This window comes from Pseudomonas sp. GW821-FHT01E10, assembly GCF_059422365.1.
On record NZ_JBWKWT010000002.1, the window covers coordinates 115,344 to 173,014 of the forward strand.

Annotated in this window: 50 protein-coding genes (2 of these 50 cut by a window edge); 19 read left to right on the forward strand and 31 right to left on the reverse strand. The window is 59.4% G+C overall.

What is annotated here, in order from left to right:
- Positions 1-835, forward strand: partial view of an urease subunit alpha gene (gene ureC / locus AC07V0_RS04325; RefSeq protein ID WP_086944061.1) — the 3' portion only. 866 nt of this gene lie to the left of the window's left edge; the window shows 835 of its 1,701 coding nt (coding positions 867-1,701); its start codon lies beyond the left edge, outside the window; it ends in the stop codon at positions 833-835.
- A 67-nt stretch (positions 836-902) separates the two neighbouring features.
- Here ureC and AC07V0_RS04330 read toward each other — a convergent pair whose 3' ends face one another.
- Positions 903-5,822: an NEL-type E3 ubiquitin ligase domain-containing protein gene (locus AC07V0_RS04330; RefSeq protein WP_495019424.1), complete on the reverse strand. Its 4,920-nt coding sequence runs from the start codon at positions 5,820-5,822 to the stop codon at positions 903-905.
- Positions 5,823-6,063: 241 nt separating this feature from the next.
- Between AC07V0_RS04330 and AC07V0_RS04335 the strand changes: the two genes are divergently transcribed.
- Positions 6,064-7,191, forward strand: a complete 1,128-nt coding sequence (locus AC07V0_RS04335) for a sensor histidine kinase (protein ID WP_495019425.1) — start codon at positions 6,064-6,066, stop codon at positions 7,189-7,191.
- 163 nt (positions 7,192-7,354) lie between these two features.
- On the opposite strand, the gene AC07V0_RS04340 is transcribed toward AC07V0_RS04335, so the two are convergent.
- Both AC07V0_RS04340 and AC07V0_RS04345 read right to left on the reverse strand, forming a co-directional pair.
- Positions 7,355-7,660, reverse strand: a complete 306-nt coding sequence (locus tag AC07V0_RS04340) for a chaperone modulator CbpM (protein WP_018928457.1) — start codon at positions 7,658-7,660, stop codon at positions 7,355-7,357.
- A gap of 25 nt (positions 7,661-7,685) precedes the next feature.
- Positions 7,686-8,633 (reverse strand): DnaJ C-terminal domain-containing protein, encoded by a 948-nt coding sequence (locus AC07V0_RS04345; protein ID WP_018928458.1) that lies wholly within the window; start codon positions 8,631-8,633, stop codon positions 7,686-7,688.
- Positions 8,634-8,929: 296 nt separating this feature from the next.
- Here AC07V0_RS04345 and AC07V0_RS04350 point away from each other — a divergent pair, with 296 nt between their 5' ends.
- Entirely contained in the window at positions 8,930-10,204 is a 1,275-nt protein-coding gene (locus tag AC07V0_RS04350) for an Hsp70 family protein (protein ID WP_018928459.1), read from the forward strand.
- A gap of 130 nt (positions 10,205-10,334) precedes the next feature.
- On the opposite strand, the gene AC07V0_RS04355 is transcribed toward AC07V0_RS04350, so the two are convergent.
- The 3 genes from AC07V0_RS04355 to AC07V0_RS04365 all read right to left on the reverse strand — a co-directional run bounded on the left by AC07V0_RS04355 (position 10,335) and on the right by AC07V0_RS04365 (position 12,693).
- Positions 10,335-11,348, reverse strand: a complete 1,014-nt coding sequence (locus tag AC07V0_RS04355; protein ID WP_018928460.1) for an AI-2E family transporter — start codon at positions 11,346-11,348, stop codon at positions 10,335-10,337.
- 178 nt (positions 11,349-11,526) lie between these two features.
- On the reverse strand, positions 11,527-11,832 hold the full coding sequence (locus tag AC07V0_RS04360; RefSeq protein WP_064616040.1) for a PsiF family protein: 306 nt from the start codon (positions 11,830-11,832) through the stop codon (positions 11,527-11,529).
- A gap of 72 nt (positions 11,833-11,904) precedes the next feature.
- The gene (locus tag AC07V0_RS04365) at positions 11,905-12,693 is read right to left on the reverse strand and encodes an AraC family transcriptional regulator (RefSeq protein WP_495019426.1); all 789 of its coding nucleotides are present in this window, start codon (positions 12,691-12,693) and stop codon (positions 11,905-11,907) included.
- Between the two features lie 98 nt (positions 12,694-12,791).
- Here AC07V0_RS04365 and AC07V0_RS04370 point away from each other — a divergent pair, with 98 nt between their 5' ends.
- On the forward strand, positions 12,792-13,667 hold the full coding sequence (locus AC07V0_RS04370; protein WP_495019427.1) for a DMT family transporter: 876 nt from the start codon (positions 12,792-12,794) through the stop codon (positions 13,665-13,667).
- Between the two features lie 100 nt (positions 13,668-13,767).
- Here the strand turns inward: AC07V0_RS04370 and AC07V0_RS04375 are convergent, their stop codons facing one another.
- From AC07V0_RS04375 to AC07V0_RS04385, 3 genes are all read right to left on the reverse strand, one after another.
- The gene (locus AC07V0_RS04375; RefSeq protein ID WP_018928464.1) at positions 13,768-14,658 is read right to left on the reverse strand and encodes an esterase/lipase family protein; all 891 of its coding nucleotides are present in this window, start codon (positions 14,656-14,658) and stop codon (positions 13,768-13,770) included.
- Positions 14,659-14,766: 108 nt separating this feature from the next.
- A complete protein-coding gene (locus AC07V0_RS04380; protein WP_495019428.1) occupies positions 14,767-15,072 on the reverse strand; it encodes a DMT family transporter in 306 nt (101 codons plus the stop codon).
- Positions 15,073-15,711 carry an FMN-dependent NADH-azoreductase gene (locus AC07V0_RS04385; protein ID WP_495019429.1) on the reverse strand — a complete coding sequence of 213 codons (639 nt, stop codon included), beginning with the start codon at positions 15,709-15,711 and terminating at the stop codon, positions 15,073-15,075. It lies immediately after the preceding gene.
- Positions 15,712-15,832: 121 nt separating this feature from the next.
- Between AC07V0_RS04385 and AC07V0_RS04390 the strand changes: the two genes are divergently transcribed.
- Positions 15,833-16,777, forward strand: coding sequence for a LysR substrate-binding domain-containing protein (locus tag AC07V0_RS04390; RefSeq protein WP_018928466.1), 945 nt, complete (start codon positions 15,833-15,835; stop codon positions 16,775-16,777).
- 25 nt (positions 16,778-16,802) lie between these two features.
- Here the strand turns inward: AC07V0_RS04390 and AC07V0_RS04395 are convergent, their stop codons facing one another.
- Positions 16,803-18,878 carry an AsmA family protein gene (locus AC07V0_RS04395; RefSeq protein WP_064616035.1) on the reverse strand — a complete coding sequence of 692 codons (2,076 nt, stop codon included), beginning with the start codon at positions 18,876-18,878 and terminating at the stop codon, positions 16,803-16,805.
- A 378-nt stretch (positions 18,879-19,256) separates the two neighbouring features.
- On the opposite strand from AC07V0_RS04395, the gene AC07V0_RS04400 reads away from it, so the two are divergent.
- From AC07V0_RS04400 to AC07V0_RS04430, 7 genes are all read left to right on the forward strand, one after another.
- Positions 19,257-19,775, forward strand: a complete 519-nt coding sequence (locus AC07V0_RS04400) for a hypothetical protein (protein ID WP_086944068.1) — start codon at positions 19,257-19,259, stop codon at positions 19,773-19,775.
- Positions 19,776-19,935: 160 nt separating this feature from the next.
- Positions 19,936-20,568 (forward strand): TetR family transcriptional regulator, encoded by a 633-nt coding sequence (locus AC07V0_RS04405; RefSeq protein ID WP_018928469.1) that lies wholly within the window; start codon positions 19,936-19,938, stop codon positions 20,566-20,568.
- A 215-nt stretch (positions 20,569-20,783) separates the two neighbouring features.
- On the forward strand, positions 20,784-21,284 hold the full coding sequence (gene ureE, locus AC07V0_RS04410; protein ID WP_018928470.1) for an urease accessory protein UreE: 501 nt from the start codon (positions 20,784-20,786) through the stop codon (positions 21,282-21,284).
- Entirely contained in the window at positions 21,281-21,955 is a 675-nt protein-coding gene (locus AC07V0_RS04415) for an urease accessory protein UreF (protein WP_018928471.1), read from the forward strand. The genes ureE and AC07V0_RS04415 overlap by 4 nt, the downstream gene beginning before the upstream one ends.
- A gap of 23 nt (positions 21,956-21,978) precedes the next feature.
- Entirely contained in the window at positions 21,979-22,593 is a 615-nt protein-coding gene (gene ureG, locus AC07V0_RS04420; RefSeq protein ID WP_008001031.1) for an urease accessory protein UreG, read from the forward strand.
- A gap of 28 nt (positions 22,594-22,621) precedes the next feature.
- The gene (locus tag AC07V0_RS04425; protein ID WP_495019430.1) at positions 22,622-23,194 is read left to right on the forward strand and encodes a HupE/UreJ family protein; all 573 of its coding nucleotides are present in this window, start codon (positions 22,622-22,624) and stop codon (positions 23,192-23,194) included.
- A 193-nt stretch (positions 23,195-23,387) separates the two neighbouring features.
- Complete coding sequence (locus AC07V0_RS04430) at positions 23,388-24,515, forward strand: AGE family epimerase/isomerase (protein WP_495019431.1); 1,128 nt, start codon at positions 23,388-23,390, stop codon at positions 24,513-24,515.
- 120 nt (positions 24,516-24,635) lie between these two features.
- Here the strand turns inward: AC07V0_RS04430 and AC07V0_RS04435 are convergent, their stop codons facing one another.
- The 8 genes from AC07V0_RS04435 to amaB form a co-directional block, all read right to left on the reverse strand.
- Positions 24,636-25,403, reverse strand: a complete 768-nt coding sequence (locus tag AC07V0_RS04435; RefSeq protein ID WP_018928475.1) for an SDR family oxidoreductase — start codon at positions 25,401-25,403, stop codon at positions 24,636-24,638.
- Positions 25,404-26,148: 745 nt separating this feature from the next.
- Positions 26,149-26,865 (reverse strand): ABC transporter ATP-binding protein, encoded by a 717-nt coding sequence (locus AC07V0_RS04440; RefSeq protein ID WP_086944073.1) that lies wholly within the window; start codon positions 26,863-26,865, stop codon positions 26,149-26,151.
- Complete coding sequence (locus tag AC07V0_RS04445; protein ID WP_018928477.1) at positions 26,862-27,734, reverse strand: ABC transporter ATP-binding protein; 873 nt, start codon at positions 27,732-27,734, stop codon at positions 26,862-26,864. The genes AC07V0_RS04440 and AC07V0_RS04445 overlap by 4 nt, the downstream gene beginning before the upstream one ends.
- A complete protein-coding gene (gene livM, locus AC07V0_RS04450; protein WP_018928478.1) occupies positions 27,731-29,011 on the reverse strand; it encodes a high-affinity branched-chain amino acid ABC transporter permease LivM in 1,281 nt (426 codons plus the stop codon). The genes AC07V0_RS04445 and livM overlap by 4 nt, the downstream gene beginning before the upstream one ends.
- 3 nt (positions 29,012-29,014) lie before the next feature.
- Entirely contained in the window at positions 29,015-29,929 is a 915-nt protein-coding gene (locus AC07V0_RS04455; protein ID WP_007939055.1) for an ABC transporter permease subunit, read from the reverse strand.
- 171 nt (positions 29,930-30,100) lie between these two features.
- The gene (locus AC07V0_RS04460; RefSeq protein WP_018928479.1) at positions 30,101-31,234 is read right to left on the reverse strand and encodes a branched-chain amino acid ABC transporter substrate-binding protein; all 1,134 of its coding nucleotides are present in this window, start codon (positions 31,232-31,234) and stop codon (positions 30,101-30,103) included.
- 362 nt (positions 31,235-31,596) lie between these two features.
- A complete protein-coding gene (gene amaA / locus AC07V0_RS04465; RefSeq protein ID WP_018928480.1) occupies positions 31,597-32,880 on the reverse strand; it encodes an L-pipecolate oxidase in 1,284 nt (427 codons plus the stop codon).
- 94 nt (positions 32,881-32,974) lie between these two features.
- Entirely contained in the window at positions 32,975-34,465 is a 1,491-nt protein-coding gene (gene amaB, locus AC07V0_RS04470; RefSeq protein WP_018928481.1) for an L-piperidine-6-carboxylate dehydrogenase, read from the reverse strand.
- A 187-nt stretch (positions 34,466-34,652) separates the two neighbouring features.
- Here amaB and AC07V0_RS04475 point away from each other — a divergent pair, with 187 nt between their 5' ends.
- Positions 34,653-35,564, forward strand: coding sequence for a LysR family transcriptional regulator (locus AC07V0_RS04475; protein WP_064616030.1), 912 nt, complete (start codon positions 34,653-34,655; stop codon positions 35,562-35,564).
- A gap of 126 nt (positions 35,565-35,690) precedes the next feature.
- Here AC07V0_RS04475 and AC07V0_RS04480 read toward each other — a convergent pair whose 3' ends face one another.
- Complete coding sequence (locus tag AC07V0_RS04480; RefSeq protein ID WP_064616029.1) at positions 35,691-36,500, reverse strand: helix-turn-helix domain-containing protein; 810 nt, start codon at positions 36,498-36,500, stop codon at positions 35,691-35,693.
- A gap of 174 nt (positions 36,501-36,674) precedes the next feature.
- Here AC07V0_RS04480 and AC07V0_RS04485 point away from each other — a divergent pair, with 174 nt between their 5' ends.
- The 4 genes from AC07V0_RS04485 to nadE all read left to right on the forward strand — a co-directional run bounded on the left by AC07V0_RS04485 (position 36,675) and on the right by nadE (position 40,900).
- Positions 36,675-38,126, forward strand: coding sequence for an alanine/glycine:cation symporter family protein (locus tag AC07V0_RS04485; RefSeq protein WP_495019432.1), 1,452 nt, complete (start codon positions 36,675-36,677; stop codon positions 38,124-38,126).
- Between the two features lie 389 nt (positions 38,127-38,515).
- Positions 38,516-38,677 carry a hypothetical protein gene (locus AC07V0_RS04490; RefSeq protein ID WP_156523278.1) on the forward strand — a complete coding sequence of 54 codons (162 nt, stop codon included), beginning with the start codon at positions 38,516-38,518 and terminating at the stop codon, positions 38,675-38,677.
- A gap of 164 nt (positions 38,678-38,841) precedes the next feature.
- A complete protein-coding gene (gene pncB, locus AC07V0_RS04495; protein WP_019650677.1) occupies positions 38,842-40,068 on the forward strand; it encodes a nicotinate phosphoribosyltransferase in 1,227 nt (408 codons plus the stop codon).
- 4 nt (positions 40,069-40,072) lie between these two features.
- Complete coding sequence (nadE, locus tag AC07V0_RS04500) at positions 40,073-40,900, forward strand: NAD(+) synthase (RefSeq protein WP_495019433.1); 828 nt, start codon at positions 40,073-40,075, stop codon at positions 40,898-40,900.
- A gap of 71 nt (positions 40,901-40,971) precedes the next feature.
- Here the strand turns inward: nadE and azu are convergent, their stop codons facing one another.
- Positions 40,972-41,418, reverse strand: coding sequence for an azurin (gene azu / locus AC07V0_RS04505; protein ID WP_064616027.1), 447 nt, complete (start codon positions 41,416-41,418; stop codon positions 40,972-40,974).
- Positions 41,419-41,763: 345 nt separating this feature from the next.
- On the opposite strand from azu, the gene AC07V0_RS04510 reads away from it, so the two are divergent.
- Positions 41,764-42,351, forward strand: a complete 588-nt coding sequence (locus tag AC07V0_RS04510) for a cytokinin riboside 5'-monophosphate phosphoribohydrolase (RefSeq protein WP_018928486.1) — start codon at positions 41,764-41,766, stop codon at positions 42,349-42,351.
- A gap of 68 nt (positions 42,352-42,419) precedes the next feature.
- Positions 42,420-42,608: a hypothetical protein gene (locus AC07V0_RS04515; RefSeq protein WP_495019434.1), complete on the forward strand. Its 189-nt coding sequence runs from the start codon at positions 42,420-42,422 to the stop codon at positions 42,606-42,608.
- A gap of 129 nt (positions 42,609-42,737) precedes the next feature.
- On the opposite strand, the gene AC07V0_RS04520 is transcribed toward AC07V0_RS04515, so the two are convergent.
- From AC07V0_RS04520 to rnr, 11 genes are all read right to left on the reverse strand, one after another.
- The gene (locus tag AC07V0_RS04520; RefSeq protein ID WP_495019435.1) at positions 42,738-43,628 is read right to left on the reverse strand and encodes a transglutaminase family protein; all 891 of its coding nucleotides are present in this window, start codon (positions 43,626-43,628) and stop codon (positions 42,738-42,740) included.
- Positions 43,628-46,114, reverse strand: a complete 2,487-nt coding sequence (locus AC07V0_RS04525; RefSeq protein WP_477744198.1) for a circularly permuted type 2 ATP-grasp protein — start codon at positions 46,112-46,114, stop codon at positions 43,628-43,630. Before AC07V0_RS04525 ends, AC07V0_RS04520 begins: the two co-directional genes overlap by 1 nt.
- 88 nt (positions 46,115-46,202) lie before the next feature.
- A complete protein-coding gene (locus AC07V0_RS04530; RefSeq protein WP_495019436.1) occupies positions 46,203-49,478 on the reverse strand; it encodes a transglutaminase family protein in 3,276 nt (1,091 codons plus the stop codon).
- Between the two features lie 344 nt (positions 49,479-49,822).
- On the reverse strand, positions 49,823-52,126 hold the full coding sequence (locus AC07V0_RS04535) for a YgiQ family radical SAM protein (protein WP_026286605.1): 2,304 nt from the start codon (positions 52,124-52,126) through the stop codon (positions 49,823-49,825).
- A gap of 259 nt (positions 52,127-52,385) precedes the next feature.
- Positions 52,386-53,783 (reverse strand): replicative DNA helicase, encoded by a 1,398-nt coding sequence (gene dnaB / locus AC07V0_RS04540; RefSeq protein WP_019650685.1) that lies wholly within the window; start codon positions 53,781-53,783, stop codon positions 52,386-52,388.
- A gap of 136 nt (positions 53,784-53,919) precedes the next feature.
- Positions 53,920-54,366 carry a 50S ribosomal protein L9 gene (gene rplI, locus AC07V0_RS04545; RefSeq protein ID WP_007939577.1) on the reverse strand — a complete coding sequence of 149 codons (447 nt, stop codon included), beginning with the start codon at positions 54,364-54,366 and terminating at the stop codon, positions 53,920-53,922.
- Between the two features lie 19 nt (positions 54,367-54,385).
- On the reverse strand, positions 54,386-55,279 hold the full coding sequence (locus AC07V0_RS04550) for a YybS family protein (protein ID WP_019582207.1): 894 nt from the start codon (positions 55,277-55,279) through the stop codon (positions 54,386-54,388).
- Between the two features lie 36 nt (positions 55,280-55,315).
- Positions 55,316-55,546, reverse strand: a complete 231-nt coding sequence (rpsR, locus tag AC07V0_RS04555; protein WP_002551829.1) for a 30S ribosomal protein S18 — start codon at positions 55,544-55,546, stop codon at positions 55,316-55,318.
- Positions 55,547-55,574: 28 nt separating this feature from the next.
- Entirely contained in the window at positions 55,575-55,997 is a 423-nt protein-coding gene (gene rpsF, locus AC07V0_RS04560) for a 30S ribosomal protein S6 (protein ID WP_007939579.1), read from the reverse strand.
- Positions 55,998-56,231: 234 nt separating this feature from the next.
- Entirely contained in the window at positions 56,232-56,999 is a 768-nt protein-coding gene (rlmB, locus tag AC07V0_RS04565) for a 23S rRNA (guanosine(2251)-2'-O)-methyltransferase RlmB (protein ID WP_018928494.1), read from the reverse strand.
- Positions 56,996-57,671 carry the end of a ribonuclease R gene (gene rnr / locus AC07V0_RS04570; protein ID WP_018928495.1) on the reverse strand. It continues 1,955 nt past the right edge of the window, so only the last 676 of its 2,631 coding nucleotides appear in the window; its start codon lies off the right edge, out of view — the gene reads right to left on this strand; the stop codon is at positions 56,996-56,998. Before rnr ends, rlmB begins: the two co-directional genes overlap by 4 nt.

A 57,671-nucleotide genomic window follows, 5' to 3' on the forward strand; every position in this document is an offset into this window, starting at 1 on the left:
CGCCAACGTGCTGCCGAGCTCGACCAACCCGACCCGGCCGTTCACCCGCAACACCATCGACGAGCACCTCGACATGCTGATGGTCTGCCACCACCTGGACCCGAGCATTGCCGAAGACGTGGCCTTCGCCGAAAGCCGCATCCGCCGCGAAACCATTGCTGCCGAAGACATCCTGCATGACCTCGGTGCCTTCTCGATGATCAGCTCCGACAGCCAGGCCATGGGCCGCGTCGGCGAAGTCATCACCCGCACCTGGCAGACCGCCGACAAAATGAAGAAGCAGCGCGGTCCGCTGCCACAAGATGGCGAAGGCAATGACAACTTCCGCGCCAAACGCTACATCGCCAAGTACACCATCAACCCAGCGATCACCCACGGGATCAGCCATGAAGTGGGCTCGGTCGAAGTGGGCAAGTGGGCGGATCTGGTGCTCTGGCGTCCAGCGTTTTTCGGGGTAAAGCCAACGCTGATCCTCAAGGGCGGTGCCATTGCGGCCAGCCTGATGGGTGACGCCAACGCATCTATTCCAACGCCGCAACCGGTGCACTACCGCCCGATGTTCGCCAGTTACGGCGGCTCGTTGCATGCCACCAGCCTGACCTTTATCAGCCAGGCCGCGCAGGAGGCGGGTTTGCCCGAGGCCCTGGGCCTGAAGAAGAAAATCGCCGTGGTCAAAGGCTGTCGCGAGGTGCAGAAAACCGACCTGATTCACAACGACTACCTGCCGGACATCGACGTTGACCCGCAGACTTATCAGGTTAAGGCCGACGGTGTCTTGCTCTGGTGCGAGCCAGCGGATGTGTTGCCGATGGCTCAGCGTTACTTCCTGTTTTGAGATTCGGTCAGGCATAAACTCGGCACGAGGGGTGTCATTCTTCGTACCGGGTTAGCTGTTTCTCAGGTCAATCCGTTGCTGGTGCGTTCATAAAGGCGATGTCCACCCTTTGCAGTTTCGCCCGATCCATCGCCTGTTGGGTCAGGGTTTTAAGCAGCGTTTTCATCTCGATATCGATCAGGTTCAACTCGGCGGCATAGGCTTGGTCAGTCATGACCTGGCCCGGAGCAATTTCGCTTTCCAGCTTACCCAGTTCAGCGGCGAGTACCCGGAGCTCCTGCTTCAGATCGGCCTTTGCCTGCAACGAAAGGTTCGGTTCGGAGGCCCTCTTTTCAAGCGCCATGTAAAACTCAGTCGTTGCATCGATTCGGCGCCTGAAAACCTTGAAGGCGCTTCGATTTGTGCCCCGTAGGTATGTTTCCCAGAACGGTTGTTCGATGATCGAATCACGCAGTAAATCGCCGGTTTCCAGCTCCATGACCCGCTGATACGCACTCTCGATCATCTCGGGAGTCACACCGGTGTGCGTGCGAAATTGCAAATCACGGGACTGCCAGGGCAGGTCCAGTCGCTCCGCCAGATCCGTCATGTAAGCCAGGTGGACCTCGACTTCATCGATACTTCCCGACACTGCGCCCTCAGCATCGACAGTCCTGAATTGCTCACCATTTTCCAGGCGCTCGGCAACCACTTTGTGGGCGATCCGGCTCAACTCGTCCAGCCGCGACTTGCCTCTGGCCAGCTGCACCAGTTCGGCCTCCACCAGGCCCGGGTTGGCCAATGCGTAAGCCTCATGGATCAGCACTTCTACGCCCATCGCATTGAACAACTGCGCCCCGGCGTCAACACAGTTAGTGACCTCCTCCCTGCCCATGACGAAAAGATTGCGCCGCAGCTCGCTGTCCTTGGACATGGCCTCCAGCATTCGCCAGAGCTTTTGCGTCATGTCCACCCTGAAGGCTTTGTCGGTTCTGAAGGCGGTTGATTGGGTGAGCTTCCTGATCTGATTGAAAAAAGGCACCGAACCGAACTCATCCTCCACGCTGTTCCATATCTCCTGTTTAGCGACCCAATCAGGTCGCGTCATGCCTTCCTCCCAATCAAGACTGTCGCGCACGCCGCGAGGCGGATACGGACGATCGGGGTCCAGGCCGACGGACCGGATATAACCTCTGAGCGTTTCCAGGTTCTCGGCCGACAACCACGGCGGATCGCGATTCAATACCGTGCGCGCCAACAGCTCCGCGGAGGCTGAGCCGGGCGTAACCTGCGGGATAACGGTCAGTTCGTTGCGCTGCAGGCTCAGGTAAAAATGCCGGAACCTGGGTTGAGCGAACAGCCCCTCCGGCCAGGTATCAATCCCGGTGTCACCCAGCATCAGGGTATGCAGCATGCGCATCCCACCGATGTCGGGCACTCTCCCCAACGGGTTTCCTTGCAGATCCAGACTTTTCAGCCGGGAGAGCCATCTCAAATAGGTAGCTCCCTGGGCATCCAGCACTATCCGGTTATCGCCGAGGTTCAGTTCGGTCAGCCCACGCATTCGCCCCACCGCACGAGGAAATTGCGTGAGCTGGTTACCGGTGAGATTCAGCGAACGGAGTTTCGGAAAATGAACCAGAAACGTGACGTGGGCATCGTTCATTCCAGTGCCCAGCAAGTTCAGGCTGGTGACGTGCTGAAAATCGGCTTCCAACAGAGGCATGCTTCCCAAGTGTCGCCCCAGGGGAACGTTTCTGAAATCAAGCGCTGTCCCGTACATATTTCCCAAAGGGTCCACATCCCTGGGCCCGGTGTGCTGCCAGCACTGGCGAATGGTTGTGTAGATCGAGTTTCGGGTCTGCCATTCGGCAATGCCGGCAGGGCTGTACCTGAACGCTTCGGTGGGTAAATTGAGCCAGTGCCGGAAATTGGCATTGAGGCGATCGAATTCCGCTTCCAGTGCGCTTGCCCGTTGTTCCGGGGTAACGTCGTCGCCCCCTCCGTCCAGGTAAGCCTGGGCCTCGGTTTCCGTCCACCCGGGGCGCACACTCCTGACCCGCTCCTGCGGCGTCACTCGGCCGGTCAGTTGTCGAATGCCCTGGGGGGCAAACATGCCACCGCGCAACTTCATCGTTTCGGGATCGTAGGCGGGCTTGCGCAGAGGGTTGTCCGCCAGCATCGGACGCAGCTTGTCACGCGCCAACGGGGCATTTTGAACACTGCGTTTGAGGTTCGCGCCTTGATAGATCTCGTACCCCAGCGCTTTGCGTTCGGCGTCGGGCAGAGCGTGCAAGACGGATGAAAAAAGATCGTCGGCACCCCGCAGATGGTTATCCTCGGCATCCCGCGCTTCATAGCCCTCGTCCGTGCTGACCAGCACTTTGCGCGTACGTGCGTTCTCCGGGCCAATGCTGTCGCGCAGGTGCCCGGTGAACGAATGTTCGCGAACTTCAATGCGCACGTCGCCCGGCCAGTTCGGCAAGGTTTCCAGGGTGTGCAGCGCCAGCCGTTCCGTATCCGGAGCGTGCATCGAGTCAAGGAACAGCCCTTCATAGGCGCGCGCCAAACGTACTTCCAGCAAGGCCGCCCGCACCTGTTGCCGCAGATGCAAGGCAATGCGCTTTTGTTCGGCCAGTGCTCGCAAATCCGCCGGAGCAGCGGCGGCCAGCAGTTCCTCGGCCACGCCGTCGGGCAATTGTGCAAAAGCATCCTGAAGCACCCGCACATTGGCATTGTCTGATGGCGACAGACCGCTCTGTGGCAGCTTCCCCGTGTCCGACCACGTCTTGAACCGTTCGATCGTGTCGACCAGCAACGCCGGCGGTGCTTCGTTTTCGACATGCAGCCGACGCAGCACATCTGCTTCGACGCCACTGGCGATCCGGATCTGCTCAAGCGTTGCATCGTCGAACGTTTCTACCCTCGCCCCCAACCGCCGCATGAGCTCGGTCGAGGTCCATTCGACAGGGCGGTCGAGCTCGGTATGCCAGGTGCCTGCGCCATTGTGTTCAAGCTTCGGTTGGTAGGCCATCGCTCGATCCGGATGGAGAATCCGCGGTTGCCCCGTGAGTGGATCGTCTTGCACCGCAAAGTATTTACCGCCGATCGACAGGAATTCCTGATCGTTGTGCAGATACAGGCCTCGCTCGTTTGGCTTCGTACCCGGACTCAGACTGACTTGATGTTCATACGGACTCAGGTCCGGATTCCAGAGACGGGTCTTGCCGTCAGCGAGCACCACCGGCTTCAGCTGTTCGACAAAAGATGAAGGCCGGACCGCTGGCGCTGCGCCCGTGGGTAAAACATGCCCTGCCGCCATGATTGCCAACTGGGCAGCATTGATCAGGACACCGCACAGAAGCGCCGACGCTTCTTCCTTGTCTCCCTTGCTCCAGTCCTCAATGCCCTCCATGGTTTCGAGTAGCATTTGCCCGACCATCACGCCCAACATGGCCTCCCCCAGGCCAGGCACCAGCATTGCGCCGAAGTTGAACACATTCCAGCCGATGTTCGCGTAACTCCTCAGCCGCGCCCAGCGGGCATTGGCATCTTCATCGCCAGTGGGCACGGCGATATGTCGCGCATCGGCGATGGCCTTGTCGCGCCGCCATCGACTGAACTGAGGCCAGAGCGCGCCTTCGATCACATGGGTGATCGGTTCTGCGTCGGGGTTTTCCACTGCGGTTTCCCGCCACCATGGCCCCATGTTCAACGGCTCCCGCTGCTGCCAGGTGAAGGTGCTGAAGCGCTCCCTGACGCGAGCGAAAAACCTGCCCTGGTCTTTTTGCGGTACGAACCGACTGAAGAACTGCTGATAGTCCGACGAGCGCAACTGGCTCGTCAGCTCCTTCATGAAGTCGGTGAAGGACGGATATTCCTTCAAGGGATGTTCAGGGTCATCAGGGACGTAGGCGATCAAGGTGCCATCGAGCCGGCTCTGCGTAAAAATATCGTTCCTGCCCAGCACCTCGTCGACCACACCGCTTGGCCCGTTGGCAAAAAAGGCCTTGAGCAGTTTGAATTGATCAAACTCCTGCCCGGGTAAAATGGCCAGTTTGCGCGACCACTCCATCATTGTTCGTTGGTCTGCCGGAACCAGGCTGTTGTAGATTCGCTTTACTCGTGTCGGATCAGCCACTGCACTGAACAACACGATACCCGACAGCTTCACGCCCAAAAGAGTCAGCCGATGAGACTGTAACGGGCGATTGCCCATCGTGATGTTTGTCTGGTTGTCTCGCAGTTGCTGCAACTTGCCATATGCATAAGAAGTGATATCACTCTTCAAATAGGCAATCAGCGCTGACTCATTGAACGCGGCCTTTTCGGTCCCGATGAAGTGCTGCTCAAGCGAGGCCTTGGCATCAACCGCCGAAGGGGCCAGCAACCCTTTGATGTGCCGCTGATATTGCGCACCGAGATCCAGATCCCTGCAAAGGCTCGCAAAACTTTCGATGGTCAATGAATGGCGCCTCAGGGCTCCTTCGGCGTCGGTAATGAAAATGCCGGAGCCATCACGAAAGGCGCCAGCACGGGTTTCAGAGTCCTCGAAGTTATGGAGGGCGGCCTCCAGCAGAGTTGACTGCCTGAGCCGACTGGCATTGGTGTCGACGCCAAAACCCAGGAGGGCCGGAATATAAAGCCGTACCGATGTCGCATGAACATCCAGATCCAGGTTCAGCTTTTCTTTCAGGGCCTGAACAAGCAAGGGTTCGGCGAACTTATTGATGTCCTTTTGCAAATCGCCCAGTGTGTCATCCAGGCTGTCTTGCAACCGCCAGCGCTCACTGATGAGTTCGTTGAGATATTGACGGTTGATAGCACTCGCCTTGATGTACCACTCGGGAACGTCCGGTTTCATATCAGTCGTTGATACAAAACTTGATACAGATGGTTTCTTTATGAATGCGGGAACTTTGGTTGCAAGATAATTCAAATAAACATTGGCGCCAGCTGTCATCTCTTGAGAGATATTGGAAACGCCCCCTTCTGACAATTCATTCATTGCGCATGTATCCCTATGCGTTTGAGAAGAACGCCAAGCTTATTCAATACCTGCAAAAACAAAAGATTAAATAACTGTTGGAAAATAGCGATAAAACAAACAACACCTTCCAACTTAAGAATCTAAAAAACAAATAAGTACCACCTGCAAGACCTGCAAGCATGATCCGGCGTGTCAGCGGTAGTTTTTACCGATCTACAAAGAGGCTAAGATGCCCAGACTCTCCAGGCAGGTAACGGCCATGCGCTTATCCGAATTCATCAGGCAACACGTGGACCGTATCGTCGATGAATGGGAACAGTTCGCCAGAACGATCACCCCGGCGGCCGAGTGCATGGATCGAGCAGCCTTGCGCGATCACGCCAAGGCAATTCTGCTGGCGGCAGCGCGGGACATGACCACCGCGCAAAGCGCCAGCGAACAGCTCGCCAAGGCCAAGGGCGAAGGCCCGGAGAAAACCCCAAGCCTGGATGAAGCGGGTGCCAGCCATGGCGAACTGCGGCATACCGTGGGCTTCGACCTGGTGCAAATGACCAGCGAGTTCCGCCATTTGCGGGCCTGTGTGATTCGGTTGTGGGTCGACAGCCTGGAGTCACCGGACCTGACCTATTTCCGGGACATGATCCGTTTCAACGAAGCCATCGATGAGGCCCTCGCCGAATCCACCGCCGCCTATGCCGAACAGGTCAACCATTCACGGGATCTGTTTCTGGCGATACTCGGGCATGACTTGCGAGCGCCATTGCAGGCAGTGAGCATGTCCGCCGAGTTACTGCTGCGTAAAGCAACGCTTGAAGGCGATGCTTTGGCCTGTGCCAACAATATTAAGGATGGCGCGCGGAACATGGCGGTGCTGGTCAGCGATTTGCTGGAACTGGTGCGCAGTCGCCTGGGCAAGCGCCTGCCAATCGAACCGGCGCCCATGGACCTGGCCGAGACGGCGCGCGAAGCGATTGCCCAGGCTTGCGCTGCTCATCCGCAATGCGATCCGGCACTGAGCGTCGAAGGCGATACCCGGGGTATTTGGGATGGCCGAAGGCTCGCTCAAATGCTGCAGAACCTGATCGGCAATGCCTTGCAGCACGGTTCGAACCACAGCGTGATCAAGCTGAGCCTCAGGGGTGAAACGGACAGCGTTCGCCTCACCGTGCACAACGACGGTGCGCCGATTCCGCCCGAGGTCATCGGCACAATCTTCGATCCACTGGTACGCAGTGCCGACGAAGAACTCGGCGGGCCGAGCACCAGCCTTGGCCTGGGGCTGTTCATCGTCAAGGAAGTGGTTGATGCCCATCAAGGGACGATCGAGGTCAGTTCCAGCGAGGCTGAGGGCACACTGTTTAGCGTGGTGTTGCCCAGGAAGGTGTAACGCCTTGGGACCGCTGTGGCGAGGGGGCTTGCCCCCGTTCGGCTGCGCAGCAGTCGTAAAATCGACGCATGCGGTCAGTCTGAAAAACCGCGATGACCGGATTTGGGGTCGCTACGCAACCCAACGGGGGCAAGCCCCCTCGCCACAGGTTTAGTGTTTACAGCTATTCGATCACCAAGCGCCCCAACCGCTGCTTGAGCATGCGGTTCTCGGCCCGCAGTTGCTGGACCTCGTCAAGCAGGTCCAGCGCCAGGGCGACACCTTCCCATTCCAGCTCCAGGTCGCGCCGCAGCTTGGCGGCGCGCTTGGCCAAAACCAGTTCGTAGTCGGTGAAACGCCAATCCTTGGGCTCTGTACCCTGTGGTTCGAGGATGCCGTGTTCGACGATCTCGATCACATGCACGTCCGACAACTCGGTCGCCTCACAGAATTCTGCCAGGTCCAATAGAACGATCACGGGGTCGCTCATGATTGGGCTCCTCCTTATCTCGGAATCAAAAATTCTCTCGCGGATCGAAAGCGGCTTTTTTCGCCAACTCCTCCCACAACGCCTTGACGTCATGGTCGAGTTTCTTCGGCATCACCGCCTTGAGCTGCACGAACAGGTAACCACGGTGCCCGGCCTTGTGCATCAGGCCGTGGCCCTTGGCGCGCATGCGCTGGCCGTTCTGGCTGCCGGCCGGAACCTTGAGGTTGATCTTGCCGGTCAGGGTCGGCACCGCGACTTCGGTCCCCAGTGCCAGTTCCCACGGTGCCAGTGGCAAGGTGATGATCAGGTTCTCGCCTTCGACATCGAATTTGGGGTGCGGCGCAAAACGAATGGTCAGGTACAGGTCGCCATTGGCCCCGCCACCGATGCCCGGAGCACCCTGGCCCTTGAGGCGGATGCGCTCGCCGTCGGTCACGCCGGCGGGGATCTTCACGTTCAGGCTTTTGCTGGTGTTGCTGACATGCTGGCCGGCAGCGTTGTACTGCGGCACCTGGAAGCTGACCTTCTTCGATTCGGTCGAGAGGGTTTCCTCCAGAAAAACCGGTAATTCCATTTCCACGTCTTGCCCTCGACGACCGGCGCTATGGCCCGACCGTCCACCACCACCGAAACCCGAACCACGGTTGCCGAAGATCGAACTGAAGAAGTCCGAGAAATCGCCCGTGTCCTGACCACCGCCTCCGAAACCACCACGACTCTGCCAACCCGGCGGGCCCTGGAACGGCTGGCCGTGGTGACCGTATTTGCGCAAGTCGTCGTATTCGGCGCGCTTGTCGGCGCTTTTCAGCGCTTCATAGGCTTCCGACGCATCCTTGAACTTGGCCTCGGCGTCCTTTTCCTTGCTGACATCGGGGTGGTATTTGCGCGCCAGCTTCCGATAGGCGGCCTTGATCGCCTTATCGTCCGCGGTCGGCTCCACGCCGAGAATCTTGTAATAGTCTTTGAAGTCCATCGAGGGAATCACCATCCATTATCGAAATCGCGCCACTCGGTACAGCATGCTCTGGTTTACAGCGTCTTGATTGATCAATCTCAATTTTGTGACCGGGCAGCGCATCAGTAGTTTATCGGCAGCCAGGCGCAGTTCTTGCTGTCGCCCAAGGATTGCCAAACCTATGCAGGGAAGTTTGGGGGTGATGGCGCATCTTTCAAGCGTAGATCAATGTGATTTAACAGATAGTCGGCCTTCGAATCTGCGCCGCACTGACATACACTGCGCGGCCGTTTTTTAACCGGAACTTGAAAGACATGAAAAACGCATCTCCAGCCCGTGCCTGCGGTATCGACTTCGGCACGTCCAACTCCACCGTCGGCTGGCTGCGCCCCGGCATGGAAACGCTGATCGCGCTGGAGGACGACAAGATAACCCTGCCCTCGGTGGTCTTCTTCAATATGGAAGAACGCCGCCCGGTGTACGGCCGGCTGGCGCTGCACGAGTACCTGGAAGGTTACGAAGGCCGGTTGATGCGCTCGCTCAAGAGCCTGCTGGGCTCCAAGCTGATCAAGCACGACACCAGCGTCCTCGGCACGGCGATGCCGTTCAAGGACCTGCTCGGGCTGTTCATCGGCCAGTTGAAAAAGCGCGCCGAAGCCGCTGCCGGTCGGGAGTTCGAGGAAGTGGTGCTGGGCCGTCCGGTGTTTTTCGTCGATGACGATGAACTGGCCGACCAGGAAGCCGAGAACACCCTGGTGGACGTAGCCCGCGCCATTGGTTTCAAGGACGTCTCGTTCCAGTACGAGCCGATTGCAGCGGCGTTCGACTATGAATCCACCATCGAAAAGGAAGAGCTGGTACTGATTGTCGACATCGGCGGTGGTACGTCGGACTTCTCGCTGGTGCGCCTGTCCCCTGAGCGACGCGGGCACGACAACCGTCACGACGACATTCTCGCCACCGGTGGCGTGCACATCGGCGGAACCGATTTCGACAAACAGCTGAGCCTGCAAGGACTGATGCCGCTATTCGGCTACGGCAGCCGTATGAAGAGCGGCGCCTACATGCCCACCAGCCACCACATGAACCTGGCGACCTGGCACACCATCAACTCGGTGTACTCGCAGAAATCGACCCTGGCCCTGGGCAGCATGCGTTACGACATTGAAGACACCGGCGGCATCGATCGCCTGTTCAAGCTGATCGACCAGCGCGCCGGGCACTGGCTGGCGATGGAAGTGGAAGAGACCAAGATCCAGCTGACCCACGCCGACAGCCGTCATGTGCCGCTGGACCGCATCGAGCCCGGTTTGAGTGTGGAACTGACTCGTGCGCTGTTCGAATCAGCCATCGACAACTTGCTGGAGCGGGTGCGCAACAGCGTGACCCAATTGCTGAACGACGCGAATGTGCGGGTCGATCAGGTAGATACGGTGTTCTTCACTGGCGGTTCGAGCGGGATTCCGGCGCTGCGCAACAGCGTCTCGGCGATGTTGCCGAAGGCGCAGCATGTGGAAGGCAACATCTTCGGCAGCATCGGCAGCGGGTTGGCGATCGAGGCGGCCAAGCGTTACGGCCCGATGGATTGACCTGAAACCCTGTGGCGAGGGAGCTTGCTCCCGTTGGACTGCGCAGCAGTCCCTTCTTTTGGAGATAAGGGGGGCCGCTTCGCGCCCCCACGGGAGCAAGCTCCCTCGCCACAATTAGATCAACACGGGATCAAACCATCCCCACCTGCTTCAACTCACTCTTCAGGTACGCGTAATAAATCGGCCCCGCCACCACCCCCGGCAGGCCGAACGCGGCTTCGAACACCAGCATCGCCAGCAGCAACTCCCACGACTTGGCGCTGATCTGCCCGCCTACAATGCGCGCGTTGAGAAAGTATTCGAGCTTGTGGATAAAAATCAGATACCCCAATGCCGCCACCGCCACCCAGATCGACAGTGACAGGCCGACGATGGTGATCAAGGTGTTCGACATCAGGTTGCCGATCACCGGCAACAAGCCGAGCAGGAAGGTCAGCACGATCAGGGTTTTGGTCAGCGGCAGCTTGATCCCGAACATCGGCAGGACCACCGCGAGGAAAATCCCGGTGAAGAAGGTGTTGAGCAGGGAAATCTTGATCTGCGCGAAGACGATATTGCGAAACGCCTGGACCAACAGGTGCAAGCGGTCGAACAGCGCCGCGGCCAAGGGCTTGCGCTTGGTCAGGTCCGGTACGCGCTGCAAGGCGATGATCGCCCCCAGTACCATGCCGATCAGCAGCGTCACGAACATGTGCGCCGCGTCCTTGCCCACCAGTTGCAAGTCGCTGAGGTGCTTGCTCATCCACTCGCCGATGGCCACTCGGAACTCGGCGGCACTGGCCGGCAGATAAGCGTCGATGAACGGCGGCAGCTGCCCGCGTGCGCGGTCGACCACGCCCATGAATTTATCGAGGGAAGCACCGGGGTTTTCCGCCTCGTGCAGCAGAAAACTGATCGCACCGGCAAAGATCAGCGCCAGCACACTGACCACCAAAGTCCCCAGTAACGCCACCGCCAGCCAGCGCGCACGGCGGCCCTCGATCAGCCGTTGCAATTGCGGCGTGAGCATGTTGACCAGTTCGAACACCAACAACCCGGCCAGCAGGCTGGGCAGCAATCGCAGAGGGATCACCAGCAGCAAACCGCCAAAAATAATGACCCAACTGATGAGCAACAAGACCTGACGCTGAGAAAACGCTGACATACAGCCTCAAAACGAACGACGTGAAAGGATTGGCAGTCTGCCAGCGTTCCGGCGCCGAAGCGAGCAAACACGAACCTTGGGAGCGAGCCTGCTCGCGATAGCATCAACGCGGTTCTGCGTGATACCTAGTCGCCTGCATCGTCGGATCGCCGTCCGGAGCAGGCTCGCCCCACACTGCTTATTTTTTCTTCAGGCACTCACTCATGAACGCTTTGCGTGCATCGCCCTTGAGGCCCTTGGTAGTGGCATCGGCGTTACAGGTTTTCATCTTTTCTTGTTGAGGTGTCATGGGCTTGGCGGCATCGGCGGCCGGCGCGGCTTTGAGGCAGGTACTCATGAAGGCTTTGCGCTCATCGCCCTTGAGGCTCTTGGCGGTAGCTTCGGCATTGCAGGTAGTCATTTTGTTCTGTTGGGCAGTGGCAGCAAAACCCTGGGAGCAGAGCAGCAGACCGATCATCAACAACGGGGCACGCAACATCTTCATGGAGTTTTCTCCTTGCTACCGCACCGATGGGTACGGCCTCGCTCTGGAGTGTAGACAAAGCCTGTTACACCTTCATCTGCTATCAAGATGGCTGCGCCGATACTGTTCCGGCGTGCACCCGGCCTGGCGCTGAAACATCGCGATAAACGCCGAGCCGGTGCTGTAACCCATGTCGAAGGCGATTTCCTGAATGCTGCGGTGGCTGTCCAGCGCTTCGATCGCCGCCAGAAACCGCAACCGTTGCCGCCATTCACCGAAACTCATGCCCAACTCGCGAACAAACTGCCGGGCCAGCGTGCGTTCGCTGACGTGAACCTGCCCGGCCCAATACGCCAACGGCCGGTTATCCCCAGGTTCGGCCTGCAAGGCTTCCAGAATGCCAAGTAACCCGGGACTGCTGGCGTAGGGCAAATAGCACTCATGCATGGGCGCCTGTTGCAGTTGGTCCACCAATACTTGAGCCAGACGCTGGTCCGCGTCGTGCTCGGGAATTTTCACATCGCGGGCGGCGAAGTCTTTCAGGATCGCCTTGAGGATGTCGCTGATCGCCAGGGTGCAGGCCTGTTGCGGCAGATCGCGGCACAGCGTCGGCGCGAGGCAGACCGCGCGATAGTTGATCGGCTGATGGCTATAGAAACTGTGTTCGGTCCCGGGCGGCACCCATACCGCGTATTGCGGCGGTGACATGAAGCGGCTGCCGTCGACATCCATGTGCAGCACACCATGGGCGGCGTACTCCAGCGTGCCCCACGGATGCCGGTGAGGCGCAGCGTATTCGTGAGCGCTGAAGTCGGCATAGCGGAAATACACCGCCGACGGCAGTTCGCTGAAATCCAGCAGGTCGATGTGTTTACTGTTCATGCTGTCCGGAATCAGGGGCAGATTGTCTGGATCGCAGTATAGGCTTGCATCCAGACAGGCGGATAATTGCCCCTCATTAACGTTCTGGCTTTTTCCCGATGCAATACGCTTATCCCCTGCTGGCCATCTTCATTTGGGCTGGCAACACCGTGATCAACAAACTCGCGGTGGGCGCAATCTTCCCCGCCGAAATCGGCTTCTACCGCTGGCTGCTGGCCGGGATTCTGTTCACGCCTTTCATGCTTAAGCCAGTGATCGCCCATTGGCCGGTCATACGCCCAAACCTGGGGAGGATCTTCATTCTCGGCGTACTCGGCATGGCGGTTTATCAGAGCCTGGCCTATTTCGCTGCAACACTGACGTCGGCCACCAACATGGGGATCATTCTGTCGCTGATGCCGTTGATGTCGCTGGCCATGGCGATAGTCAGCCTCGGCCAACGCCTGACCGCCGGAGCCCTGGTCGGCGCGGTATTGTCGTTTGCCGGTGTTCTGGTGGTGGTGTCGTCCGGCAGCCTTGGCGCGTTGCTGGAGCACGGGGTGAACCTGGGCGACGCGATGATGCTGATCGCCACGCTGGCTTATGCGGTTTACAGCACCTTGCTGAAAAAATGGCAGCTGCGCTTGCCGCCGCTGGTGTTGCTGTATTTACAGGTGCTGGTGGCGGTGGTGGTGCTGTTTCCGCTGTTCCTCGCCTCACCGAAAATCGGCCCGACCCTGCATAACATTCCGCTGGTGCTTTACGCCTGTCTGCTGGCCTCGATGCTTGCGCCGCTGGCGTGGATGCAGGCCGTGGTACGCCTGGGCCCGAGCCGGACCACGCTGTTTTTCAACCTGCTGCCGTTGATCACCGCGCTGATTGCGGCGGTGGTGCTGCATGAGCAGTTGGCGTTGTATCACCTGGTGGGTGGGGTGTTGACGCTGGGTGGGGTGATTCTTTCCGAGCGCTGGACTACCACATTGGGCCGCGCATAACCCTTTGTGGCGAGGGAGCTTGCTCCCGCTCGAGCGCAAAGCATCGCATTCTGGGGGCTGCTTCGCAGCCCAACGGGAGCAAGCTCCCTCGCCACAGGGCTTAAACGCCTGCCGCCTTCAACCGCGCGGCATGCTCGACAAACAACCGCACCGGCTCCGCCCCTTTGCCCACCAGCCCCAGGGATTGGTTGACGATATCGAAGTGATCCATCGGGTATTGATCGCCAATCACCGTCCCGAGATGCGAGCTGTAGCGCCCGACCATCCCGTCGCAATGCCCCGCTTCACGCACGAAGGTTCTGGCAAACAACCGGCAACTGCGGTTGGTGCCGTCGAACAGGTTGCACCCGCGATCGGTCTTGCCCGGCTGCAAAGTCCCGGACCAGGAGTAATAGCGCACGCCATTGACCACTTCCGGGCCATGCCCACCCCAGGTGTCAGGCAGCCCCTGTGGATAACGCTGATTGAACAGCGCCACGCCGGCCGTGGTCAGCGATTGATGCGAAGCCGGGATATCCACCGGCAGTCGCGGCCCGCGATAACCGGTTTCCAGCAGGCACATCAATGCGCTGATCAACCACAAAAAAAAGGTGAGCAATCGGCCCCTGGCGCTGTCTGCCGGGTAATGATCGTGCAGGTAGTCCGCCAGCTCCGAACCGTGATTGGGCCCGGCCACCGAGGTCACTGACGCCACCTGGTCCGGGCGTTTTGCCGCAGCATACCGAGCGGTCAGCGAGCCCTGGCTGTGGCCGATCAGGTTGACCTTCTCGGCCCCGGTATCGCGCAGGATTTCCTCGATTCGTGCCAGCAATTGCTCACCACGCACCTCGGTTGAGTTGAGCGGCGAAACCTGCACCGCGATCACGGTTGCACCGTCCCGGCGCAACGCCGAAATGATCCCGAACCAATACGGATAGAGCAGCAGACGAATAAACCCGAGCATCCCCGGGACCAGCACCAACGGGTAACGCGTGGCAGAGCCCTGCGACATGGATGAACATCCTTGTGGTCGGTGAGATGAAGCAAGGCTGGATGCAAGGCCTCAGCCAAGCATCGCCACCCAAGATGACAACCCGGTGACCAATCTATGACATCCACCCTACTTCAACCCCACCACGCCCGCCACAATCAGCCCGACCGACACCAGTTTGAGCGCGGTCAGGCTTTCGCCCAGCAGCGCAAAGCCGAGGAACACCGTGCCCAATGAACCGATGGCGGTCCAGATCGGGTAGGCGATGCTCACCGGCAATTCGCGCATGGCCAAGGTCAGGAAATAGATCCCACCCACGGCCGCCACCACGGTGATCACCGAAGGCCAGAGCCGGGTGAAGCCTTCGGCGTACTTCATGCCCATGGCGAAGGTGACCTCGAACCCGGCGGCAATCAGCAGGAACAGCCAGGTCATCTAGAACTCCCTGGCCAGCGCCAGCAAACGCTGTTCGGCCTCGGCTACGGAAACCTGGAAGGTGCGCTCGGCGGACTCCTCGCCCTCGGCGGCGACAACCGTGACGTCAGTGATGCCGATGAACCCCAGTGCCGTGCGCAGCAACGGGTCGGCATGGTTCATCGCTTCAAGCTCGCCACCGGGGCCGAAACCAAACCCGCCGCGACTGGTGACGATCAACGCCTTCTTGCCCCGCACCAGCGGTTCGTACTGCGCGATGCCGTTGTCCAGGGTGTGATTGAACGTCAGCCCGAGCCGCACAATCTGGTCGATCCAGGCCTTGAGGCCACTGGGCACGCTGAAGTTGTACATCGGGGTGGAAATCACCAGCAGATCATGACCGAGCAACTCCCCCACCAACTCATCGCTGAGTGCCAGGTCGGCCTGCATCGACAACGGTCGCGCATGAGGCTCCGGATGAAAAGCAGCCGCTACGAAGGCTTCGTTGACGGCTGGGATCAACACCCGGCCGACTTCACGGCGGGTCAATTGCGACTGCGGGTTACGGACCTGCCAGGCTGAAAGAAACACCTCAGCCAACCGCCGCGAATGAGAGCGTTCACCACGGGGGCTGGCGTGAATGGCAAGAATTGTGCTCATCTGAATCTCCTTAAGGGCTAAACTGAAACGGCTTGTGGCTGCAGCTTGAAGCGCACAGCCACCTGCCTTCAAATGAGCAAAAATCAGTCTGGATGAATCTATTTCACCCATGGAGTTTTAAATGTTTGCCTCGTTGCCATTGACCGCCCTGCGGGCCTTCGAATCCGCCTCGCGCCTGCTGAGTTTCAAGGCGGCCGCCGAAGAGCTGTCCGTGACGCCGACGGCGGTTTCCCACCAGATCCGCTCCCTGGAGAACTGGCTCGGCGTGCCGCTGTTCGAACGACTGCCACGCCAGGTGCGCCTGACCGAGTGCGGCGAACGGCTGTTCCGTAGCCTGCATGGCGCCCTGCTGGAGGTGGCACAAAGCGTCGATACCTTGCGCCCGCAACGCAGCGGCACGAGCCTGACGATCTCCACCACCGCCGCTTTCGCCGCCCTTTGGCTGGTGCCACGGCTGGGACGGTTTTATGCCCGGCATCCGCACATCAGCGTGCGGCTGGACACTCACTGCGAAGTCATCGATTTGCATCAGGACGCCAGCGTCGATCTGGTGCTGCGCTACAGCCAAGACGACTACCCGAACCTGTATGGGTTGTGCCTGTTCGACGAGTCCTTCGGGGTTTATGGCTCGCCTGAACAAGTGGCCCTGGCGACCCGTCGGGTACCCACCCTGATCAGCGTGCAGTGGCATAACTCCAAACTGTATGCCCACGGCTGGGAAGCCTGGTGCGCGCAATCCGGCGAAACCTGGCTGGCCGGACAGCCAGCGGTGCGTGAATACGACGAAGAGCATTACGCCCTGCAAGCCGCCATTGCCGGGCAAGGTTTGGTGCTGGCGAGCAATATTCTGGTGTCGGAGAGTGTGGCCAGCGGCTTATTGCTGCCTTACCGGGGTGAGATTCAGGTCGACGGGGCCGGATACAGCGCACTGTGCGTTCCAGGGCGCGAACGGCATCCGCCGGTGCGGGCGTTTTTTGCGTGGTTGCAGGAGGAAGCTCGATTGTCTGGTCTATTGCCAAGATCGAAGCCTGCGGCAGCTCCTGCAGGGGAACGCGTTCCAATGTAGCGGCCGCAGGCTGAGATCTTTTGATCTACCGGGTGGGCTTGACCGTCACCGGCGCCTTGCCCGCCTTCATCTGCTCCAGCAACGGCGCACATTGATTCGGCTCGCCAGCACTCGGCGCGATCAGCGCCAGCAACCCCGCCGCCGGCGCGGCAATCACACCCAACGCCACCATCCCGGCCCCGCGCAGCATCAGCGGCACCGCTTTCACCCCCGCATCCGGCTTGATGAACTTACCCCGCACATACAGTGGCGAACGCAACGAAATCAAGCGCCAGCCCTTGGATTCCGGGCTGATGGTCAGGTCCAGTTGCTCGGTCGCCATGTTCGCGGTGCCATCGATGTAGACAATCGCGTTCTCGGTATCGAAGACGAACAACTGCGTGGTCGCCAGACCGCTCTTGATGTCGAAATTGGCCGCCGCGCAGTTGATCTTCACTTCCTTGTCGCCAAAGATTTTCCCGACCACATAGTTGCCGACATTGAGCCCGGCCAGCTCCATCAACTCACGACTGATGGCGCCATCATTGATCAGCATCTTCAAATTGCCGTCGGCAGTGCCCAGCAGCTTGGCCACCGAGTTGCCACGACCGGTAAGGTCGGCGTCGCCATTGAGCTCACCGAAACTGGTTTTCATCCGTTCAATGGACGGGAACAACTGTTTGAGCTTGAACTTGCGCGCGGTCAGTTTGGCCCGGCCTTCCAATGGCTCGGCGCGCCCGTTCAGACGAATCTGCGCATCCAGATTGCCGCCCGCCACGCCGAAACGCAGGGGCTCGAGACTGAGCACACCATCCGTCAGCACCAAATGGGTGTAGAGGTCGTTGAACGGCAGTTTTTCGCTGTGGACAATGCGCTTGCCAGTGAACTCGACGTCAGCGTCCATATCGCGCCAGCGCTCGGTCTTGAATTCCTCGACCGGCAGAATCTTGTCCGCCGGCTGTTTGCTTTCACCGCCGCGGGCCTTTTGCTTGGCATTGGAGTCGGCGCCGATCAGTGGGGCCAGGTCGGCAAACAACAGTTGATTGGACTCCACCGCCCCGCTGAGCTTGGGCCGCGGTTGACTCGCGACATAAGCCAGGTTGCCATGGATGTCGCTCTCGCCGATCTTGCCGTTGAAGTCCTCATAGCGGTAAACCGCCCCGCCCGACTCATGCAACTTGGCGGTCAAATGCCCATCCGTGGCGTACGGCGGGGTATCCGGCAGGGTCACGCCGATCAGCGGATAGAGATTGCCCAGGCTGGCACCGGCCAGTTTCAGGCGCAGATCCAGGGCGCCGAGGTTCAATGGGTCGGTGAGCGTGCCGGCCAGTTCGACGCTGGTGTCGGCAATCTTCATTTGCGCATGAAGCGGGAACGGCTTGGCGGCATCCTGTAGGGCCAGCAAACCACCGATTTTGCCTTGGCCGGCCAGATTCTGGCCGTGGTATTGGCCTTTGACCTTCAACGCGAACGCGTAATCCTGCGGCGAACCGCCCTTCTCAAGCGCGGTTTTCGCCGCTTTGTCGCCGACGATGTCACTGAACGGAATCGGCTTGCCCAGCGGATCGATAAGCAAGTCGAGGCGGGTTTTCAGGCTCTGGTCGTCGAGCGTGACATGGCCCTTGTCGAAGCCGATGGCACCGATGTCCAGCACCCAGTTAGAAGGCTCGGCATTCGGGTCCTTGGGGTCGAACTTGAATGTCCAGTTGGCGCGGCCGTCGGCCAGACGCTGCAGGTCGGCATTGGGCTCGGTCAGGTCGATGCGCGGGATCGTCACCCGCTGTGTCAGCAAGGCCAGCGGTGAAATACGCAGCTCGACGCGTTTGAGGGTGGCCATCTGCGGTTGCTTCGACCAGTCCGGGTTGCCCAGGCTCAGGTCTTCGGCCACCACATGCGGCCACGGTACCCAGGCCCGCCAGCCGCCTTCGTCGGGCTCGCGCTGCCAGACCACCGCGAGGTTGCCGTTGATGGCGAACGGACGATGCAGTTCTTCGGAGACTTTGGCGTTAAGGGGCGGCTTGATCCGGTTCCAATCGAAGAACGCGATGATCAGCACCAGGACGGCCAGCAGAACAACGAGGCTGGCGGAGGTCCAGGCAAGCATTTTACGAGTGCGCGTCATTGCACAGAGCTCCTGAATACGACTGAGCGCCCTGACAGCGACGCACTGATGAAACGTTAGGCCAGAACCGGCCTGCCATGAAATGTACGACTGGAAAACGGCCCGCAGGTTTAACCCGGAGGCCGATCGAACGCAAATAGCCGTCTCGCCCCTCCCTTTTTAGCGTTACCGACCCCGCACTTTTGCGAGGCGAAAATGAGTCGAAAATACCCACCTCAGTGCAAAAACGTTCGCCGGAAACGCCCGTTCTAGAGCCGCTCGGCCAAACAATCAATTCCGTTGATTATTACCATTGCGTTTATGAACTTTTATATCGACTTATCGAGAGTAGCATTGACCTCGTACCCACTTTATCGCCCTCCCAAGGAGCAACCCATCATGAAACGCGAATTACTGCTTAGCCTGACCCTCTCAATGTTAGCCAGCACCGCTTTTGCTCTGCCGGCTGCCGATCAGGCCACTCCACAAGTCAAAGACAGCCACTCGGTGTTCAGCCAGACCGTTGCCGATGGTGCCAACGGTAACGAGCGCCTGAAAGAAAAAGGCCTGATCACCCAGGATGGCTCGGATCGCACTCCACAGGGCCAAACCCTGGCTGCTGACGGTACCGACCGTACCCCACAAGGCCAAACTCTGGCTGCTGACGGTACCGACCGTACCCCACAAGGCCAAACCCTGGCGGCTGACGGTACTGACCGCACTCCACAAGGCCAAACCCTGGCCGCTGACGGTACTGACCGCACTCCACAAGGCCAAACCCTGGCCGCTGACGGTGCCGACCGTACCCCACAAGGTCAAACCCTGGCCGCTGACGGTACCGATCGCACTCCACAAGGCCAAACCCTTGCTGAAGGTGGTGGTGACCGTGTGATCGAACGCAACAGCGCTGTGAGCTAAGCCCATGGTGGCCTGGAAAAAAAGCCCAATCCCCGGATTGGGCTTTTGACTTTATAGAAGCTGCGTTTTCCCCGCGTGATCCCCCCGACAGTCCGTTCGACGCCAGCGAAGCCGATTTGCTAGAGTGCGCCGCTGTCCCTGTCCAGAAAACACCCTTGCGATGCTGCCCCGCGCCGAACAGAAACAACAGACCCGCAACGCCCTGATGGACGCTGCCCGCCACCTGATGGAAAGCGGCCGAGGATTCGGCAGCTTGAGCCTGCGTGAAGTGACGCGAACCGCCGGGATCGTGCCCACTGGTTTCTACCGGCACTTCGCCGACATGGACGAATTGGGCCTGGCGCTGGTGTGCGAAGTCGGCCAGACCTTCCGCGAAACCATCCGCCTGGTGCGCCATAACGAATTCGTCATGGGCGGTATCATCGATGCCTCGGTGCGGATCTTTCTCGACGTGGTCACGGCCAATCGCTCGCAGTTCCTGTTTCTTGCCCGAGAGCAGTACGGCGGCTCGCTGCCGGTGCGCCAGGCCATCGGCCGCCTGCGCGAGGACATCAGCTCGGACCTGGCGGCCGATTTGTCGCTGATGCCCAAACTGCAGCATCTGGACATCGCCGGCCTGAGCGTCATGGCCGATCTGATCGTCAAAAGCGTGTTCGCGACCCTGCCGGACATCATCGATCCGCCGGCCGAAGCATTGCCCGAGCACCTGACACCCCAGGCGAAAATCACCCAGCAGTTGCGGTTTATCTTTATCGGGCTGAAGCATTGGCAAGGACTCGGCAGTACCGAGTAACCCGTTAGAAAAAAATCGCAGCCTTCGGCAGAAGGCTGCGATCTTTTTGTGCGCTGCAAATTGGTGCATAAACACCCGCCACGCACCAACTTCAATCAAAGTCCTGCAACATTGTGAGTCCCCCCCCGTCGCTCTGACAGGCATTTCCTACCTCTCACCCGATTGGCAAGCCCCTTGCTCTAGCCTGAACATTGTTCATTGCTGGAAGCCTTCCGATGCTGGTGATTCATCGCAGAATCGACCCTCAACCCGTCTGGGCCGCCGAGTTGCACCTGACCTTCGAAGCCAGGAGCAAAAGTCGCTTGCGCTGTTTCAGTGCCGAGGGTGAAGACGTCGGCTTGTTTCTGGAGCGCGGCCAGCCGCCGCTGCATGACGGCGAATGCCTGCAAGCCGAAGACGGGCGCGTCGTTCGCGTCTGTGCTCGCCCCGAACAACTGCTGCACGTCACCTGCGCCAATGCGTTCGAACTGACCCGCGCCGCCTATCATCTGGGCAATCGCCACGTGGCCCTGCAAGTCGGCGACGGCTGGTTGCGCCTGCTCGATGATTACGTGCTCAAGGCCATGCTCGAACAGCTTGGCGCCAAGGCCGAGAACATCGAAGCGCCGTTCCAGCCGGAACACGGTGCCTACGGTGGTGGCCATCACCACTCGCGCCACGGTGACGAGGACTTCAACTACCCGCCGAAACTGCACCAGTTCGGCGTGCGCTTATGAACCCCGCCTGGGCGCTGCTGCGCCTGGCCAGCCCGCAGCTGCCAATTGGCGGCTACAGCTATTCCCAGGGCCTGGAAATGGCGGTGGATAACGGCCGGGTCAATGATCCCGACAGCGCGCGACGCTGGATCAGCGATCAATTGCTGCTGAACCTGGCGCGTTTCGAAGCACCGCTACTGCTCGCCCATTGCACCGCCGCAGCCGAAGAAAACTGGGCCGAGTTGCTGCAACGCTGCGAAGAGCATCGCGCCAGCCGCGAAACACGTGAGCTGCATCAGGAGAGCCGGCAGATGGGCTATTCGCTGCAGCAGCTGCTCAACGGCTTGCCGGAGCTGGACGAGCCTGCTCGCGCCTTTCTCGAGCAACGCCCTGAACCGCACTTGGCTCTCGGCTGGGCGCTGGCGGCTCGCGCCTGGAACATCAACCCGCAAGATGCGCTGGCCGCCTGGCTCTGGAGCTGGCTGGAAAACCAACTGGCGGTGTTGATGAAAACCCTGCCGTTGGGCCAGCAAGCCGCACAACGCCTGACCAGCGAACTGCTGCCGTTGCTGCAACAGGCGCAGCAAGACGCCAGCCGAATCAATCTCGAACACGTTGGCAGCGCCGCTTTCGGTCTGTCCCTGGCGTGCATGGCCCATGAGCGCCAGTACAGCCGTCTGTTCCGTTCCTAGGGCCTTTTAGTTTGGAGAATCACATGAACACACAACCCCTGCGCGTCGGCATCGGCGGCCCGGTCGGCTCCGGCAAAACCGCCTTGACCCTGGCCCTGTGCCTGGCCCTGCGCGAACGCTACAACCTGGCCGTCGTGACCAACGACATCTATACCCGCGAAGACGCTGACTTTCTGGTGCGCAACGAAGCCTTGGCACCTGAGCGGATCATCGGCGTGGAAACCGGCGGCTGCCCGCACACGGCGATCCGCGAAGACGCCTCGATCAACCTCGAAGCCGTGGACCAACTGAACCGGCGCTTTCCGGGGCTGGATCTGATCCTGGTGGAATCCGGCGGCGACAACCTCTCGGCGACCTTCAGCCCGGAGCTGTCCGACCTGACCATTTACGTGATCGATGTCTCCGCCGGCGACAAGCTGCCGCGCAAGGGTGGCCCCGGCATCTGCAAATCCGACCTGCTGGTGATCAACAAGATCGACCTGGCGCCGCTGGTAGGCGCGTCGCTGGAGATGATGAACAGCGACACCCAACGCATGCGCAACGGTAAGCCGTTTGTCTTCAGCAACCAGAAAACCGGCCAGGGCCTTGAAGAAATCATCGCCTTCATCGAACGCCAGGGCCTGCTGACTGCGGCCTGATCACACTTATCAACAAGGAAGCTTATCCATGACACTGAAACGCATTCTGGGCGCCATGGCCCTGCTGCTGACCCCAGCCATTGCCTTCGCCCACCCGGGCCATGGCGACAACGGCTTGATCGCCGGCATCAGCCACCCGATCGGCGGCCTCGATCACTTGCTGGCGATGGTTGCCGTGGGGTTGTGGGCGGCGCAGCAGAAAGGCGCTGCGCGCTGGGCCCTGCCGTGCACATTCGTGGGCACCATGTTGATCGGCGGCTTGCTGGGTTTTGAAGGGCTGAACCTGCCGGCGCTGGAAAGCGGGATTGCGGCATCGGTATTGGCGCTGGGCCTGGCGGTGGCGTTGGCAGTGCGTCCGCCGCTGAGCCTGGCGGTTGCGGCGACCGCGTTGTTCGCGCTGTTTCATGGCGTGGCGCATGGTCTGGAATTGCCGGACATGTCCAGTCCCTGGGCGTATGCCGCAGGGTTTGTGGCAGCGACAGCGGCATTGCATGCCGCGGGTTATGCGGTGGTTCGCGTCTTGCCTCAGGCCGCGGCACCATTGGTTCGGCTGGCGGGTGCGGCGTCGGCGGTAACCGGAGCTTGGTTATTAGCGGGTTAATTCTCTAGCGTCTGGACTGACCTCTTCGCGGGCAAGCCTCGCTCCTACAGGATTGTGTTTGACCCCGCAATTCGTGTCATGACACGAAACCTGTAGGAGCGAGGCTTGCCCGCGAAGGCGGCCTGACAGACACCGCATCTCTAAGGCCTGCTAACATGTCGCGCAATTAACCCTGCCGTGACGACGCCAGCCAATGCCGCATGCTTCCCGCTCTGCCTCCCAGCCTGAATTGACCGCCCTGTTCGCCTCAGTGCACCAGCACTTCCAGGACGTGATCGTGCCGCTCTGGCAGGGCCCCGGCTGGAACGCCGACATGGCGTTGCCTTATGAGGCGCTGGATGCCGAGCATAAACCGCTGCCCCCTCAGCGCTACCGGGCCATGGCCTGCGCGCGGCAGCTGTACCTGTTCTCCAGCCTGATCGGCCAGGTGCCCAAGGCTGAAGAGCGCGCGGCGGCGCTGTTTCGTTCCTTGCAACGGCATTTCCACGATGCCGAGCATGGCGGCTGGTTCTACAGCATCGACCCGCAAGGTACGCCGCTGGACCAGCGCAAAGACCTCTACACCCACGCCTTCATCCTGTTCGCCTGCGCCCATTATTGGGACAAGGTTCGCGAACCGCTGGTGGAGTCGGTACTCAACGCCGCGCTGGAAGTGGTAGCGCAGCGTTTCGCCACGGGCGACGGCCTGTACGAAGCCAGCCTGGACCGTGATTGGTCCTCGCTCGACTCCGGGCCATTGCAGAACCCTCTGATGCATTTGGCCGAAGCCTTCCTCGCCACCCTTTCGGTGCGCGAAGACGCGGCTGTGCAGAACGCACTCATCGAGTTATGCACAGCCATGCAAAAGCGTTTCATCGACCCGCGACATGCGGTGTTGATGGAGAAGCCGCTGGGAGCTGTGGATAACTGGTTCGAGCCGGGCCATCAGTTCGAATGGTATTTCCTGCTGCAATCCTCGCCATTGCTGCGCGGCTCGACACTGCATGCCTCGCTGGAGCGCGCGTTTGCGTTCACCGAGCAACGGGGTGTCGATCAGCAGACCGGTGCCGTGCGAGCGATGCTGGAACTGGATAATCACCCTCGCGACGCAACCCAACGCATCTGGGCTCAAGCCGAATACCTGCGCGCCCTGACCTTGCGCCCGGACAGCAAAGCGTCGGTGCAACGCCAATTGCAGGCGTTGCAACAAAGCTTTCTGCATGCGGGCGGTTGGTATGAGTGTCGCGATGAGCAGGGCGAAGTGAGCCGCAAGGACATGCCTTCGACCACGCCTTATCACTTGGCAACCTGCTATCGCGGGCTGGCCGAGTATTTGCGCTGACTGAAAAAATGTTTTCGCGGGCAAGCCTCGCTCCTACAGGTTTTATGTTGAATCGCGACTCTGCGAACAACACATAATCCGTAGGAGCGAGGCTTGCCCGCGAACAGCCGTTACTCGGTCTTACACCTTGGCATTACGCTCAATGGCAAACCCGCTCCAGGTCTGGCTCACCGGCATCAGCTCAAGGCTGTTGATGTTGATGTGGGCCGGTGCGTTGAGCACCCAGAAAATGGTCTCGGCGATGTCTTGCGGCTGGATCGGGTCGGCACCGGCGTAAGTGGCGTTGTAACGCTCCTGGTCACCGGCGAAACGCACCAGCGAGAACTCGCTCTCGCACAGGCCCGGCTCGATGTTGCTGACCCGCACGCCCGTACCTTGCAGGTCGCAACGCAGGTTCAGGGAGAACTGTTTGACGAACGCCTTGCTCGCGCCATACACGTGGCTGCCCGGGTACGGGTAGTTGCCGGCGATGGAGCCGAGGTTGACGATGCTGGCGCCACGACCATGAGCGATCAAACGTGGCAGCAACAGGCGGGTGCTGTACATCAGGCCTTTGATGTTGGTGTCGACCATGGTGTCCCAATCATCGAGATTGCACTTGGGCGCCGGGTCCACACCCAGGGCCAGGCCGGCGTTGTTGATCAGCCCGCGCAGCTTGGCGAAGGATGGCGGCAGGTTGGCAATCGCCTCCTCCATGGCCTTGCGGTCCCGTACGTCGAGCACCAGGCCATGGACCTCGGTCTGTTTCGACAACTCGGCGCACAGGGCATTGAGGCGCTCTTCACGACGACCTGTCAGCACCAGTTTCCAGCCGGCCTCGGCAAAACGACGGGCACAGGCTTCACCAAAACCGGAGGTCGCGCCGGTAATAAACAGGGTGTTGGACATCGTGTTCTCCTTGCGTCGGCTGACAGTCAGCCCTTGGAATAGAAAATCAACCGGCAGCATGCCCGGCCTTTTCCACAGCGGCAACCATGGCAAAAACCGTACAAAAAACGATCAATACTGGCAACACCCCATGCCCCGTGGCTTGCAGCCATGTACGCGCACCTTATCCACAGGCCGGTCCACAGTTTCCGGGGGCAAGTGGAAAAGCTGCAAGCCGCTATCCACAAGGCTTTGCGGGCAGATTAGAAAGTTTTTTGCTTGACCCTGAGGCACCCGCTGTGTAACCCAGGGCAATTTGCACGACCGAGCGGTCAGAGCGACGATGGCGCCAAGCCAGCAACCACGGCCCTCAGCCGAGTCTTTCCAGAGTTTAACCACAGACTTATCCACAGGCTTGTCCACCTCGATTCATACCGTGTCCGCTCATAACAAAAAGGTTGACAAAGCCGGCTTGAGGCTCGCCAAAAACACCTGATCAAAAAACAATCACCACTCTGCAGGCCACGGATTCAAAGGCTTACAGCCAGCTACTCCCACGTTATTCACAGCCAGTTCCACAGCAAACGGGGACAAGTCAAAACCGTGACAAAACAGTAATTTGCAGCGGCTTTATGTCGCGCTTTGAGAGGTCATGAATATTGTTTTCCACAATTTCCCTTTACCTCAAACCACAGCCTCGTGTAGGGATTGTGCGGGCATAAAAAAACGCCCTGAGTTCGTCAGGGCGTTTTCCAGGCTCTTCGGTTTAGTGCCCGCCGAGATAGGCGTTACGCACCTCCTCGTTCACCAGCAGCTCCTTGCCGGTGCCGGTGAGGCGGATCTGCCCGTTGACCATCACGTACGCCCGGTCCGACAGCTTGAGGGCGTGGTTGGCGTTCTGCTCCACCAAAAAGATGGTCATGCCCGTCTTGGCCAGTTCCCGCAGGGTCGCGAAGATCTGTTTCACCACAATCGGCGCCAGCCCCAGGCTCGGCTCATCGAGCAGCAACAGCTTGGGGCGGCTCATCAACGCCCGGGCAATGGCGAGCATTTGCTGCTCACCACCGGACATGGTCATGGCCCGCTGGTTACGCCGTTCCTTGAGCCGCGGAAACAGCTCGAACATGCGCTCCATGTCCTCGGCGGCGTACTTGTCACCGATCGGGATGGTGCCCATCAGCAGGTTTTCCTCGACGGTCATGTCGGGGAACACCCGGCGGCCTTCCGGCGACTGAGCGATACCGTTGGAGGCGATGTAGTGGGACGACTTGTGAGTGATATCCACACCCTGATAGACGATTTGCCCGTCAGTCGCCCGTGGCTGACCGAAAATCGACATCAGCAGGGTCGACTTGCCGGCACCGTTGGAGCCGATCAGGCTGACGGTCTCCCCTTCATTGATGTGCAACGAGACTTTCTTCAGAGCCTGGATCGGTCCGTAGAACACGTCGATCTCTTTCAGTTCGAGGATCGGTTGACTCATACCAGTTCCTCTTCGTCGGCGCCCAGATAGGCGGCAATCACTTTCGGATCGTGTCGGATCGCATCAGGCCCGCCCTCGGCGATGACAACGCCGTGGTCCAGCACCACGATGTGGTCGGAAATGCTCATGACCATGCCCATGTCGTGCTCGATCAACACCACGGTCAGATCATGCTCGTCACGCAGCAGCCGGATCATCGCGCTCAGCGCTTCGGTTTCCTGAGGGTTGAGGCCGGCGGCCGGTTCGTCGAGGCAGATGATCTGCGGCCGGGTACACATGGCCCGGGCGATCTCCAGACGGCGTTGCTGACCATAGGACAGTTCACCAGCCAGGCGGTTGGCGCAGTCCACCAGGTCCACCACTTCCAGCCAGTAGAAGGCGTGGTCCAGTGCATCGCTTTCGGCCTTGCGATAACCCTTGGTGTTGAGGATGCCGGCCAGCATGCCGCGGTTGACCCACATGTGCTGGGCCACCAGCAGGTTTTCCAGTACCGACATCTCCTTGAACAGGCGAATGTTCTGGAAAGTCCGCGCCAGACCGGCACGGTTGATCAGGTGCGTGCCACCGAACATCTTGTAGTGGAGCCGGCTGATGAAGCTTTTCGGCGAAACGAAATCGGTTGCCTTGAACGGCTCCCCGAGCATTTTGATGACGTTGGTCTTCACCCCACGGGTGTTGAGCTCGATATGCCCGCCGGACGCTTTGTAGAACCCGGTCAAGCAGTTGAACACAGTGGTCTTGCCCGCGCCGTTGGGGCCGATCAACGCGAAGATCGAGTTGCGCTTGACCTTCAGGCTGACGTCACTCAACGCCTTGATGCCACCGAAGTGCATCATCAGGTTCTCGACCGAGAGTACGACTTCACTCATGGCGCTACTCCTTTACGCGGGGTCACACCGGTACGGCTGATCCGGATCAGGCCGCGCGGTCGCCAAATCATCATCAACACCATCAGGATGCCGAACAGCAGCACGCGATATTCAGCGAAGCCGCGCAGCAGTTCCGGAGCGACGGTCAACACGAATGCTGCCATCACCACGCCGATGGTCGAACCCATGCCGCCAAGTACCACGATGGCGAGGATCAATGCCGATTCGAAGAAGGTGAATGAGGTCGGGTTCACAAAGCCCTGATAGGTCGCGAAAAACACGCCGGCCAGACCCGCTGTCGATGCGCCGATGGTGAACGCCGACAGTTTGACCAGTACGTGATTCAGACCCATGGAGCGACAGGCGATTTCGTCTTCACGCAAGGCTTCCCATGCGCGACCGACCGGCATGCGGGTCAAGCGATGCTTGATGTACAGCACGGCCAGCACTACCAGGAACAACACCGCATAAATGAAGTAGTACTTCACGTCCGGGTTGTAGGCGATGCCGAAGAACTCATGAAAAGGTACCCCACCGTCCTTCGCCCGCTTTCCGAATTCGAGACCGAAGAAAGTTGGCAACGGCGCCGCCATGCCATTCGGGCCACCGGTCAGGGACAACCAGTTGTTGAGGATCAACCGGATGATTTCACCAAAGCCCAGGGTCACGATTGCCAGATAGTCGCCGTGCAGACGCAGCACCGGGAAACCCAGGATGCACCCCGCCAGCCCGGCAGTGATCGCCGCCAAAGGCAGCACCGTCCAGAAGCCCAGCCCCAGATATTGGTAACCGAGCGCCAGGCCGTAAGCGCCGATGGCATAGAACGCCACATAACCCAGGTCGAGCAGGCCAGCCAGACCGACCACGATGTTCAGGCCCAGGCCCAGCAGCACGTAGATCAACCCAAGGATGACCACGCCCAACAGGTAAGAGTTGGAGAAGAACGGGAATACCACGGCGACAACGATCACCAGCGGGACGACCCAGCGCAACCGGGATTTGTAATCAGGCGCCAGAACATGAACCCCGGAACCGGTGCTCTCGAAGCCTTCGAGAATTCTCAGGCCTTTGGGGGTTTGCAAGAACAGGCTCAGGGCAAAGCGGCCAGCCATAACGATGGCGACTATCCATGCCACGCGCGTCGGCTGCAGGTTGAAGCCGTAGCCGTCGAGGACCACACCAACAATCGGGCCGAACACAATCAGGGCGATGAGGCCGGCAAGAATCGCGTCAACCAGGCTTTTTTTGACATCAATGGTTTTAGTGGTTGAAGACATCGCTTACACCTTCGACACAAGAGGACGGCCAAGCAGGCCTTGAGGCCGAAAGACCAGAACAAGAACGAGCAGCGAGAAGCTGAAAACGTCTTTGTAATCCGAGTTGACCAGCCCCGAGAACAGCGACTCGGAGATCCCGAGAATGATCCCTCCCAGCATGGCGCCGGGCAGTGAGCCGATCCCGCCGAGCACTGCCGCAGTGAACGCCTTGATCCCGATGACGAAGCCTGCGTAGAAGTCGAACGTGCCGTAGTTCATGGTGATCAGCACACCGGCCAGGGCCGCCATCGCCGCACCGATGATGAACACGTAGGAAATCACCCGATCGGTGTTGATCCCCAGGATCGAAGCCATCTTGCGGTCTTGCTGGGTGGCGCGGCACATGCGGCCGAGTTTGGTGTACTTGATGACATAGGTCAGCAAGCCCATGCCGACGAATGCGGCAACCAGAATGAAGATTTTGGTGTAGGTGAGTTGAACGAAGCCGCTCCCGACTTCAACTCGCCATGCACCGGTCAGCAGTGTTGGTACACCCTGTTGACGGGCACCCTGACTGATCTGTGCATAATTTTGCAGGATCAGGGAAATACCGATGGCGCTGATCAGCGGTGCCAGTCGGGTGGAGTTGCGCAGCGGTTTGTAAGCGACACGCTCAATGACCCAGCCATACACCGCGGTGACGATGATGGTGAAAACCAGGGTGCCGAGCATCAGCAGCGGGAAGGATTCAATACCGAAGTAAGCCAGCAGAGCCAGACTGATCGCCGCGAGGTACGCAGAGATCATGTAAACCTCGCCATGGGCGAAGTTGATCATGCCGATGATGCCATAGACCATTGTGTAGCCGATGGCGATCAGGCCATAGACCGACCCGAGGGTCAGGCCGTTGACCAGTTGCTGCAGGAAAATACCATCCATAACGCAATCTCACGCACTTGAGAGACTGCACAGAAGCCGGGTGCGACGGACCGGGGTTCAGCCGCCGGCGCAACTCGGTTGTGTGCAGCTCTACGAGAAAAGACAGGTACTGCACGGACATGTTTCAGGACTGCCCGGCGCGCAAGGCGCCGGGCAGATCAACCGCTCATATCACTTCTGTTTTTCCAGCTGGTGGTATTTGCCGTCCTTGTCCCACTTGTAAACCACGTAGTCGGAGACTTTCAGGTCGCCCTTGCTGTCCCAGGTCTTCTCGCCCATGACGGTCTTGACCGGGTTGGCTTTCAGCCATTTGGCAGCGTCTTCGCCCTTGTTGGATTTGGCGCCATTGAACGCTGCGGCCAGGGTCTGGACCGAAGCGTAGGCGTACAGGGTGTAGCCTTCAGGTTCGGTGCCGGCCTTGCGGAAGGCGTCTACCACGGTCTTGCTGTCTGGCAGCAGACGTGGGTCGGCGCCGAAGGTCATCAGTACGCCATCAACGTTCTGTGGGCCACCGGCGGTGGTCACCAGTTCGTCAGTCACGATGCCGTCATCGGACATGAACTTGACGTCTTTGAGGCCCTGTTCACGCAGTTGCCGAACCAGTGGACCGGCTTCCGGGTGCAAGCCGCCGAAGTAGACCACGTCGGCACCGGCCGCACGGATCTTGGTGACGACGGCGCTGAAGTCTTTCTCGCCGCGAGTCAGGCCTTCATACAGCACTGGCGTTACGCCGCGCTTGATCAGTTGAGCCTTGGTGGCATCTGCCAAGCCTTGGCCATAGGTGTCCTTGTCGTGCAGCACGGCGACTTTCTTGCCCTTGAGCACGTCGACGATATAGTCGCCAGCCACGATACCTTGCTGGTCGTCACGCCCGCACATGCGGAACATGGCACTCAGGCCGCGCTCGGTCACCTTGGGGTTGGTGGAACCTGGGGTGATCGTGATGATGCCGGCTTCATCGTAGATCTCGGAGGCAGGGATGGTCGACGAGGAGCAGAAGTGACCTACCACACCAACGACTTTCTTTTCAGTCAGGTCTTTGGCGACCGTCACAGCCTGCTTCGGCTCGCAGGCGTCATCGCCTTTGACCAGTACGATTTTTTCCCCGTTGACACCGCCGGCGGCGTTGACCGCATCAGCGGCTGCCTGTGCACCCTTCATGTACTGCTCGCCAAATGCCGCGTTGGCGCCTGTCATAGGGCCGGCCACACCGATTTTCACATCAGCCTGTGCAAACGCAGAAACACCCAACGCAGCTGCCACTGCGAGGGCCAGAAAGCCTTTCTTGTAAAACGTCTGGGACATGAGGTGGTGCTCCAAGGTTTTTTTAGTTGGCACTGCGACTTCACTGAATGCTCAGAGCAAGGGCCGTGCCATCGGTTTTTTATTCTGAAAAAAGTCGCTGCTTTCTTGTTATTTCGACTGTTTCGATCCCATTTTCATTGGGCGTGCAACCGTCTAAACCGCGGGAGGTGAAACCATTTATTTCAAAAGGCGCAACCCGCATGCGCCATCATTGCAACCGCAGCGCCAAACGATGTGCAACCTGCCTGTAACAGCCCGCGTCACCGAACTGCACACTGCCGGTGCACAACTGCTACAACCCGCACCATTACAGGCTAGCCGCTTCGCTGAAAAGCGCTGCTTCCAGCAACATATTTCAACAATCAGATCACGATCCGCAGGCACTGGCCCGCGTGATACAGCGAAAAACCGGCCTCATACAGGCAGCTTCGCAGCCCCACGCCCGCCAATGGCTGCATGGGTGCGAAGGGAATCGGCAGGGCTTGAGGATTTCCGTTACACAAGTAGTCGGCGAAGGCTTTGCCGACCACTGTGCCGGTGGTCACGCCTCGACCGTTGTAACCAGTAACGGCCACCAGACCCGGTGCCGGCTCGAACAGGCGCATCAAATGATCGGGGGTGAAGGCGATGCAACCGGTCCAGGTGCATTCCCATTCCACCGGTTTCAGGTAGGGGAAGTAATGCTGCTGAACCCGATCGGCCCAGGCTTTGAGGAACCAGGTCGGTTTCTGGTTGCCATTGCCGAGACTGCCGAGCAACAACCGCCCCTCGGCATCACGACGGATGCTGCTGAGCACTTGCCGGGTGTCCCAGGAACCCTGACCACCGGGCAGAATTTGCTGCGCGGCGTCTTCGGTCAGCGGCACCGAAGCCACTTGATAGTAATAACCGGGGAAGAAGTTGCGACGCAGCTCCGTCCAGTCGCCTTCGGTATAGGCATTGGAAGCGATCACCACCTGTTCGGCCAGCACCGAACCCTGGGCGGTCTGCACCGACCAGCGCTGGCCCTGACGTTCGAGTCGGGTCACCGGGGAATGATCGAACAACTGACCGCCAAGGCCGATAGCCGCGTTGGCCAGCCCCGTGGTGTAGGCCATCGGGTTGATCGTGCCGGCACGCCGGTCGAGCAGCGCGGCGGCGATCTTCCGGGTGCCCGTGGCTTGTTCGCAGGCAGCTCCGGTCAACAATTCCACCGGTGCCCCACGACGTTTCCATTGTTCTTCGCGACTGCGCAGGTCCGCCTCGCCACGCGCGTTGTGCGCCATGTGCAGCGTGCCTTCGCGGCGCAACTGGCAATCGATGTTGTATTTGTCGACGAGGCTGAACACCAGCGACGGCGCCGCTCCGAGCATACGGTTGAGCTGACTGCCGACCGCCTTGCCAAAACCGGCTTCGATTTCGTCCGGAGGAATCCACATTCCGGCGTTGACCAGCCCGACGTTACGCCCCGAACCGCCATGGCCGGCACGATGCGCTTCCAGCACACAGACACTTTTGCCTTGCTCCAGCAGATGCACCGCCGCCGACAGCCCGGTGAAACCGGCACCGATGACGCAGACATCCACCGTCACCTCACCCTTGAGCGCCGCATTGTCGGGCCTTTGCGGCGTCAGTTTTTCCCACAGACACTCTTCGCGTAACGGCATTGCCAGACTCCGAAAATGAAACCTAACCAACACACCATCGATCGTTCCCACACAGAGCGTGGGAACGATCGATCAACAGCTTGTCGCTTGCTGCTTAATCGAACGTAATCCCCTGAGCCAACGGCAACTCCAGCGAATAGTTCACGGTGTTGGTCTGGCGGCGCATGTACCCGCGCCATGCATCGGAGCCCGACTCACGACCGCCGCCCGTTTCCTTCTCGCCGCCGAACGCGCCGCCGATTTCCGCGCCGCTCGGGCCGATGTTGACGTTGGCGATGCCGCAATCGCTGCCCACCGCCGACATGAACCGCTCGGCTTCACGCACGTCGGTGGTGAAGATGCACGACGACAGGCCTTGTGGCACGGCGTTGTTCAGGCGCAATGCCTCTTCGAAATCGGTGTAACCGATCACGTACAGAATTGGCGCGAAGGTTTCGTCGCGCACCACATCGCTTTGTTCCGGCATTTCGACGATGGCTGGTGAAACGTAGTAAGCGTTGGGGAATTTGTCTTCCAGCTGACGCTGGCCGCCAAACACCCGGCCGCCTTCGCTCAAGGCTTGCTCCAGCGCGTCCTGCATGTTGTCGAAGCTGTGTTTGTCGATCAGCGGCCCGATCAGGTTGCCTTCCAGTGGATGGCCGATGCGCACCTTGGAGTAAGCGGCTTTCAGGCGGGTGACGATTTCTTCTTTCACCGATTCGTGGGCAATCAGGCGACGCAAGGTGGTGCAACGCTGACCGGCAGTGCCGACGGCGCTAAACAGAATCGCCCGTACGGCCATGTCCAGATCGGCGCTTGGGCCGAGGATCATCGCGTTATTACCGCCCAGTTCCAGAATGCTACGGGCGAAACGTGCGGCGATTTTCGGCGCCACTTCGCGGCCCATGCGGGTGCTGCCGGTAGCGCTGATCAGCGCGACACGCGGGTCATCGACCAGGGCTTCGCCTGCATCGCGACCACCGATGATCACTTGGCTCAGGTGCGGCGGGGCGTCGCTGAAGTTCTTCAGGACACGGTCGAACAGCGCCTGACAGGCCAGCGCGGTCAGCGGGGTTTTCTCCGACGGCTTCCAGATCACCGGGTTGCCGCACACCAGCGCCAGCGTCGCGTTCCAGGCCCAGACGGCGACCGGGAAGTTGAACGCGCTGATCACGCCGACGATGCCCAGCGGGTGCCAGGTTTCGCGCATGTGGTGGCCAGGGCGCTCGGAGGCGATGGTCAAACCGTACAACTGACGGGACAGACCGACCGCGAAGTCGCAGATGTCGATCATTTCCTGAACTTCACCCAGGCCTTCCTGAGTGATCTTGCCGGCTTCCCAGGAAACCAGCTCACCGAGATCGGCCTTGTACTCGCGCAGGATGTCGCCCAATTGACGAACCAGTTCGCCACGGCGCGGCGCCGGCACCTTGCGCCACAATTCGAACGCATGATCTGCGCGACTGATGTGCTGCTCGACTTCAGCGGCGCCTTCCCAGTTCACGGCGGCAATCCGACTACCGTCGATGGGCGAATGCACCGGCACTTTGCCGTTCTGGTACAGGGCCGGGTTCACACCAAGACGATCAAGCAATGCGGCAACCATGGGTCACTCCTCGAGCAGAAACAGAAAACGTGCAGCCGGATTAATTCGACTGATCTGACCTGTAGTTTTAGCGCTCCCGAGGTTCTCCAACAAACGACGATTAAGCGAGATATCATTCCGTTTATTCATGCTGCGAATCTGCCGGTAACACGCGTGCCACGTAGAGAGACAAGAACAAGGAGAACCGATGCTGAATAAACGCTACTTGCCGTCGATCACTGCGCTGCAGTGTTTCGAGGCCGTGACCCGGCATTTGAGCTTCACCCGCGCCGCCGAAGAGCTGAACCTGACCCAGAGCGCCGTGAGCAAACAGGTCGCGCAACTCGAAGAGTTGTTGCAGCATCTGTTGTTCCGCCGGGTGCGCCGACGCCTGCAAATGACCCCCGCTGGCGATTTGTATTTGGTGGAGGTGCGAAAAATCCTCACCCAAGTCGAAATGTCGACCCATTACCTGCGTTCCTACGGCGGAGACACCGAAGTCTTGCGCGTCTCCACGCCTCCGACCTTCGGTGCACGTTGGCTGGTGCCACGCTTGAAAGGCTGGCGCCTGCGTCATCCGTCAATCCATCTGGACCTGTGCAGCGAACAGGAAGCCGACGACCTGCTGCAAGGTCGTAGCGACCTGGCGTTCTACTTCGGCCAGGGCTCACGGCCCGGCACCGAATGCCTGAAGCTGTTTGGCGAAGAGCTTGTTCCTGTGTGCGCACCGGGCAGTCTGCCGGACACGCCGTTCACCGATCCGACCCAACTCACCGACCTGGTCCTGCTGCAAAACGCTTCCCGCCCCCAGGCCTGGCACGATTGGTTCGACAGCCAGGGCTACCACACCGAACACAGCTACCACGGCCCGCGTTTCGAAACGTTCTATATGTGCATCCGCGCCGCCCAGGTCGGCTGCGGCGTGGCGCTGTTGCCGAAGTTTCTGGTGGAAGAGGAATTGGCCGACGGCAAACTGGTCATTCCCTGGCAGCATGCAATGCCCAGCACCGACGCCTATTACCTGGCGTATCCGGAGCACTCGGCGGAAGTGCCCAAGGTGCGGGATTTTGTGAAGTGGATGCTGGAGCGGATTGATAGTCCGGATGCACCGCAGCATTGAGCCCTTGCGCAATCCCTGTGGCAAACGACATATGTGGCAAGGAGGCTTGTCGGAACGCCGCATTGCTCCGCTGGGTCGCATAGGAGCCCCAAAACCGGCAACACGGCTGTCAGGCTCATCATGGCGTCACGCAATAACAAAGAGGCCATCAACGACTTTGGTTTGAGCGAGACGTCCGCGCAAATCATCGTCGATGGCGGGATCATCCTTACTGTACAGCCGCACCCTGCGATACGCATTGACTGGATTGATCTCCTGCCCGAGATACTCCCAAACAACCCTTGAACAGGCGGGAGTACGATGATCAGCTGCGGAAACGCCCATCTTCAAGCCATTGAGTCGAGTAATACAGCTTTTGAAGCTCGGGATAAGAATGGTTTGGCTAATCTCATTGGACGTCAGCGACTCATAATCAATTAGGAACAAGCGATCCTGTAGGTAGTAGGCAATTCCCACGTATCGATACCGCTCAAACTCCCCATCCGCACCAGTTATCTGTAAGCGTTCATTTCGTTCGTATACGAAATGCTGCCCCTCCTCATACATATGCACCAGAGAACACAGAATGGAACCGGGCTCTGTCATTGCATGGTAGTACTCGTAGTAGTAACCCGTGTGGGCTTTTAGCTGCGACGACGACTGTTGCCGAAGGTGGTCAAGCATCCGCTGCGGTGCCGTCACCTCGCTGGACGGACTGATTCGCCTTGCTTTAGCGCCGATAAGAATGATGAATTGCTCTGTCGGCAAACCTATTTCGAACTCTTCGACTCCGAAAAAATCGCAGATCCGCTTAAGGTTAAAAGGTGTGGGAAGGTTGTTTCCGCATAGATATTTATTAAATTGCCCACGATTAATTCGAAGTTTCCTACAGACTTCCGCGACGGATCGATAGTGACTACACAGCAGTCTTAAGTTAGCCGGAAGAAAATCAGACATACAAACCCATCACAATAGCGCCAGAAGACTCGAACATAGCATCAACTCGCATCATTTTTAACCAACTTGCGAAATTGCGCGCAACGATAGATGACCGGATATTACGAATCCTGAAAGCTTCAGGACGCGCTACACCATAAATCCGCCAGCACTCTCATAAGCAAGGAGCTTTGAATGCTTGACATCATCAACGACTTTCTCTCTGGTAAGGTTTTGATACCTTTAGTTCTTGGGCTGGGAAGCTATTTCACAATCCGGTCAAGATTTGTCCAGCTCCGATACTTCATCCATATGATCTCGGTATTACACGGCAGCTGGCATACCGGCAATCATCACTTGAGTTCATTGCAAGCATTGACGCTCAGCCTTGCCGGTCGCGTCGGAACCGGCAACATTGTTGGTGTCGGCATTGCCGTGAGTATGGGCGGCCCTGGTGCGGTGTTCTGGATGTGGATGACCGCTCTATTGGGGATGTCGAGTAGCTTTTTCGAATGCTCACTAGGCCAGCTCTACAAGCGCTGCGATGGAAATGGTCTATATCGTGGAGGTCCGTCCTGGTACATCCAGCATGGTCTGGGCAAACGCTGGCTCGGAACGATTGCTGCGCTCCTGCTTTTGGTGACCTTCGGATTTGCCATCAATGGCCTTGAGTCTCATGCCGTATCGCATTCTCTCAACAATGCTTTTGGTTTATCGACTACATTGTCCGGACTCACGCTGTCTTTGTTGCTGGGCATTGTGTTCGTGGGCGGTATAAAGCGCATCGCGGCGGTCGCCGACTTATTGGTTCCCCTTAAAGTTATTGCCTATATCGGTGTAACGCTTTACGTGATCGTGTTGCAAATTGACCAAGTCCCCGGAGTGCTGCTCAGCATTGTCAAAAGCGCGTTCGGACTGGATCAGGCTTTTGGCGGGCTGGTGGGCAGTGCGATCATGATGGGGGTAAGGCGCGGAGTGTTCTCCAATGAAGCAGGACTGGGCAGTGCACCTAACGTCGCCTCTGCGGCAAAAATCGCCCATCCGATAGCACAAGGTGTGGTGCAGGCGTTCAGTGTCTTCATCGATACCATCATTATTTGCACGTGTACCGCGTTGATCATTTTGCTTTCCGGTTTTTATGCTCCCGGTTTCGAAGGCGACGGAATTGCATTGGCGCAAAACTCTCTGGCAGAGGTAGTAGGCGATTGGGGTCGGGTGTTCATCAGCGTGGTACTTTCCTTGTTTGTGTTCACGGCAATGCTCTACAACTACTATCTGGGAGAAAACAGTTTACGGTTCATATTCGCGGCGCCTCATAAATCATTAATTGCGTACCGCATATCCGTATTGATGCTGGTCTTTTGGGGTTCGGTTGAGGACCTTTCCACGGTGCTCGCGTTTGCAGACATCACCATGACATTTTTGGCCTTGGTTAACCTTATTGCGATGACACTGCTATTCAACGTCTGTATGCGAATCCTGGGCGACTATGATGAACAACGTCGCACAGGAATAAAAACCCCCGTTTTTGACTCAAGCAAATTCAGCGATCTGGATCTCGATTTGATAGCTTGGCCCGCGATAAAAAATCCTCTCCCGCCGAAGAACCCTGCGGATCGGCCTCCAGCTAAAGCTCAGATCGCATAAACTTCAATTGACGCTGAACCATTGCACTTATGCAATGGTTCAGCAGATAAGCAATGCCCAGGCAACATCATCCCCCAAAAACAATTAATCGCGCCCTCATAACCCAAGCGCGCTCAAGGAGTTCGTCTGTGAATCGCTACCAGCCTCTTAAATCCAACGCATCCAACATTCCAACTTTTTATATTGATTCGTACGCCGCACCCCACCTATTATTTGAAGATGCCTGTTTCAGAATACGCGCTGCAACGAGCCTTTTAGAGGCACTGACCTCTGTAACCGTTAAAAACACTAATGACACTGACTTTTTTCGCCTGATACTTCCAGCCTACTTATTGCTACAGGACGGTGTCGACACGCTGGACCAAATAACATTTAAAGGATTGTAAGTCATGGCCAAATCAGCGACTCATGAAATGATAAAAGCAGCAATGATCAAGGCAATTGAAATAGGGCTTATTCCTCGTCACTCCCACCTTGATGGCTATGTAAGAAGTTGGGAAAGCCTGACGCTCGTTATCCAGGCAGCGCTTGAGGCAACAGCAGATAACTGAGAAACCACAGGTGTTTGCATTTGAAGGTGCCAGCCATGTGATTATTCCACCATGAACACAAAAAAAGCTGGCAATCCTCACCGCTGATATGCGCCACTAGCCCCATTCATTGAAACAGCTGCAACGTTGCTGCCACGGGCCGCGACCCGCCTGGAGACCCCGTTATGAGCGAGAGTGTGTTTGCCGATCGCATCGTGCAGAACCTGCTCGACACCGACTTCTATAAACTGACGATGATGCAGGCGGTGCTGCACAACTACCCTAACGTGGAAGTCGAATGGGAGTTTCGTTGCCGTAACAGCGAGGATCTGCGCCCGTACCTGGCGGAGATCCGTTTCCAGATCGAGCGTCTGGCCGAGTTGAGCCTGAGCGCCGATCAGCTGAGCTTCCTGGAGCGCATCAGCTTCCTGAAACCGGACTTCCTGCGCTTTCTCGGGCTGTTCCGTTTCAATCTGCGCTATATCCACACCGGCATTGAAAACGGCGAGTTGTTCATCCGCCTGCGCGGGCCGTGGCTGCACGTGATTCTGTTCGAAGTGCCGTTGCTGGCCATGGTCAGCGAAGTGCGCAACCGCTATCGCTACCGGGAAATCGTCCTGGAACAGGCCCGTGAGCAGCTCTATCGCAAGTTCGACTGGTTGACCGCCAACGCCAGCACCGATGAATTGTCCGAGTTGCAGGTAGCCGATTTCGGCACTCGCCGGCGCTTCTCGTATCGCGTGCAGGAAGAAGTGGTGAACGTGCTCAAGCACGACTTCCCCGGTCGCTTCGTCGGCACCAGCAACGTGCACCTGTCCCGCGAGCTGGATATGAAGCCGCTGGGCACCATGGCCCACGAATGGATCATGGCCCACCAGCAACTCGGTCCGCGGCTGATCGACAGCCAGATCGCCGCCCTCGACTGCTGGGTCCGCGAGTACCGTGGCCTGCTGGGGATCGCCCTGACCGACTGCATCACTTCCGATGCGTTTCTCGGCGATTTCGACCTGTTCTTTGCCAAGCTCTTCGACGGCTTGCGTCACGACTCCGGTGACCCGGTGCTCTGGGCGGAAAAGGCCATCGCCCACTATCACAAGCTGGGCATCGACCCGATGAGCAAGACCCTGGTGTTTTCCGACAGCCTGACGTTGCCCAAGTCTCTGGAGATTTTTCGGGCGTTACGTGGTCGGATCAATGTCAGTTTCGGCATCGGCACTAACCTGACCTGCGATATTCCGGGTGTCGAACCGATGAGCATCGTGCTTAAAATGACTGCATGCAACGGCCAACCGGTGGCCAAGATTTCTGATGAGCCTGGCAAGACTCACTGCAAAGACCCGAATTTCGTCGCCTATTTGCGACACGTTTTCCAAGTACCTGCCACCCTTTCCAGTACATCAAGCAAGGAGTGAATTCATGCAAGCCGTACAGCGTGAGATTGCTGAACAGCTCAAGGTCCAACCGCCGTTCGTGGATCAACTCGCCCTTGAGGCTGAAGTCGCCCGGCGAATCACCTTCATTCAGGATTGCCTGGTCAATTCCGGGCTCAAGACCCTGGTGCTCGGTATCAGCGGCGGCGTCGATTCCCTGACCGCCGGCCTACTGGCCCAACGCGCCATCCGTGAACTGCGTGAGCGTACCGGTGATAACAGCTACAAGTTCATCGCCGTGCGCCTGCCGTACCAGACGCAGTTCGATGAACACGATGCCCAGGCCTCGGTGGACTTCATCGCCCCGGACGAACGCCACACGGTGAACATCGGCCTCGCAGTCAAATCCCTGGCCGGCGAAGTGGCAGCCTTCGAAGGCAAAGAGGCCGTCTGGGTGGATTTCGTATTGGGCAATACCAAGGCGCGGATGCGCATGGTCGCGCAATACACCATCGCCGGTGCGGCTCATGGCCTGGTGATCGGCACCGACCACGCGGCAGAAGCCGTGATGGGTTTCTTCACCAAGTTCGGTGACGGCGCCTGCGACCTCGCACCGCTGAGCGGCCTGGTGAAAAACCAGGTCCGGGCGATTGCCCGAAGCTTCGGCGCGCCAGAGTCGCTGGTGGAGAAAATCCCGACCGCCGACCTCGAAGACCTGTCGCCGGGCAAACCGGACGAAGCATCCCACGGCGTGACCTACGCCGAGATCGACGCCTTCCTGCACGGCGAACCGGTGCGCGAGGAAGCGTTCAAGATCATTTGTGATACGTACAAGAAAACACATCACAAGCGTGTGATGCCGTTCGCGCCTTGATTCTGTCCCCTGTAGAAATGAGCACAAAAAAAGCGTCCCGGGTGGACGCTTTTTTTATGCGTTTGAATCGATTACTTCAGTGTAACCGTGCCTTTCATCATCGAGATGTGGCCCGGGAACGAGCAGAAGAAGCCGTATTTTTCGGCTGCATTGAGCTTCGACACATCGATGGTCAGAGAGTCCTTTTCGCCAGCGCCGATGACTTTGGTGTGAGCGATGACACGGGTATCACCTTCTTTCAGGTAATTCTTGTCGATGCCAGCCGACAGGCCGTCGGTGGCGATCGGCTGCATGTCAGCCTCTTTGCTGATCACCAGGTTATGGCCCATGACGTTTTTCGGCAGGCTGCCGGAGTGGGTCAGTTCAACGGTGAAGGTCTTGCAGCTTTTGTCGATTTCAATGGCCTTGGTGTTGAAGGACATCTGATCGGTGGAGTCGATGGTCGTTTTGCACTCGGCAGCCATCAATTGGCTGCTGGCCAGTGTCAGCAGGGATACCGCAACAAGTTTGGCAAACATGGTGAATCTCCAAGGCAGGGTTAACAAAAGTGCGAATGGACAGAAGACTGCCTGAAATCTTCGCAAGTTCCTATGACCTGAATCAAAAATTGTATACAACTTTCGGGCTATGACCCCCATCGAAACAATCTACCAGCCAGACGTCTGGGACGGCCCTATCATCAGGGCCATCATTACTCACCTGGAGCGCCTGTCATGTCTTTCAGCAGCTTGTTGAGCAGTTTGTTGGCCGCCTACGCCTGTGGCGCCAGTGGCACTTACGAAACACCTGAACGCGCGGTTTAACCCTTGGAACGATGCGAGCCTGCCTTTACTCTGTGGTCCTGATTGACCATGGAGCAAGGCATGTCTTTAACGTCCGTTTGTGTATTTTGCGGTGCCAGCACCGGCACCAATCCGGCTTATCGTGAGGCGGCTGTCGCCCTGGGGCGAGCATTGGCCGAGCGCAAGCTGACCCTGGTCTATGGCGGGGGCGCCGTCGGGCTGATGGGAATTGTGGCAGATGCCGCACTGGCGGCCGGCGGCGAAGTGATCGGGATCATTCCGCAGAGCCTCAAGGACAAGGAAATCGGCCACAGCGGCCTGACCCGCCTGGAAGTGGTCGACGGCATGCATGCGCGCAAGGCGCGAATGGCCGAGCTCAGCGATGCCTTCATTGCCCTGCCCGGCGGTCTGGGCACGCTGGAAGAGCTGTTCGAAGTCTGGACCTGGGGCCAGCTCGGTTATCACGGCAAACCGCTGGGTTTGCTGGAAGTGAACGGTTTCTACAGCAAGTTGACGTCTTTTCTCGATCATATCGTCGGCGAAGGCTTCGTTCGCGGGCAGCACCGTGACATGCTGCAAATGAGCGAATCACCGCAAACCCTGCTCGATGCACTGGACGCCTGGCAACCCTCGGTACCGCCAAAATGGACCGAGCAAAAACCCAGCTAACGGCTCGGTGCCGATACAGGGCAGAATATGCGCCGCTCAACCTCACCTTCGACCCCAGAGGATCGCCCATGGCTAAACCTAATTATTCCTTCGCCAAACGTCAGAGAGACTTGGCCAAGGAGCAGAAGAAAGAGGAAAAGCTTCAGCGCAAGAAAGCTACAGCTGAAGAAGCAGCAGCACTGAACCCGGATGCAGAAGGTGAAGTGGCGGCAGAAGATGATGTTGAAGCACCGAAAGATCAGGCGCCCGACGCCTGAGACCCTCAGGGCCCGATGATCTGATCAGGCCCACCGGATCTGTGTCCAGGGTCAGCAACGATGTTGCTGGCCCTCACAGGCCAATTTGAAACCCTCCTCCAAAAAACACATTCCCGCATGGGGTCTGCGCTATTCCAATGGCATCACTGTCACCCGAACTTCGGGATCATGGCTGCCACCGCCCAGAATCACCCCGCGCAACGGCGACACATCGGAAAAGTCCCGGCCCCAGGCCAGGGTGATGTGCTCCAGCGCCGGTTGCACATTGTTGGTCGGGTCAAAATCCACCCAACCCAACACCGGGCAAAACACCGATACCCATGCATGCGATGCATCGGCGCCGATCAGCCTTGGCTGGCCCGGTGGGGGCTGTGTCAGCAGATAGCCACTGATGTACCGCGCCGCCAACCCACGGGAGCGCAGGCAAGCGAGCATCAAATGCGCGAAGTCCTGGCAAACCCCACGACGCCTCTCCAGCACTTCCACCAACGGCGTCGCCACTTGGGTCGCCTCGGCGTCGAAGGTGAACTCGCTGAAGATCTTCTCCATCAACGCTTGAACACCCAGCAGCAATGGCCGGCCAGCAGGAAAGCAACTTTCGGAGAACTCGACGAAACTGCGTTTCAAATGCACGTAGGGCGATTCGAAGCGGTAACGGCAGGCTTCCAGCAACGCAGGCGAGAGTGGCTGACTGCTGTAGGTCAGCGCGTTGCAGGTCGCTTCCCAGGCCGGCGATTGATCGAAATCCAGCGACGGCCGCTCCAGCACTTCGACGGTGAGCCGAGCGTTGACCAGCAATTCATCGTGGGGGCGCTCGAACGCCAACCGGGTCAGCGGATTGCCGAACACATCCAGCTCATCCCTGCGTGAAGTCGGCTGGGGACTGATCTGCAACTGCTGTTCGGTGCAGCGCTGCCAGGCACAGGCGCGCGGCCACAGATGCGCCAGTTGCTGGGCCAGGGACACCGGGCTGTCGTAGTGATAATGGGTGTCGTGGAAGATCTGGTAATGGGCACTCATCAGACGGACACCGTGCGCTGGCTGACATCATCGACATGGGCGAAATGGCGCAAGGCCAGGCGATCCGACACCTGTCCGCTGGCATCGGCAATCTCTTGCAGCAGATCCGCCAGCCCCTCTACGGCGGCATGAACACTGGCCTCGCCGAACAGCGAGTTCTCCAGGCAGCCCAGATCGAAGTGCGCCAGCCGCTCCACCAACTGCAGCAGACCTGTTTCGCGCGGCGCGCCGAAGTCGTCATTCAAGCGCTTCAACGTACGGGTCACCAGTTTCAACTGGAACAGCACCGCGTGCGGGTTTTGTTCATCGAGCAGCAACAGGTCGAGCACCGGGATCAATTGCGCCACCGCCAGGTACCGCGAGCGGTAGGTGATGCTGCTGTTACCCAGTTCCAGCAGCCATTCCAGCCCGGCCTGATCGAAAGCCCCGGCACCGCGCAAAAACGCCGCCAGACTGCCGCTGAGAAATTGCAGCCGTTCGATCCGCCGACCGATCATCAGGAAACGCCAGCCTTCGTCCCGTGTCATGTCGTCGAGGGCAAAGCCGGACAGCGCCGCCAGCGACATTACCAACCGGTTGAGGAAGTCCAGCAACTCGCCGAAATCCGGCTCTTCGGTTTCCAGCTCCATGGCCTCGCGCTGCAACTCCACCAGCGCTTGCCAGTTCTCTCGCGAGAGCTTGCCGCGTACTTGCGACGCCGCCCACTGCAAACGCTGTAGATTGGAACGCAGGCTGAACGGCCAATCATCGCCGAGCAGCGCCGCCAGCAATCGCTGCGGCAACTCACCCTCCTCCGGCAACAGATTCAGGCGCTCACCGAGATCGACTGCCGCTTCCAGGGCTTGCGGGTCATCGCCATCGACATAGCGCGCGAGCATGACCCGCAGCAGCCGCGCGCTGTCATCGCAGCGCTCGCAATAACGGCCAAACCAGAACAGGTTCTCGACCACCCGCGATGGCAGATACGGATCACGACGTACCAGATCGTGAACGCCAATGTTGCGCTGGGCTTTCCATTGTTCGCCGCTGGGTGGGCGATCGCCCAACACCCAGGTGTCTTTGCTCGCGCCGCCGCGTTGCATCGACACCGCTTCGGCATCGGCCTCGGCGGCAACCCGGGTCAGGCCACCGGGCAGCACTCGATAACCCTCCCGACTGGCCACCGCATACACGCGCATGCCGATGGCTCGCGGTTGCAACTGTCCGCCTTCGGCCTGCCAGATCGGCGCCTGGGACAGTTGCGCCAATTCTTGCGCAACATAGGCATAAGGCCGTGCCTGCATGCGCTCAGCCAGAGCCTGGCGCTGTTTTTCACTCAAATCACGCCCAAACACCGGTGCAAAGCTCTGCGACGGAAACGCCGGCTTGATCAACAGCTCCGGCAGTTTTTCCAGGGCCTGGGCCAGCACCGGCGCTTCGCCGCACCACCAAGTTGCGATGGACGGCAGGATCAACTCTTCACCGAACAGGAATTGATTGATTTTCGGCAGGAAGCCCAGCAAACCCGGCGACTCCAGCACACCGCTGCCGAGGGCGTTGGCCACCAGCACCCGGCCCTGACGCACCGCTTCGAGCAGCCCTGGCACGCCAAGGGCCGAGTCGGTGCGCAGCTCCAGCGGGTCGCAGAAATCATCGTCGAGCCGACGCATGATCGCGTGAACCCGGCGCAACCCGCTCAAGGTTTTCAGATAGACCGTGGCATCGCGCACGGTCAGATCACCGCCCTCCACCAGTGGATAACCGAGCTGACGAGCCAGGTACAAGTGCTCGAAATAGCTTTCGTTGAAACGCCCCGGTGTCAGCAGGACCACCAGCGGCGCTTCATCGTCGCTCGGCGCCTGCCGGGCGAGTGTTTCCTGAAGTGTGCGGAAGAACCCGGCCAGGTGCCGCACCTTCAAGTCGCGATACAACTCGGGGAAGGCCCGGGACACGATGGTGCGGTTTTCCAGGGCGTAACCGGCACCGGAGGGTGCTTGAGTCCGGTCGGCGGTCACCCACCAGCGACCGTCAGGCGTGCGCGCCAAATCCACGGCATACAGATGCAGAAAGGCCCCGTCGGGCGGTGCGATGCCCTGGCAAGGCCAGAGGAAGTTGTTATGACCGAACACCAGTTCAGCCGGCAGCAGGCCTTCGGCGATCAAGCGTTGAGGACCGTACAGGTCCGCCAGCACAGCATTGAGCAAACGCGCCCGTTGAGCGATCCCGGCCGAAAGCTGCTGCCACTCATCGGCTGCAATCACATGAGGCAACAAATCCAGCTCCCATGGCCGATCAGCGCCCTTGGGGTCGGCGTAGACGTTGTAGGTCACGCCGTTTTCCTGAATCTGCCGGGTCAGCAGCGCCTGACGCTGCACCAGTTGCGCTGGCGTGCTGCGTTGCAATTGATCGAACAGCCGCCGCCAGTGCGGGCGCACGGCGCCGCTGTTGTCGAGCAGTTCGTGATAGGTGCCCGCAGTCAACGGGTAGCAGTCAAGCAGGTCAGGCATGGAAAGCTCGTCAGACAGCAAAGAACGGTCAGACTAACGCAGGCTCATGACGCCCGGATAGACGAAAAATCCGAGCGTCGCGTACGGTTTAAAAGCGTCGCAAATCGAGTGTCATCGGCAGCTCGTCGTTGATTTCCAGTTTCGGTACAGGAAGTTTCCCAGGCGTGTGTCCAATGCGGAAGAAACGCGCCATCCTCCGGCTCTCGGCTTCATTGGCGTTCACCGGCAGGCTGTCGTAGTTGCGCCCGCCCGGATGGGCGACGTGGTACTGACAACCACCCAGCGAACGCCCCATCCAGGTGTCGAGCAAGTCGAACACCAGCGGTGCGTGGACCGGGATAGTCGGTTGCAGACAGTTGTACGGTTGCCAGGCACGGAAACGTACACCGGCGACGAACTCGCCGACCCGACCGGTAGGTTGCAACGGCACCGGGATGCCATTGCAGGTCAGCAGATAACGTTGCGGCGGCAACCCCGTCAGCTTGACCTGCAAACGTTCCAGGGACGAATCCACATAACGCACCGTACCGCCCGCGCTGCCCTCTTCGCCCAACACATGCCAGGGCTCCAGCGCCTGACGCAATTCCAGTTCGATACCGCTGACGGCGTAGTCGCCGACCTTGGGAAAACGGAACTCCAGATGCGCCGCGAACCACTCTGCCTGCACCGGATAACCGGCGGCATTCAGGTCGACGATTACATCGGCGAAATCCTGCTCGATAAAGTGCGGCAGCAAGAACCGGTCGTGCAGTTCGGTGCCCCAGCGCGCCAGTTTCGGCGGTGCATAAGGCTCGCGCCAGAACCGCGCCACCAGCGCCCGCAACAACAACTGCTGAGCCAGGCTCATGCGCGCATGAGGCGGCATTTCAAAGGCTCGCAGTTCCAGCAAGCCAAGGCGTCCGGTGGCGCCGTCCGGTGAATAGAGTTTGTCGATGCAGAACTCGGCGCGGTGGGTGTTGCCGGTCACGTCGATCAGCAAATTGCGCAACAAGCGATCCACCAGCCATGGTGGGCATTCTTCGCCCGGCTCCGGCATCTGGGCGAAGGCGATTTCCAGTTCATACAGCGAATCGTTGCGCGCTTCGTCCACCCGCGGTGCCTGGGATGTCGGGCCGATGAACAGCCCGGAAAACAGGTAGGACAAGGACGGGTGGTTATGCCAGTAGCTGATCAGGCTGCGCAGCAGGTCGGGACGGCGCAGAAACGGTGAGTCAGCCGGGGTCGCCCCCCCCAGGACGAAATGGTTACCGCCGCCGGTGCCGGTGTGCCGGCCATCGATCATGAATTTCTCGGTGGTCAGCCGGGTCTGGCGCGCCTCTTCGTAAAGAAACTCGGTACGTTCCACCAACTCGTCCCAGGTAGCGGACGGCTGGACGTTGACCTCGATCACGCCCGGATCCGGGGTAATGCGAAAGTTGCTCAGACGCGGATCGCTCGGCGGTTCATAGCCTTCCAGCAATACCGGGCAATGCAGTTCCTCGGCGGTGGCTTCGATGGCGGCGACCAGTTCCAGGTAGTCCTCGACCCGCTCCAGTGGCGGCATGAACAGGTACAACCGACCTTCACGTGCTTCGGCGCAGAACGCGGTGCGGGTCAGCCAGTCGGCGGACTGGTCGATCTCGGGCACACGTTCGTCGGCCGTTTTCGGTTGAGCGTGATTCCGTAGCTGGTCGGTGTCCGGTAGCGCCGGGAAATCCTGATTCGGGTCCGTGGAATGAATGAACGGGTACTCCGCAGCTTTCACCCAAGGCTGCGAACCGAGCGGCAAGCGATAACCCAGTGGCGAATCCCCCGGCACCAACCGGCAGTGTTCCTCGCGCAGGTACCAGCGACCGCTTTGCCATTGATCGCCCTTGGCGGTACGCGCCAGCGGCAGGACCTGACCGATGACCTTGTCCAGGCCTTGGCTGAAGACTTTGCGCAGGCGCGCACGCTCCAGAGGTTCTTCCAGGCGTGAGTCTTCGGCGCTGACGTTCTGCGGTAAAGCGCCTTCGCGCCAGAGGTAATAGAAATTGTCTTCGTAGGCCGGGAACACGAAGCGTGTCGGAATTTTCAAGCGTTCGGCGACACTCGCCAGGAAACGCCCGGCCAGTTCGCCATCGGCGCCGTAATCTTCCCGCTCGTCGGCAATCAGCGCGCTGTTATGCCAGATCGGCACGCCATCGCGGCGCCAATAGCAGTTCAGCGACCAGCGCGGCAGTTGCTCGCCGGGGTACCACTTGCCTTGACCGAAATGTACCAGACCCTTGGGCGCGTAATGCTTGCGCATTCGCTGGAACAGTTCGGCTGACAGCCGACGCTTGTCTGGCCCGAGCGCGGCGGTGTTCCACTCGGCGCCGTCCGGGTCATCAATGGAAACGAACGTCGGCTCGCCGCCCATGGTCAGGCGCACGTCGCCTTCGAGCAAATCAGCATCGATCTGCCGGCCCAATGCCTGAATCGCCAGCCATTGGTCTTCGGTGTAGGGTTTGGTAACCCTTGGCGCTTCCCAAATCCGCTCGACCGACATTTCGTGGGTGAATTCGCACTCGCACGGTTCCACCAAACCACTGATCGGTGCCGCAGAGGATGGGTCGGGGCTGCACGCCAACGGAATGTGTCCTTCACCGGCAAACAACCCTGAGGTAGCGTCCAGGCCGATCCAGCCGGCACCGGGCAAATAGACTTCGCACCAGGCATGCAGGTCAGTGAAATCCACTTCGGTGCCCGAGGGACCGTCGAGGCTTTTGACGTCGGCGGTCAGCTGGATCAGATAACCGGAGACGAATCGCGCCGCCAGGCCGAGGTTGCGCAACAATTGCACCAGTAGCCACGCCGAGTCGCGGCAAGAGCCGGAGGCCTGTTCGAGGGTGTATTCCGGGGTCTGTACGCCCGGCTCCATACGAATCAGGTAACCGATGTCTTCGCTCAGGCGCTGGTTGATCGCGACGAGGAAATCCACGCTGGGCAGCGGCGTGCGGTCGATGCCGTCCAGATAGGCCTTGAATGTCGGCGTCAGCGGCAAGGTTTCCAGGTACGGCGCCAGCTCTTTGCGCTCATCCGCTGCATAGGCGAAAGGGATCTTCTCGGCGTAGGGCTCGAGGAAGAAGTCGAAGGGATTGAAGACTGCCATCTCGGCCAGCAGGTCGACCTCGATCCTCAGTTCATCGGTTTTCTCCGGGAACACCAACCGCGCCAGGTAATTGCCCTGAGGGTCTTGTTGCCAGTTGATGAAATGCTGCTCGGGCGAGACTTTCAGCGCATAGGACAGTATCCGCGTGCGGCTGTGGGCAGCCGGGCGCAGGCGAACGATCTGCGGACCGAGCTCGACGGCGCGGTCGTAGCGGTAATGCGTGACGTGATGCAATGCGACATGAATCGACACGGCGTGCCTCCTGCGAGCCTTAAACTTATAGGAAAGCGCGCAAGACTTATGCCAGCCAGCGGCGTTGGCGCTTTCTCCAATTGCTTGAGGCAGTACAGCACCAAAATCGGGCGATGCGGAAAATTGGTTTGGCGCAGTTGCACGCAAATGTGGCGAGGACGTGAATGTACGCGGTCTCTGTGGCGAGGGAGCTTGCTCCCGCTGGGGCGCGCAGCGGCCCTAAAAAGCTGACGACTGCTTCGCAGCCGAACGGGAGCAAGCTCCCTCGCCACAATGAGATTCGTTGTTCCTGAAACGCAGAACGCCAACCCGGAGGTTGGCGTTCTGTTCAGCTCAAGCGACGTTTAGCGCGGCACGACCGGCTTGCGCGCAGGCTTCGGCCCCTTGCCTTTGGCCGCGTCCTTGCGCTCCTTGGCCGCCTGCTGGTTGCGGGCAAATGCCGCCGCCTTGGCCTGTTCACGCTTGTCCCACGGGTTGCCGCCATCGCTGGCACGCGGTGGCAGACCAGTGTGCTGGGTCAGGATCTTGGTGGTCGTTTCCTTGGCCACTTTGTGGCTGCCAGCCGGCGTCGAGTTCTTGCGACGGGCGCTCTGGTAGCTGTCGGTCGCTGGCTGATGCAACGGGATCAACTGGTTCTTGCCCGGCCCGATCAGGTCGGCGCGGCCCATGCGGGTCAGCGCTTCACGCAGCATCGGCCAGCCTTTCGGGTCGTGATAACGCAAGAACGCTTTGTGCAGGCGACGCTGCTCTTCGCTCTTGACGATAGTCACGCCGTCGCTCTTGTAAGTGACCTTGCGCAGCGGGTTCTTGCCCGAGTGGTACATCGCGGTGGCGGTGGCCATCGGCGACGGGTAGAACGCCTGCACCTGGTCGGCACGGAAACCGTTGCCCTTGAGCCACAGGGCCAGATTCATCATGTCTTCGTCGGTGGTGCCCGGGTGAGCGGCGATGAAGTACGGAATCAGGTACTGCTCTTTCCCGGCTTCCTTGGTGTACTTCTCGAACATGCGCTTGAACTTGTCATAGCTGCCGATGCCCGGTTTCATCATCTGGTTGAGCGGACCTTCCTCGGTGTGTTCCGGGGCGATCTTCAGGTAACCACCGACGTGGTGGGTCACCAGCTCCTTGACGTACTCCGGCGACTCGACCGCGAGGTCGTAGCGCAGGCCGGAGGCGATCAGGATCTTCTTCACGCCCGGCAAGGCCCGGGCGCTGCGATAGAGCTGGATCAGCGACGAGTGATCGGTGTTGAGGTTCGGGCAAATGCCTGGGAACACGCATGAAGGCTTGCGGCACGCGGATTCGATTTCCGGGGTCTTGCAGGCGATGCGGTACATGTTCGCGGTCGGGCCGCCGAGGTCGGAAATGACGCCGGTAAAACCCGGAACCTTGTCGCGGATCTCTTCGATTTCGCGAATGATCGACTCTTCGGAACGGTTCTGGATGATCCGGCCTTCGTGCTCGGTGATCGAGCAGAAGGTGCAGCCGCCGAAGCAGCCACGCATGATGTTCACCGAGAAACGGATCATCTCGTAGGCCGGGATCTTTTCCTTGCCGTACGCCGGGTGCGGAACGCGCGCGTAAGGCATGCCGAACACGTAGTCCATTTCTTCGGTGGTCATCGGAATCGGCGGCGGGTTGAACCAGACGTCTACCTCGCCGTGTTTTTGCACCAGAGCGCGGGCGTTGCCCGGATTGGTTTCCAGGTGCAGCACGCGGTTGGCGTGAGCGTAAAGCACCGCATCGCCACGGACTTTTTCAACCGACGGCAGACGAATGACGGTCTTGTCGCGAGTCATTTTCGGGCTGGCCAGGATCTGTACGACCTTAGCCTCGCCAGGGTCTTCAACCGGCCCCTTTTCCTGCTCGATGGCGCAGGCGGCGGTGTCCTGGGTGTTGACGTACGGGTTGATGATCTTGTCGATCTTGCCCGGACGGTCGATGCGCGTGGAATCGACTTCGTACCAGCCTTGCGGCGTATCACGGCGGATGAACGCGGTGCCGCGCACATCGGTGATGTCTTCGATCTTGTGGCCGTAGGACAGGCGCTGGGCGACTTCGACGATCGCACGCTCGGCGTTGCCGTAGAGCAGGATGTCGGCGCAGGCGTCGATCAGGATCGAGTTACGCACCCGATCCTGCCAGTAATCGTAGTGGGCGATGCGGCGCAGGGAGGCTTCGATGCCGCCGAGCACAATCGGCACGTGCTTATAGGCTTCCTTGCAGCGCTGGCTGTAAACCAGGCTCGCGCGGTCCGGACGTTTGCCTGCCAGGCCACCGGGGGTGTAGGCGTCGTCGGAACGGATTTTCTTGTCGGCGGTGTAGCGGTTGATCATCGAGTCCATGTTGCCGGCCGCGACACCGAAAAACAGGTTCGGCTCGCCGAGCTTCATGAAGTCGTCTTTGGACTGCCAGTTCGGCTGCGCGATGATCCCGACGCGGAAGCCCTGGGCCTCCAGCAGCCGGCCGATGATCGCCATGCCGAACGACGGATGGTCGACGTAGGCATCACCGGTGACGATGATGATGTCGCAGGAATCCCAGCCGAGCTGATCCATCTCCTCCCTGCTCATGGGCAGGAATGGCGCTGGCCCGAAACATTCGGCCCAGTACTTGGGATAGTCAAATAACGGCTTGGCTGCTTGCATGTCGATAACCGGTGTTGGCTTTCATTGAATTTCGCGGGCGCGGAATATAGCACAAATTTTGACCAATTCCGACGGCTATGGTCGGAAATCAGCGAGCGATATACGCAACCCCTGTGGCGAGGGAGCTAGCTCCCGCTCGACTGCGAAGCAGTCGCAACATATGCAAATACGGTGCACCTGAAACAGGATGACTCAGGTTTTGGGGTTGCTACGCAACCCAGCGGGAGCAAGCTCCCTCGCCACAAAGTCCCCGCGCAGGTTATTCATCGTCGTCGAAGTTGTAGCTACCCGGCGCCAGGTTTTCAAATCGGGTGTATTTGCCGATGAAGGCCAGGCGGATAAAGCCGATCGGGCCGTTCCGCTGCTTGCCGATGATGATTTCGGCAATGCCTTTGTGTTCGGTTTCCGGGTGATACACCTCGTCCCGGTAAACGAACATGATCACGTCGGCGTCCTGCTCGATCGCTCCCGATTCCCGCAAGTCGGAGTTCACCGGGCGCTTGTTCGGGCGTTGTTCCAGGGAACGGTTGAGCTGGGACAGTGCCACCACCGGGCAGTTGAATTCCTTGGCCAGGGCTTTCAGGGACCGGGAGATCTCGGAAATCTCGTTGGTCCGGTTGTCACCACTGGACCCCGGGATCTGCATCAGTTGCAGGTAGTCGATCATGATCAGACCGATCTCACCGTGCTCACGCACCAGACGACGGGTCCGGGCGCGCATTTCCGAGGGGCTGATACCCGCCGTGTCGTCGATGAACAACTTGCGATCATTGAGCAGGTTGACCGCCGACGTCAGGCGCGGCCAGTCGTCGTCTTCCAGGCGACCGGCCCGGACCTTGGTCTGGTCGATTCGACCGAGGGACGACAGCATACGCATGATCAGCGATTCGCCTGGCATCTCGAGGGAGTAAACCAGGACAGCCTTCTCGCTGCGCAGCACGGCGTTTTCCACCAGGTTCATCGCAAAGGTGGTTTTACCCATGGACGGACGGCCGGCGACGATGATCAGGTCGGCCGGTTGCAGGCCACTGGTCTTCTCGTCGAGGTCGGTGTAACCGGTGGACAGGCCGGTGATCGAGTTGTCGGTGTTGAACAAGGTGTCGATGCGGTCGATGGCCTTGGTCAGCAGGTCGTTGACGCTGACCGGGCCGCCGGTTTTCGGACGAGCCTCGGCAATCTGGAAGATCTGCCGTTCGGCCTCGTCGAGAATCTCGGCGGCGGTGCGGCCTTCAGGGTTGAAAGCGCTGTCGGCGATTTCGGTACTGATGCCGATCAACTGGCGCAGGGTTGCCCGCTCGCGAACGATCTGGGCATAGGCCTTGATGTTGGCGACGGACGGCGTGTTTTTTGCCAGTTCGCCAAGGTAACCGAGACCGCCGACCTGGGACGTCTGACCTTCCTTGTCCAATTGCTCGGCCAGGGTCACGACGTCGATTGGCTGGTTCTGGTCCGCCAGTTTGGCGATGGCCCGGAAGATCAGGCGGTGGTCATGCCGATAGAAATCGCCGTCGGAGACTTGATCGAGCACGCGTTCCCAGGCGTTGTTGTCCAGCATCAACCCACCGAGCACGGCCTGTTCGGCCTCGATGGAATGCGGCGGCACCTTCAGGGCAGCGGTTTGCAGATCGTATTGCTCGGGAGCGGAGATATCGTTCATGGCCACTTGGTTTATTCAGGAGAAGCAGAGGTTGTGAAAATCAGGAACTGCAGAAAGACAAAGGGCACGACCTGTAAACAGGATCGTGCCCGATGTTACCGGCAAGCACCCGAGGGTGCCAGCCGACAAGTGCTGCTTAAGCTGCTACCACGACAACGCGTACGGTGGCTTCAACTTCGGCGTGCAGGTGCACGGCTACGTCGAATTCGCCTACGTTGCGGATAGTGCCGTTCGGCAGACGAACTTCGCTTTTTGCAACTTCAACGCCAGAGGCGGTCAGTGCATCAGCGATGTCGTGGGTGCCGATCGAACCGAACAGCTTGCCTTCGTCACCGGCGGTGGCAGTGATAGTCACTTCCAGCTCAGCCAGTTGGGCGGCGCGGCTTTCAGCCGATGCTTTACGGTCTGCTGCGGCTTTTTCCAGCTCAGCGCGACGCTCTTCGAACGCAGCCAGGTTGGCTGGGGTCGCAGCGGTAGCTTTGCCGTATGGCAGCAGGTAGTTACGACCGTAACCAGCCTTAACGTTCACTTTGTCACCCAGGTTGCCCAGGTTGGTGACTTTTTCCAGAAGGATCAGTTGCATGTGAAAATCCTCTTAACTTTTAACCTTCACCGTTCGCGCTATCGGCATCTTTCGGTGCCGAACGACCGCGAAAATCAATCAGGCTGTCGACGATGGCCAGAACCACCAGCAACGGATAGATCAGCTGCATGAACAGCAACAGCGTGACGTACAACCCCACCAGCCAGAACTTGGCCAGTCGCTTTTGCGCCACCAGCCCGTGAATCAGGGCCAGCCCGGCGAACACCAGCGGTACGCTGCACAACGGCGTCAACATGGCCATCTGCGGGCCAAGATTTGGCCCCAGAAGCATTAACGCCAGCAGCAACATCGCCGGTCCCAGCGGGATTCGGATGGCGCGAAACTCGCGACCAAAACCACCCGGGTTGTACAACAACGCCTGCCAGTAGCGCCCGACAATCAGGCTCAGCACACTGACGATTTGCAACAACGCCGCAATCAGGCCAGTCAGAACCGGTGCAATCAGGGACGCAAAGCGCGCTTGCTCGTCTACCGACAATTGCTGGTAGACCTCACCGAGTAGCGACGGCATGACTTTTATCAAAGCCTGCGCCAGCATCTCGATCTGGGGCGCAAAAGCCGCCCCCAGCACCACTGAAAACACCAATCCCATCGCTATGCTGACCAGCAGCACGCGGTTCCAGGACTCGCTTGCGCGCAAAACCAACGCAAGGCTCGAAGACCCCAGCAGCACCAGAAGTGCCCGTGGGTCGTCGAAGAAAAGCCACCAGATCAACGCCGGCAGCAGTCCCAGAGCAAGTACGCCAACGGCGTCCTTCAATCCGCGCCGCAGGAGCACAAGGCATCCAGCGGCAGCACCCAACCAATACAACAACGGCAATGTTGCGCATCCGGCCACTACCAGAGTGGCCTGCATACGGCCGCGCATGATGAACTCAGCTAAGGCGCGCATGCATTCAATCCTTTGCTACGTGTCGACTGCCCGGTCTCAGCGGCCGTGGCTGTCGGTGTAGGCCAGCAGGGCCAGGAAGCGGGCGCGCTTGATAGCGGTGGCCAGCTGACGCTGATAACGTGCTTTGGTACCGGTGATGCGGCTTGGAACGATTTTGCCGGTCTCGGATACGTAAGCTTTCAGAGTGTTGAGATCTTTGTAATCGATCTCTTTCACGTCTTCAGCGGTGAAGCGGCAGAATTTACGACGACGGAAGAAACGTGCCATGTAATAGGCTCCTCAAAAGGTCCGTGGATTACTCGTCAGCGTTATCGCTGTTGTCGCTGTCATCACTGTCAACGCCTTCAGCGTCGGAGTGCTCAGGACGGTCGCGACGCTCACGGCGCTCACTGCGGTTTTCTTCAGCCTTGAGCATCTCGGATTGGCCGGTAACGGCTTCTTCGCGACGGATGACCAGGTTACGGATCACTGCATCGTTGTAGCGGAAGTTGTCTTCCAGCTCGGCCAGGGCCTTGCCAGTGCACTCAACGTTCAGCATCACGTAGTGAGCCTTGTGAACATTGTTGATTGCGTAGGCCAGTTGACGACGGCCCCAATCTTCCAGACGGTGGATTTTGCCGCCGTCTTCTTCGATCAGCTTGGTGTAACGCTCAACCATGCCGCCGACTTGCTCGCTTTGATCCGGGTGGACCAAAAAGATGATTTCGTAATGACGCATGAATGCTCCTTACGGGTTGTAGCCTGCCGCTCAAAAGCGGTCAGACAAGGAGTGAATGACACTTATGGACTTGCTTGCGATAGACACATGCGTGCCTGCCGTCACAGCAAGGGGCGCAATTGTAGAGAAGGGTCGAGGGAGGTGCAAGGCAATTGGTGATTATTTGAACAATCACTTCGACTGGAAAGCCGAACACTTGCAGGAGCCGCCTGCGGCGACTCCTGCAGAGGAGTGTCAGGACTTTTTGGCGGTCCCGGCGGCTTTGACGCCACGCTGGCGCAGCGCTTCGAACAGGCAGACGCCGGTGGCGACGGACACGTTGAGGCTGCTGACGCTGCCAGCCATCGGCAGGCGCACCAAATAGTCGCAAAGGTCGCGAGTCAGGCGGCGCATGCCGCTACCTTCGGCACCCATGATCAGGATGGTCGGGCCCGTCAGGTCCTGCTGATACAGATCCTGTTCAGCCTCGCCCGCCGTACCGACGACCCACAAGCCGCGCTGCTTGAGTTTTTCCAGGGTGCGCGCCAGGTTGGTCACGGCGACCAACGGAATCACTTCCGCCGCGCCACAAGCAACTTTTCGAACCGTCGGGGTCAGCGTGGCTGATTTGTCCTTCGGCACGATCACCGCCAGCGCGCCGGCCGCATCGGCCGAACGCAGGCAAGCGCCGAGGTTGTGCGGATCGGTCACGCCGTCGAGCACCAGCAGCAAAGGCGCGCCTTCGGTGCGATCGAGCAGCTCGTCGAGCATGGCCTCGCCCCAGACCTGGCTCGGGCTCACGTCCGCCACCACGCCCTGGTGCACGCCTTCAACCCAGGCGTCCAGCTCGCGACGCTCTGCCTGACCGACGGCCACGCGATTTTCGGCAGCGAGTTCGATCAGCGTCTGAACGCGCGGATCGCTGCGGCCTTCAGCCAGCCAGATCTGCTTGACGCGTTTTGGGTGGTGACGCAGCAACGCTTCTACTGCGTGCACGCCGTAGATCTTTTCCAACTGACTCATGACTTGGCCTTAGGTTTACGCGCCCCGCCGCTTCTGGCGGCTGGAGCGGAACCCGCTTTTGGCGGGCCTTTACGGTGTTTGCTCGGTTTGGCTGGCTTGCCGCCGGAGGCCTTGTCAGGCGCCGACCGCCCGGTCTTTCCCCCAGACGCCGCTTTACCGCCGCTTTTCGCTTCAGACAGCAATGCCTGTTTCATTTCACGACTTTTGCGCAACTCGGCATTTTTTGCCGCCGCATCGCTCGGACGATAGGCCTCGACGGCCTTTTCCTTGGCCGGACGACGCCCGGCCTTGGCCAGTACTGGCTCGGCAGCTGTTTTGATAGCAGGCGCTGCGGTTTCAGTGCCGCGCTTTTTGCGACCGATCGGTGCGCTGATGGTTTTTTCGGCCATCTCGAAGTCGATCTTGCGCTCGTCGAGGTCGACGCGCATGACGCGCACTTCAACGGTGTCGCCCAAGCGGAAGCTACGACCGGTACGCTCACCGGCGAGGCGATGGTGCACAGGATCGAAGTGGTAGTAGTCACCCGGCAGCGCGGTGACGTGCACCAGGCCTTCGACGTAAATATCGGTCAGTTCGACGAACAGGCCGAAACCGGTCACGGCGGTGATCACCCCCGGGAACGATTCGCCCACGCGGTCTTTCATGAACTCGCACTTGAGCCAGTTCACTACG

Coding starts and splice junctions, on each gene's coding strand:
- AC07V0_RS04330 (WP_495019424.1), bottom strand. CDS start 5,822: ATGAATGAATTGTCAGAAGGGGGCGTTTCCAATATCTCTCAAGAGATG.
- AC07V0_RS04335 (WP_495019425.1), top strand. CDS start 6,064: ATGCGCTTATCCGAATTCATCAGGCAACACGTGGACCGTATCGTCGAT.
- AC07V0_RS04340 (WP_018928457.1), bottom strand. CDS start 7,660: ATGAGCGACCCCGTGATCGTTCTATTGGACCTGGCAGAATTCTGTGAG.
- AC07V0_RS04345 (WP_018928458.1), bottom strand. CDS start 8,633: ATGGACTTCAAAGACTATTACAAGATTCTCGGCGTGGAGCCGACCGCG.
- AC07V0_RS04350 (WP_018928459.1), top strand. CDS start 8,930: ATGAAAAACGCATCTCCAGCCCGTGCCTGCGGTATCGACTTCGGCACG.
- AC07V0_RS04355 (WP_018928460.1), bottom strand. CDS start 11,348: ATGTCAGCGTTTTCTCAGCGTCAGGTCTTGTTGCTCATCAGTTGGGTC.
- AC07V0_RS04360 (WP_064616040.1), bottom strand. CDS start 11,832: ATGAAGATGTTGCGTGCCCCGTTGTTGATGATCGGTCTGCTGCTCTGC.
- AC07V0_RS04365 (WP_495019426.1), bottom strand. CDS start 12,693: ATGAACAGTAAACACATCGACCTGCTGGATTTCAGCGAACTGCCGTCG.
- AC07V0_RS04370 (WP_495019427.1), top strand. CDS start 12,792: ATGCAATACGCTTATCCCCTGCTGGCCATCTTCATTTGGGCTGGCAAC.
- AC07V0_RS04375 (WP_018928464.1), bottom strand. CDS start 14,658: ATGTCGCAGGGCTCTGCCACGCGTTACCCGTTGGTGCTGGTCCCGGGG.
- AC07V0_RS04380 (WP_495019428.1), bottom strand. CDS start 15,072: ATGACCTGGCTGTTCCTGCTGATTGCCGCCGGGTTCGAGGTCACCTTC.
- AC07V0_RS04385 (WP_495019429.1), bottom strand. CDS start 15,711: ATGAGCACAATTCTTGCCATTCACGCCAGCCCCCGTGGTGAACGCTCT.
- AC07V0_RS04390 (WP_018928466.1), top strand. CDS start 15,833: ATGTTTGCCTCGTTGCCATTGACCGCCCTGCGGGCCTTCGAATCCGCC.
- AC07V0_RS04395 (WP_064616035.1), bottom strand. CDS start 18,878: ATGACGCGCACTCGTAAAATGCTTGCCTGGACCTCCGCCAGCCTCGTT.
- AC07V0_RS04400 (WP_086944068.1), top strand. CDS start 19,257: ATGAAACGCGAATTACTGCTTAGCCTGACCCTCTCAATGTTAGCCAGC.
- AC07V0_RS04405 (WP_018928469.1), top strand. CDS start 19,936: ATGCTGCCCCGCGCCGAACAGAAACAACAGACCCGCAACGCCCTGATG.
- ureE (WP_018928470.1), top strand. CDS start 20,784: ATGCTGGTGATTCATCGCAGAATCGACCCTCAACCCGTCTGGGCCGCC.
- AC07V0_RS04415 (WP_018928471.1), top strand. CDS start 21,281: ATGAACCCCGCCTGGGCGCTGCTGCGCCTGGCCAGCCCGCAGCTGCCA.
- ureG (WP_008001031.1), top strand. CDS start 21,979: ATGAACACACAACCCCTGCGCGTCGGCATCGGCGGCCCGGTCGGCTCC.
- AC07V0_RS04425 (WP_495019430.1), top strand. CDS start 22,622: ATGACACTGAAACGCATTCTGGGCGCCATGGCCCTGCTGCTGACCCCA.
- AC07V0_RS04430 (WP_495019431.1), top strand. CDS start 23,388: ATGCCGCATGCTTCCCGCTCTGCCTCCCAGCCTGAATTGACCGCCCTG.
- AC07V0_RS04435 (WP_018928475.1), bottom strand. CDS start 25,403: ATGTCCAACACCCTGTTTATTACCGGCGCGACCTCCGGTTTTGGTGAA.
- AC07V0_RS04440 (WP_086944073.1), bottom strand. CDS start 26,865: ATGAGTCAACCGATCCTCGAACTGAAAGAGATCGACGTGTTCTACGGA.
- AC07V0_RS04445 (WP_018928477.1), bottom strand. CDS start 27,734: ATGAGTGAAGTCGTACTCTCGGTCGAGAACCTGATGATGCACTTCGGT.
- livM (WP_018928478.1), bottom strand. CDS start 29,011: ATGTCTTCAACCACTAAAACCATTGATGTCAAAAAAAGCCTGGTTGAC.
- AC07V0_RS04455 (WP_007939055.1), bottom strand. CDS start 29,929: ATGGATGGTATTTTCCTGCAGCAACTGGTCAACGGCCTGACCCTCGGG.
- AC07V0_RS04460 (WP_018928479.1), bottom strand. CDS start 31,234: ATGTCCCAGACGTTTTACAAGAAAGGCTTTCTGGCCCTCGCAGTGGCA.
- amaA (WP_018928480.1), bottom strand. CDS start 32,880: ATGCCGTTACGCGAAGAGTGTCTGTGGGAAAAACTGACGCCGCAAAGG.
- amaB (WP_018928481.1), bottom strand. CDS start 34,465: ATGGTTGCCGCATTGCTTGATCGTCTTGGTGTGAACCCGGCCCTGTAC.
- AC07V0_RS04475 (WP_064616030.1), top strand. CDS start 34,653: ATGCTGAATAAACGCTACTTGCCGTCGATCACTGCGCTGCAGTGTTTC.
- AC07V0_RS04480 (WP_064616029.1), bottom strand. CDS start 36,500: ATGTCTGATTTTCTTCCGGCTAACTTAAGACTGCTGTGTAGTCACTAT.
- AC07V0_RS04485 (WP_495019432.1), top strand. CDS start 36,675: ATGCTTGACATCATCAACGACTTTCTCTCTGGTAAGGTTTTGATACCT.
- AC07V0_RS04490 (WP_156523278.1), top strand. CDS start 38,516: ATGGCCAAATCAGCGACTCATGAAATGATAAAAGCAGCAATGATCAAG.
- pncB (WP_019650677.1), top strand. CDS start 38,842: ATGAGCGAGAGTGTGTTTGCCGATCGCATCGTGCAGAACCTGCTCGAC.
- nadE (WP_495019433.1), top strand. CDS start 40,073: ATGCAAGCCGTACAGCGTGAGATTGCTGAACAGCTCAAGGTCCAACCG.
- azu (WP_064616027.1), bottom strand. CDS start 41,418: ATGTTTGCCAAACTTGTTGCGGTATCCCTGCTGACACTGGCCAGCAGC.
- AC07V0_RS04510 (WP_018928486.1), top strand. CDS start 41,764: ATGTCTTTAACGTCCGTTTGTGTATTTTGCGGTGCCAGCACCGGCACC.
- AC07V0_RS04515 (WP_495019434.1), top strand. CDS start 42,420: ATGGCTAAACCTAATTATTCCTTCGCCAAACGTCAGAGAGACTTGGCC.
- AC07V0_RS04520 (WP_495019435.1), bottom strand. CDS start 43,628: ATGAGTGCCCATTACCAGATCTTCCACGACACCCATTATCACTACGAC.
- AC07V0_RS04525 (WP_477744198.1), bottom strand. CDS start 46,114: ATGCCTGACCTGCTTGACTGCTACCCGTTGACTGCGGGCACCTATCAC.
- AC07V0_RS04535 (WP_026286605.1), bottom strand. CDS start 52,126: ATGCAAGCAGCCAAGCCGTTATTTGACTATCCCAAGTACTGGGCCGAA.
- dnaB (WP_019650685.1), bottom strand. CDS start 53,783: ATGAACGATATCTCCGCTCCCGAGCAATACGATCTGCAAACCGCTGCC.
- rplI (WP_007939577.1), bottom strand. CDS start 54,366: ATGCAACTGATCCTTCTGGAAAAAGTCACCAACCTGGGCAACCTGGGT.
- AC07V0_RS04550 (WP_019582207.1), bottom strand. CDS start 55,279: ATGCGCGCCTTAGCTGAGTTCATCATGCGCGGCCGTATGCAGGCCACT.
- rpsR (WP_002551829.1), bottom strand. CDS start 55,546: ATGGCACGTTTCTTCCGTCGTCGTAAATTCTGCCGCTTCACCGCTGAA.
- rpsF (WP_007939579.1), bottom strand. CDS start 55,997: ATGCGTCATTACGAAATCATCTTTTTGGTCCACCCGGATCAAAGCGAG.
- rlmB (WP_018928494.1), bottom strand. CDS start 56,999: ATGAGTCAGTTGGAAAAGATCTACGGCGTGCACGCAGTAGAAGCGTTG.